Source organism: Streptomyces sp. NPDC006544 (genome assembly GCF_040611715.1).
GTDB lineage: Bacteria > Actinomycetota > Actinomycetes > Streptomycetales > Streptomycetaceae > Streptomyces.
This window is the reverse complement of the sequence record NZ_JBEXOV010000006.1, coordinates 1-57197: the sequence shown is the minus strand read 5'-3', so window position 1 is coordinate 57197 and position 57197 is coordinate 1. Positions and strand designations below refer to the sequence as shown.

General features: G+C 72.3%; 50 protein-coding genes, 2 tRNA genes and 2 pseudogenes (1 of these 54 running past the window's edge). 12 read left to right on the top strand and 42 right to left on the bottom strand.

The genetic code is table 11. The annotated features are described in order from the left end of the window. Positions 1-52 carry the start of a TerB family tellurite resistance protein gene (locus ABZY44_RS04675; RefSeq protein ID WP_356650123.1) on the bottom strand. Its footprint begins 596 nt before the window's first position, so only the first 52 of its 648 coding nucleotides appear in the window; it begins with the start codon at positions 50-52; the stop codon falls past the left edge of the window. 309 nt (positions 53-361) lie between these two features. Next, positions 362-2125, bottom strand: a complete 1764-nt coding sequence (leuA, locus tag ABZY44_RS04670) for a 2-isopropylmalate synthase (protein WP_356650122.1) — start codon at positions 2123-2125, stop codon at positions 362-364. Between the two features lie 345 nt (positions 2126-2470). On the opposite strand from leuA, the gene ABZY44_RS04665 reads away from it, so the two are divergent. From ABZY44_RS04665 to ABZY44_RS04650, 4 genes are all read left to right on the top strand, one after another. Next, positions 2471-3544, top strand: coding sequence for a M4 family metallopeptidase (locus ABZY44_RS04665; RefSeq protein WP_356650121.1), 1074 nt, complete (start codon positions 2471-2473; stop codon positions 3542-3544). Positions 3545-3553: 9 nt separating this feature from the next. Beyond that, positions 3554-3823 carry a protealysin inhibitor emfourin gene (locus tag ABZY44_RS04660; RefSeq protein ID WP_356650120.1) on the top strand — a complete coding sequence of 90 codons (270 nt, stop codon included), beginning with the start codon at positions 3554-3556 and terminating at the stop codon, positions 3821-3823. A gap of 76 nt (positions 3824-3899) precedes the next feature. Beyond that, positions 3900-4748 (top strand): GNAT family N-acetyltransferase, encoded by an 849-nt coding sequence (locus tag ABZY44_RS04655; RefSeq protein ID WP_356650119.1) that lies wholly within the window; start codon positions 3900-3902, stop codon positions 4746-4748. A gap of 146 nt (positions 4749-4894) precedes the next feature. Then, entirely contained in the window at positions 4895-5305 is a 411-nt protein-coding gene (locus ABZY44_RS04650; RefSeq protein ID WP_356650118.1) for a class I SAM-dependent methyltransferase, read from the top strand. A 77-nt stretch (positions 5306-5382) separates the two neighbouring features. Here the strand turns inward: ABZY44_RS04650 and era are convergent, their stop codons facing one another. From era to ABZY44_RS04635, 3 genes are all read right to left on the bottom strand, one after another. Beyond that, the gene (era, locus tag ABZY44_RS04645; protein WP_356650216.1) at positions 5383-6324 is read right to left on the bottom strand and encodes a GTPase Era; all 942 of its coding nucleotides are present in this window, start codon (positions 6322-6324) and stop codon (positions 5383-5385) included. Positions 6325-7364: 1040 nt separating this feature from the next. Further along, positions 7365-8774, bottom strand: a complete 1410-nt coding sequence (locus tag ABZY44_RS04640) for a beta-xylosidase (protein ID WP_356650117.1) — start codon at positions 8772-8774, stop codon at positions 7365-7367. A 108-nt stretch (positions 8775-8882) separates the two neighbouring features. Beyond that, positions 8883-9995: a helix-turn-helix domain-containing protein gene (locus tag ABZY44_RS04635; protein ID WP_356650116.1), complete on the bottom strand. Its 1113-nt coding sequence runs from the start codon at positions 9993-9995 to the stop codon at positions 8883-8885. A 71-nt stretch (positions 9996-10066) separates the two neighbouring features. Here ABZY44_RS04635 and ABZY44_RS04630 point away from each other — a divergent pair, with 71 nt between their 5' ends. Further along, positions 10067-11356 (top strand): MFS transporter, encoded by a 1290-nt coding sequence (locus ABZY44_RS04630; protein WP_356650115.1) that lies wholly within the window; start codon positions 10067-10069, stop codon positions 11354-11356. Positions 11357-11366: 10 nt separating this feature from the next. Here ABZY44_RS04630 and ABZY44_RS04625 read toward each other — a convergent pair whose 3' ends face one another. From ABZY44_RS04625 to hrcA, 12 genes are all read right to left on the bottom strand, one after another. Continuing rightward, a complete protein-coding gene (locus ABZY44_RS04625; protein WP_356650113.1) occupies positions 11367-11720 on the bottom strand; it encodes a cytidine deaminase in 354 nt (117 codons plus the stop codon). A 63-nt stretch (positions 11721-11783) separates the two neighbouring features. Next, entirely contained in the window at positions 11784-12146 is a 363-nt protein-coding gene (locus tag ABZY44_RS04620; protein ID WP_356650112.1) for an MmcQ/YjbR family DNA-binding protein, read from the bottom strand. Continuing rightward, a complete protein-coding gene (locus tag ABZY44_RS04615) occupies positions 12143-13450 on the bottom strand; it encodes a hemolysin family protein (protein WP_356650111.1) in 1308 nt (435 codons plus the stop codon). The genes ABZY44_RS04620 and ABZY44_RS04615 overlap by 4 nt, the downstream gene beginning before the upstream one ends. Continuing rightward, positions 13447-13944, bottom strand: coding sequence for an rRNA maturation RNase YbeY (gene ybeY / locus ABZY44_RS04610; RefSeq protein WP_356650110.1), 498 nt, complete (start codon positions 13942-13944; stop codon positions 13447-13449). The genes ABZY44_RS04615 and ybeY overlap by 4 nt, the downstream gene beginning before the upstream one ends. Before the next feature lie 13 nt (positions 13945-13957). Further along, positions 13958-15025, bottom strand: a complete 1068-nt coding sequence (locus ABZY44_RS04605) for a PhoH family protein (protein ID WP_356650109.1) — start codon at positions 15023-15025, stop codon at positions 13958-13960. Between the two features lie 118 nt (positions 15026-15143). Next, a complete protein-coding gene (locus ABZY44_RS04600; RefSeq protein WP_356650108.1) occupies positions 15144-16241 on the bottom strand; it encodes a PfkB family carbohydrate kinase in 1098 nt (365 codons plus the stop codon). Positions 16242-16561: 320 nt separating this feature from the next. Beyond that, the gene (locus tag ABZY44_RS04595) at positions 16562-17467 is read right to left on the bottom strand and encodes a ribonuclease Z (RefSeq protein ID WP_356650107.1); all 906 of its coding nucleotides are present in this window, start codon (positions 17465-17467) and stop codon (positions 16562-16564) included. 3 nt (positions 17468-17470) lie between these two features. Then, entirely contained in the window at positions 17471-17830 is a 360-nt protein-coding gene (locus ABZY44_RS04590) for a histidine triad nucleotide-binding protein (protein WP_356650106.1), read from the bottom strand. Positions 17831-18042: 212 nt separating this feature from the next. Continuing rightward, positions 18043-18786: a 16S rRNA (uracil(1498)-N(3))-methyltransferase gene (locus tag ABZY44_RS04585; protein WP_356650105.1), complete on the bottom strand. Its 744-nt coding sequence runs from the start codon at positions 18784-18786 to the stop codon at positions 18043-18045. Continuing rightward, complete coding sequence (locus tag ABZY44_RS04580; RefSeq protein ID WP_356650104.1) at positions 18783-19874, bottom strand: nitronate monooxygenase; 1092 nt, start codon at positions 19872-19874, stop codon at positions 18783-18785. Before ABZY44_RS04580 ends, ABZY44_RS04585 begins: the two co-directional genes overlap by 4 nt. Before the next feature lie 190 nt (positions 19875-20064). Continuing rightward, positions 20065-21204, bottom strand: a complete 1140-nt coding sequence (dnaJ, locus tag ABZY44_RS04575; RefSeq protein ID WP_356650103.1) for a molecular chaperone DnaJ — start codon at positions 21202-21204, stop codon at positions 20065-20067. Beyond that, the gene (hrcA, locus tag ABZY44_RS04570; RefSeq protein WP_356650102.1) at positions 21205-22221 is read right to left on the bottom strand and encodes a heat-inducible transcriptional repressor HrcA; all 1017 of its coding nucleotides are present in this window, start codon (positions 22219-22221) and stop codon (positions 21205-21207) included. It lies immediately after the preceding gene. A 145-nt stretch (positions 22222-22366) separates the two neighbouring features. Here hrcA and ABZY44_RS04565 point away from each other — a divergent pair, with 145 nt between their 5' ends. Then, positions 22367-23092: an MBL fold metallo-hydrolase gene (locus ABZY44_RS04565; protein ID WP_356650101.1), complete on the top strand. Its 726-nt coding sequence runs from the start codon at positions 22367-22369 to the stop codon at positions 23090-23092. 28 nt (positions 23093-23120) lie between these two features. Further along, entirely contained in the window at positions 23121-23921 is an 801-nt protein-coding gene (locus tag ABZY44_RS04560) for a DUF3097 domain-containing protein (RefSeq protein ID WP_356650100.1), read from the top strand. Between the two features lie 131 nt (positions 23922-24052). Here the strand turns inward: ABZY44_RS04560 and hemW are convergent, their stop codons facing one another. The 3 genes from hemW to lepA form a co-directional block, all read right to left on the bottom strand. After that, on the bottom strand, positions 24053-25285 hold the full coding sequence (gene hemW, locus ABZY44_RS04555; protein ID WP_356650099.1) for a radical SAM family heme chaperone HemW: 1233 nt from the start codon (positions 25283-25285) through the stop codon (positions 24053-24055). A gap of 344 nt (positions 25286-25629) precedes the next feature. Continuing rightward, positions 25630-27522 carry a long-chain fatty acid--CoA ligase gene (locus ABZY44_RS04550; protein ID WP_356650098.1) on the bottom strand — a complete coding sequence of 631 codons (1893 nt, stop codon included), beginning with the start codon at positions 27520-27522 and terminating at the stop codon, positions 25630-25632. Between the two features lie 422 nt (positions 27523-27944). Then, positions 27945-29810: a translation elongation factor 4 gene (gene lepA / locus ABZY44_RS04545; RefSeq protein ID WP_356650097.1), complete on the bottom strand. Its 1866-nt coding sequence runs from the start codon at positions 29808-29810 to the stop codon at positions 27945-27947. 223 nt (positions 29811-30033) lie between these two features. Between lepA and rpsT the strand changes: the two genes are divergently transcribed. Beyond that, positions 30034-30300: a 30S ribosomal protein S20 gene (gene rpsT / locus ABZY44_RS04540; RefSeq protein WP_356650096.1), complete on the top strand. Its 267-nt coding sequence runs from the start codon at positions 30034-30036 to the stop codon at positions 30298-30300. A 397-nt stretch (positions 30301-30697) separates the two neighbouring features. On the opposite strand, the gene holA is transcribed toward rpsT, so the two are convergent. Next, on the bottom strand, positions 30698-31690 hold the full coding sequence (gene holA, locus ABZY44_RS04535; RefSeq protein WP_356650095.1) for a DNA polymerase III subunit delta: 993 nt from the start codon (positions 31688-31690) through the stop codon (positions 30698-30700). Positions 31691-31763: 73 nt separating this feature from the next. Here holA and ABZY44_RS04530 point away from each other — a divergent pair, with 73 nt between their 5' ends. Continuing rightward, complete coding sequence (locus ABZY44_RS04530) at positions 31764-32006, top strand: hypothetical protein (protein WP_356650094.1); 243 nt, start codon at positions 31764-31766, stop codon at positions 32004-32006. Between the two features lie 45 nt (positions 32007-32051). Here ABZY44_RS04530 and ABZY44_RS04525 read toward each other — a convergent pair whose 3' ends face one another. From ABZY44_RS04525 to ABZY44_RS04460, 14 genes and pseudogenes are all read right to left on the bottom strand, one after another. Continuing rightward, the gene (locus ABZY44_RS04525; protein WP_356650215.1) at positions 32052-32912 is read right to left on the bottom strand and encodes a YceI family protein; all 861 of its coding nucleotides are present in this window, start codon (positions 32910-32912) and stop codon (positions 32052-32054) included. Positions 32913-33069: 157 nt separating this feature from the next. Next, positions 33070-35400 (bottom strand): annotated as a pseudogene (locus ABZY44_RS04520) (ComEC/Rec2 family competence protein); the annotation flags it as partial. A gap of 77 nt (positions 35401-35477) precedes the next feature. After that, a complete protein-coding gene (locus tag ABZY44_RS04515; protein ID WP_356650093.1) occupies positions 35478-36245 on the bottom strand; it encodes a ComEA family DNA-binding protein in 768 nt (255 codons plus the stop codon). A gap of 383 nt (positions 36246-36628) precedes the next feature. Next, complete coding sequence (locus tag ABZY44_RS04510; protein ID WP_356650092.1) at positions 36629-37474, bottom strand: DegV family protein; 846 nt, start codon at positions 37472-37474, stop codon at positions 36629-36631. 114 nt (positions 37475-37588) lie between these two features. Continuing rightward, positions 37589-38323 (bottom strand): hypothetical protein, encoded by a 735-nt coding sequence (locus tag ABZY44_RS04505; protein ID WP_356650091.1) that lies wholly within the window; start codon positions 38321-38323, stop codon positions 37589-37591. A 158-nt stretch (positions 38324-38481) separates the two neighbouring features. Beyond that, complete coding sequence (leuS, locus tag ABZY44_RS04500) at positions 38482-41355, bottom strand: leucine--tRNA ligase (protein ID WP_356650090.1); 2874 nt, start codon at positions 41353-41355, stop codon at positions 38482-38484. 262 nt (positions 41356-41617) lie between these two features. Then, a tRNA-Ala gene (locus ABZY44_RS04495) sits at positions 41618-41690 on the bottom strand. Between the two features lie 146 nt (positions 41691-41836). After that, positions 41837-42070 (bottom strand): hypothetical protein, encoded by a 234-nt coding sequence (locus ABZY44_RS04490; RefSeq protein ID WP_112446589.1) that lies wholly within the window; start codon positions 42068-42070, stop codon positions 41837-41839. Between the two features lie 136 nt (positions 42071-42206). Then, positions 42207-42279: transfer RNA gene (locus tag ABZY44_RS04485), tRNA-Ala, on the bottom strand. Between the two features lie 112 nt (positions 42280-42391). Further along, positions 42392-43063, bottom strand: coding sequence for a histidine phosphatase family protein (locus tag ABZY44_RS04480; protein WP_356650214.1), 672 nt, complete (start codon positions 43061-43063; stop codon positions 42392-42394). Further along, positions 43060-43506 (bottom strand): ribosome silencing factor, encoded by a 447-nt coding sequence (gene rsfS / locus ABZY44_RS04475; protein ID WP_351047012.1) that lies wholly within the window; start codon positions 43504-43506, stop codon positions 43060-43062. Before rsfS ends, ABZY44_RS04480 begins: the two co-directional genes overlap by 4 nt. 121 nt (positions 43507-43627) lie before the next feature. Then, positions 43628-45388, bottom strand: coding sequence for a LytR C-terminal domain-containing protein (locus tag ABZY44_RS04470; RefSeq protein ID WP_356650089.1), 1761 nt, complete (start codon positions 45386-45388; stop codon positions 43628-43630). 23 nt (positions 45389-45411) lie between these two features. Further along, a complete protein-coding gene (nadD, locus tag ABZY44_RS04465) occupies positions 45412-46029 on the bottom strand; it encodes a nicotinate-nucleotide adenylyltransferase (RefSeq protein WP_356650088.1) in 618 nt (205 codons plus the stop codon). Between the two features lie 70 nt (positions 46030-46099). Continuing rightward, positions 46100-46267, bottom strand: coding sequence for a hypothetical protein (locus tag ABZY44_RS04460; RefSeq protein WP_356650087.1), 168 nt, complete (start codon positions 46265-46267; stop codon positions 46100-46102). Positions 46268-46408: 141 nt separating this feature from the next. Here ABZY44_RS04460 and ABZY44_RS04455 point away from each other — a divergent pair, with 141 nt between their 5' ends. Further along, positions 46409-47509 carry a M48 family metallopeptidase gene (locus ABZY44_RS04455; protein ID WP_356650086.1) on the top strand — a complete coding sequence of 367 codons (1101 nt, stop codon included), beginning with the start codon at positions 46409-46411 and terminating at the stop codon, positions 47507-47509. A gap of 58 nt (positions 47510-47567) precedes the next feature. On the opposite strand, the gene ABZY44_RS04450 is transcribed toward ABZY44_RS04455, so the two are convergent. From ABZY44_RS04450 to ABZY44_RS04420, 7 genes are all read right to left on the bottom strand, one after another. After that, positions 47568-48725 carry a hypothetical protein gene (locus ABZY44_RS04450; RefSeq protein WP_356650085.1) on the bottom strand — a complete coding sequence of 386 codons (1158 nt, stop codon included), beginning with the start codon at positions 48723-48725 and terminating at the stop codon, positions 47568-47570. Positions 48726-48793: 68 nt separating this feature from the next. Further along, positions 48794-49348 carry a hypothetical protein gene (locus ABZY44_RS04445; RefSeq protein ID WP_356650084.1) on the bottom strand — a complete coding sequence of 185 codons (555 nt, stop codon included), beginning with the start codon at positions 49346-49348 and terminating at the stop codon, positions 48794-48796. A 77-nt stretch (positions 49349-49425) separates the two neighbouring features. Then, positions 49426-50703: a glutamate-5-semialdehyde dehydrogenase gene (locus ABZY44_RS04440; protein WP_356650083.1), complete on the bottom strand. Its 1278-nt coding sequence runs from the start codon at positions 50701-50703 to the stop codon at positions 49426-49428. Between the two features lie 102 nt (positions 50704-50805). Continuing rightward, positions 50806-51204: a hypothetical protein gene (locus ABZY44_RS04435; protein ID WP_356650213.1), complete on the bottom strand. Its 399-nt coding sequence runs from the start codon at positions 51202-51204 to the stop codon at positions 50806-50808. A 98-nt stretch (positions 51205-51302) separates the two neighbouring features. After that, the gene (proB, locus tag ABZY44_RS04430; RefSeq protein WP_356650082.1) at positions 51303-52430 is read right to left on the bottom strand and encodes a glutamate 5-kinase; all 1128 of its coding nucleotides are present in this window, start codon (positions 52428-52430) and stop codon (positions 51303-51305) included. Positions 52431-52508: 78 nt separating this feature from the next. Continuing rightward, on the bottom strand, positions 52509-52949 hold the full coding sequence (locus tag ABZY44_RS04425; RefSeq protein ID WP_356650081.1) for a GtrA family protein: 441 nt from the start codon (positions 52947-52949) through the stop codon (positions 52509-52511). After that, entirely contained in the window at positions 52949-53983 is a 1035-nt protein-coding gene (locus tag ABZY44_RS04420; protein WP_356650080.1) for a glycosyltransferase family 2 protein, read from the bottom strand. The genes ABZY44_RS04425 and ABZY44_RS04420 overlap by 1 nt, the downstream gene beginning before the upstream one ends. Before the next feature lie 157 nt (positions 53984-54140). On the opposite strand from ABZY44_RS04420, the gene ABZY44_RS04415 reads away from it, so the two are divergent. Next, entirely contained in the window at positions 54141-57020 is a 2880-nt protein-coding gene (locus ABZY44_RS04415; RefSeq protein ID WP_356650079.1) for a CDP-glycerol glycerophosphotransferase family protein, read from the top strand. Then, a pseudogene (locus tag ABZY44_RS04410) lies at positions 57017-57197 on the top strand (glycosyltransferase family 4 protein); the annotation flags it as partial. The gene ABZY44_RS04415 and the pseudogene ABZY44_RS04410, both read left to right, overlap by 4 nt.

Here is a 57197-nt window from a genome sequence, read left to right as displayed (position 1 = left end):
AGTCGGGGCAGAAGAACTCTCCGTCCCCCACGGTGCTCCAGGTGGTACGCATGCCCCAGACCGTCAGCTTCCGGCCTTCCCCACCCCGAACTGGCAGCACGTCGCACCTCCGTAACCTTCCGGCAACATCGCCGGGTTGGCGTGATGTTAGCCACATCAGTGAGGATGCGTCAGCAGTGTGACAGGACAACATCCTCCGCCGGCCCGTACTTGGCCGATCTGCGCCCCCCGCGCACGCCCCCTGCGAGGGCCTGCCGCGGCGCCCTTCCGGGCGCCCTCGCCTACGGCGCGACCCCGCCCCTCCGGAGGGAGGTACGGGGTCGCGCGGCGTGCGTGCGGACGTCGGTCAGCCGGACGGGGATCAGCGGCCCGCGCGGTTGACGGCGGAGATGACGGCCTTCAGGGAGGCGCGGGTGGTGTTGGAGTCGATGCCGATGCCCCACAGGACGCGGCCGTCGATCGCGCACTCGATGTACGAGGCGGCGACGGCGGAGGCGCCCTCGCTCATCGTGTGCTCGGTGTAGTCCAGCAGGCGGGCGTCGACGCCGATGCCGGCCAGTGCGTCGAAGAAGGCCGAGATCGGGCCGTTGCCGCTGCCGTCCAGCACGGTGTCCACGCCGTCCACGACCGCCTCGACGGTCAGCGTGTCGGTGCCGTCCTTGTCGGTGGTGGTCTGGCCGGAGCGCAGCTGGATGCGTCCCCACGGGTTCTCGGGATTGGGCAGGTACTCGTCCTGGAAGACGTCCCAGATGGCCTTCGGCGTGACCTCGCCGCCCTCGGAGTCGGTCTTGGCCTGGATGATCCGCGAGAACTCGATCTGCATGCGGCGCGGCAGGTCCAGCTTGTGGTCGTTCTTCAGGACGTACGCGATGCCGCCCTTGCCGGACTGCGAGTTGACCCGGATGACGGCCTCGTAGGAGCGGCCGACGTCCTTCGGGTCGATCGGCAGGTACGGGACGGCCCACTCGATGTCGTCGACGGTCTTGCCCTGGGCGGCCGCGTCGGCCTCCATGGCGTCGAAGCCCTTCTTGATGGCGTCCTGGTGGGAGCCGGAGAAGGCGGTGTAGACGAGGTCGCCCGCGTAGGGGTGGCGGGGGTGGACCTCCATCTGGTTGCAGTACTCGCTGGTGCGACGGATCTCGTCGATCTGCGAGAAGTCGATCTGCGGGTCGATGCCCTGCGAGAACAGGTTCATGCCCAGGGTGATCAGGTCCACGTTGCCGGTGCGCTCGCCCTGGCCGAACAGGCAGCCCTCGATGCGGTCGGCGCCGGCCATCAGGGCCAGTTCGGCGGCCGCCACGGCGGTGCCGCGGTCGTTGTGCGGGTGCACGGAGATGCAGATGTGCGCGCGGCGGGTCAGGTTGCGGGCCATCCACTCGAAGCGGTCCGCGTGGGTGGAGGGGGTCGAGCGCTCCACGGTGGCGGGCAGGTTCAGGATGATCTCGCGGCCCTCGCCGGGCTGCCAGACGTCACAGACGGCCTCGCAGACCTCGAGGGCGAAGTCCAGCTCGGTGTCCGTGAAGATCTCCGGGCTGTACTGGTAGCCGAAGGTGGTCTCCGGGCCCAGCAGCTTGTCGGCGTACTCCATGACCAGGCGGGTGCCGTCGACGGCGATCTGCTTGATCTGCTCCTTGGAGCCGCGGAAGACGACCCGGCGGAAGGTGGGCGCGGTGGCGTTGTACAGGTGGACGGTGGCGCGCCTGGCGCCGACCAGGGACTCCACGGTCCGCTCGATCAGGTCCTCGCGGGCCTGGGTCAGTACGGAGATCGTCACGTCGTCCGGGATCGCGCCCTCTTCGATGATGGAGCGCACGAAGTTGAAGTCGGTCTCGCCGGAGGAGGGGAAGCCGACCTCGATCTCCTTGTAGCCCATGCGCACCAGCAGGTCGAACATCTCGCGCTTGCGGGCGGGGGTCATCGGGTCGATCAGCGACTGGTTGCCGTCACGCAGGTCCGTGGAGAGCCAGCGGGGGGCCTTGGTGACGCGGGCCTCGGGCCAGGTGCGGTCCGGGATGGCCACCTGCTCGTACGAGCCGTACTTGTGGATCGGCATCCCGGAGGGCCGCTGGGTGTGGGTCGCGTTCGTGATGGGCGTGGGGCGACCGACAAAAGTGTGCTGACTCATGGCGTAGGGCTCCTCGCGTGTCCGCGTGTAGTTCGCTGGGACGGCCGACAACGGTCGCAAAACCGCAACACCAAACTCCGCGGGGAGGGGGTCGGCCTACGACTACAGACCCTCGCCGCGGCAGCTAAGGAGAAGCAGCCCGATACGCATGATGGGCCGAGCCTAACCGAGCCGCGTCTTACGCGGGGACCTGTTTCAGTATGCAAGACCCCGAGGTCCGTTTTGCACCTTTTATGAACTAAATCTCCTTCGTCCTACCCCAGCGGCGGCGACCGGTCCACACAACCGAATGAATCATGGTCGCTGCTAGTGACATCGGCATCACCGAGTGCCACATTGCCGGGCATGAATGCCTCCCGCTCCCCCCGTCATCCCGTCTTCTGCACCGTGGTGCCGCCGCACCTCCTGGACAAGATCGCCCGGTCCGACGACCCCGCCCGCGCGGCCGCCGCCCGGCGCACCCTCGAGCTCGACGCCTCGCACCGCGTCCGGCGCCAGCTGTCCGTCCTGCCGCCCGCGGCGGAAACGGTGTCCGAGACGGAAACGGTGTCCGAGACGCCCGAGCGCACCGTCTACGACGCGCAGCACCGCACGCGGCTGCCCGGCAAGAAGGTCCGCGGCGAAGGGGCCGAGGCCACCAAGGACGCCAGCGTCAACCGCGCCTACGCCGGGCTCGGAGCCACCTTCGACCTCTACCTGAAGGCCTTCGGGCGTCATTCCATCGACGACGCCGGCCTGCCGCTGAACGCCACCGTCCACTACGACCGGCTGTACAACAACGCCTTCTGGGACGGCAGCCAGATGGTCTTCGGAGACGGGGACGGGGACCTGTTCCTCGATTTCACCGTCTCCGTCGACGTCATCGGGCACGAGCTCACCCACGGGGTCACCCAGTACACGGCCAACCTCGCCTATCACGACCAGTCGGGCGCGCTGAACGAGTCCATGTCCGACGTCTTCGGCTCCCTCATCAAGCAGTACTCGCTGGACCAGACCGCCGAGGAGGCCGACTGGCTGATCGGCGCCGGTCTGCTCGGTCCGCACGTCGACAGCGGTATGGCCCTGCGGTCGATGAAGGCGCCCGGGACGGCGTACGAGGACGACGAGCTCGGCAAGGACCCGCAGCCGGCGACGATGGACGGCTACGTCCGCACCTCCCGGGACAACGGCGGCGTGCACATCAACTCCGGCATCCCCAACCACGCCTTCTACATCGTGGCGAGCGAGCTCGGCGGCAAGGCGTGGGAGCGCGCCGGACGGATCTGGTTCGACACCCTGACCGGCGGGGCCCTGGCCCCGAACGCCGGCTTCGCCGACTTCGCCGGCCTGACGGTGACCGCGGCCGTGGCCCGCTACGGGGAGGGCGGCCCGGAACACCAGGCGCTGCAGAAGGCTTGGTCGGCTGTCGGCCTGGGGTAGGAGGGCGGTATGCGGATACAGGTGGTGCGTACGGGCGGCTTCGCGGGCATCGAGCGGCGCGCCGAGGTGGACACCTCCGGCTTTCCCGACGCGGACGAGTGGCAGGCCCTCGCCCGGCTGGCCCTGCGGCCCGCTCCGGCGGGCGGTCCGGTGGACCGGATCCGGGACGGGTTCTCCTACCGGATCACGGTGGACGGGCGGACGGTCGCCTGTGCGGAGCCGAACCTGTCGCGGGCGCAGCGGGCGCTGATCTCCCGCGTCCTGAAGGAGGGCGCCTGAGCGGCTCCCGGACGGCGGTGTCCGCGCGCGCCCTTAACGGGGTGCCCGGACGCCGCCGCTTTGCTTTGATGACCGGATGACCACGACCTCCGCGTCCCCCGCCGACCTGCTGCCCGAGCTGGAGCGCTACTACGACACCGCCCCCCGCCGGGGCGGGGCGCGGGCCGAGGACTTCGGCCCGCTGACCCTGTTCGTCCAGGAGTCCGCGGGCTGGCCGTACTACGCGCGGCCCGCGCTCGCGGGCGAGGGCGACGGCCGCGGCGCCCCCGCCGGGCCCTCGGTGTCGGATGTGGAACGGGTGCTGGCCCGTCAGCGGGAGCTGAGGGTGCCGGAGTCCTTCGAGTGGGTGGCCGAGACCACCCCCTCCCTGCGGGCCGCGGCGGAGGCGGCCGGGCTGCAGGTGCACGAACACCCGCTGATGGTGCTGGACACCTCGGCAATGCGGACGCCCGCGCACCCGGAGGTACGCGTGCTCGACGCGGCCGACCCCCTGCTCCGGGCCGCCGTGACGGTGCCGATGCTGGCCTTCGCCGCACCGGGCACGGCGGTGGGAGGGGCGGGCCCGGCCGAGCTCGCGGTCGCGGAGCGGGACCCGGCCTCGGAAGGCCGCCGGGTCCGGGTGTCCGAGATGATCGCGTCGGGCCGCACCGCCCTGGCGGCCGCGGTCAGCGGGGGCGTGGTGCTGTGTTCCGGCCAGCACAACCCGGTCGGCGACGTCACCGAGATCGTCGGCGTCGGCACCCTTCCCTCCGCCCGCCGCCGGGGCCTGGGCCTCGCGGTGACGGCGGCCCTGGTCGCGGACGCGCTGGCCCACGGGGCCCGCACGGTCTTCCTCTCGGCCGGCGACGAGGACGTGGCCCGCATCTACGCCCGCCTCGGCTTCCGCCGGGCGGGCACGGCCCTGATCGCCGAGCGCCCGCTGTGATCCGCCGGCCGCGGCGGCGCCGGGTCCGGGGCCGGCCGGCCGTGTCCTGAGCCCGGTTTGCCGGAACGGCAAGGTTGCTTGGTGGGGGCGGGGTGGGGGGCGGAGCATCGGGGCGCAGGGGTCGCACCGAACGGAAAGAGGTCCCCATGGCGCACGACGAGCACCAGCACTCCCCCGAGGCCGCCGCCGAATGCGTGGGCGAGGAGTACTGGGACACCCGCTACCGCGAGAGCGAGAAGGTCTGGAGCGGCGAGGCCAACGCCGTGCTGGCCCGCGAGGCCGCGTCGCTCGCACCCGGGCGGGCCCTCGATCTCGGCTGCGGCGAGGGCGGCGACGCCGTGTGGCTCGCGCGGCAGGGCTGGCATGTCACCGGGACGGACATCTCCGGGGTCGCCCTGGAGCGGGCCGCGGACCGGGCCGTCGGGGCCGGGGTCGCGGACCGCACCGCGTGGGAGCGGCACGACCTCGCGGAGACCTTCCCCGCCGGGGAGTACGACCTGGTCTCGGCGTGCTTCCTGCACAGCTTCGGCGCGTTCCCGCGCGAGCGGATCCTGTGAAGGTGCGGCGGCTCCTCTGAGCCGGCCGCCACGAGCGGCCACCCGGGGCCGGCCCGCCATCGGCCCCGAACGCCCGCCTAGAAGCCGAGCTTGCGGAGCTGCTTGGGGTCGCGCTGCCAGTCCTTGGCGACCTTCACGTGCAGGTCGAGGAAGACCGGCGTGCCGAGCAGCGCCTCGATGTGCTTGCGCGACTTCATCCCGACCTCCTTCAGCCGGGCGCCCTTCGGGCCGATGATGATGCCCTTCTGGCTGGGCCGCTCGATGTAGAGGTTCGCGTGGATGTCCAGCAGCGGGCGGTCCGCCGGCCGGTTCTCCCGGGGGATCATCTCCTCCACGACGACCGCGATGGAGTGCGGGAGCTCGTCGCGTACGCCCTCCAGCGCCGCCTCGCGGATCAGCTCCGCGACCATCACCATCTCGGGCTCGTCGGTGAGGTCGCCCTCCGGGTACAGCGGCGGGCTCTTCGGCAGCATCGGCGCGATCAGGTCCGCCAGCAGCTGGACCTGGCTGTCGCCGACCGCCGAGACGGGGACGATCTCGGCCCACTCGAAGCCCAGCTCCTCGGCGAGCTGGTGAACGGCGAGGAGCTGCTCACCCACCACCTTGGACTCGACGAGGTCGGTCTTGGTGATGATCGCGATCTTGGGGGTCTTCTTGATCCCCGCGAGCTCCTTGACGATGAACTTGTCGCCGGGGCCGAGCTTCTGGTCGGCGGGCAGGCAGAAGCCGATGACGTCGACTTCGGACCAGGTCGCGCGCACGACGTCGTTGAGTCGCTCGCCGAGCAGCGTGCGCGGCTTGTGCAGGCCGGGCGTGTCGACGAGGACGAGCTGTGCGTCGGGGCGGTGCACGATGCCGCGGACCGTGTGGCGGGTGGTCTGCGGCCTGTTGGAGGTGATCGCGACCTTGGTACCCACGAGCGCGTTGGTCAGGGTCGACTTCCCCGCGTTGGGACGGCCGACGAAGCATGCGAAGCCCGCACGGTGCGGGCTGGTGGTCTCGGGGGAACGATCGCTCATACGGGCCATTCTCCCCGATGCGGCTCCCAGCGCCGACCAGGCTGCCGCCAGGAGCGCGAGGGCGGCCGCCAGGAGGCCGTTCAGAGCGGGGTGCGCGGCATGGCCGACGGTGGCCCGGGAGCTGGTTCCCCCGGCTCCCGCCTCGACCGTGACCTCGCTCCACTCCAGCTCCGGGGGGTTCTCCCAGCGGGCACCCAGCCGGACCGCCTGGCCCGGCAGCAGCTCGGCGGGCAGGCCCGGGAGGGTGCGTGCGTCCAGGACGCGGCCGAGGACTCCCGAGGCCGTGAGGGTGGCCCGGGGCCGGAGGGTGACGTTGCCGAGGTTGCGCAGCGTGTACGAGACCTCCGCGCCCGCGGTGCCCGCGGCGGCGACGCGGAGGTCCTCGACGGCGAGCGCGGGGGCGGTGGGGCCGGTGACCCGCAGGTAGACCCGGGCGGCGACCGCCTGCTGCACGCCGACCCCCTGCCCGGCCGTGGCGCCCGGCCGGTCCTCCAGGGCCACGATGGCTCCGGGGTGGTCCCCGGGCTCCGCCCGGTCGGGAACGGTGAGGGTGAAGCCCACGCCGAGGGCCCCGCCGGCGGGGACGGTGATCCGGTCCTGCGCGAGCTTCGCCCAGGCTCCGGTCGCCCTCCGCGGCTCGTCGGGGCCGCGGAGGGCGAAGCCGCCGTCGCGGGCGGTGTTGTAGGCGTCGGCGGCGTAGAGGCGGAAGGTACGGGGCCGGCCGGTCCGGTTGGTGACGGTGACGGAGTCGGCGACGGTCGCGCCGGGGGCCGCGGAGAGGTAGAAGTACGGCCGTTGCCCGATGGTGTTGGCGGCGGGCAGTACGGACCACTGGCCGTTGTCGGCGGCCGAGGCCGGCCCGGCAGCGCCCGCCAGCAGCGCCCCCGCCCCGGCCAGCACCAGCACGGCCAGCACGGCGCGCACGGCCAGCACGCCCCGCACGACCCGCACGGCCCGCACGCCCCGCACGACCCGCACGCCGGCGGCCTCCACCGCCGACGGCGCCGCGGCGGGCCGGGCCGCCTCGGGCTCCCCGGCTCTCATGACAGGGTCAGCGTCAGCACCGCGGTGTACGCGCCCGGCGGGGTGTACGGCGGGACCCGGAGGGTGAGCGCGGCGTCGAGGGTGAAGGTGCCCCCGACGAGCGCGGCGTCGGGCGTGGAGGCGAGGACCGCGCCGTCGGGGCCGACCGTGCCCGCGCTGCCCGGCGTGCACGCGCTCGGGCTCCCGGCGGCCGCCGCGCACACCGGGGTCCAGCTCAAGGAGGCGCCCGGGATGTGCACCGCGGTCCCGCCCGCGCCGGTGCCCGTGAAGTCGGTGACCTTTCCGATCAGGGACCAGCCCGCCGGTCCGCCCCGGGCGTCCTTGACGGTGACGGTGCCGATCCGGCCGGCCGCCGCGCCGCCGTCCCCGTACGGGACCGCGCCCAGGGTGACCGCCTCGCCCTCCTGGGTCATGCCCAGCGCGCCGGGCTCGACGACGGCCGTCACCTTCCGCGCGTCCGGGGGCACGGGAGTGACCTCGATCACCGTGTACGCCGCCGGGCCGGAGCCCCCTGTCGCCGACCACGCCCCGCCCTCGTACGCCACGACCGCGGTGGTGGCCCTGTCCGTGACCGGCAGCTCGGCGAGGACCACGCCCAGCTCGTCGGCCTGCGCCGTCACCCGGTCGGTGGTCTCGGCCGCGCCGGCGCGGCCGGCCACGGTGACGCTCGCGCCGGGGACGAAGCCGGCGCCGGTGACCTGGAGCGTGGCACCCGGCTTCCCGGAGGCTCCGCCGAGCCACACGGACCGCAGGTTGGCCGTCGGCAGCGGGCTCGCGGTGACCCGCTCGGAAACGGGGAGGGTGGCGGGGGCAGGCACGGGAGGGGTGGCGGGCGTCGGACCGGGGGTCCCCGCCGGGTCCGTGCCCGGCGCCGGATCCCGCGCCGGGCCCGGCTCCGCCGGCACGTCGGCCGCGCACGTCGTGTCGAGGTCCGACAAGTGGCTGGTGTGCAGCGTGTAGGCGCCCGGGGCGAGAGTGATCTCGCCGGGCGCGGTGACGGTGAAGGTGCCGGTCATGGTGACGGCCGGCAGCGTCCCGCCCGCCGTGACGGGGTCGTTGCGCCTGGCTCCGACGACCGTCACCTCGCCGCTCTGGGCTCCCCCGAGGACGACCCGCCCGGTCGGCGTGAGCACGTCGGCGGGCAGGTCGACGGGGAGCGGGTTCACGGCGGGCGTGCCGAGCACCTGGTAGGTCACGGTGACGGTGTCGCCGACGCCCGGCTCCGGGTCGTCCACGGTGATCCGCGCGGTGGTGGGCCCGTCGGCGGGTGGCAGCCCGGCCTCCTGGGGCGCCAGGCAGTGCGTCGGGAACTCCACCCGGCCGGGAGCCCGCCCCGGGGGCGTCTCCCCCTCGGCGGCGGCGGGCGGGCTCAGCGCGCCTCCGGCCGCGGCCGCCAGCACCGCCATGGCGACGGCCGCCGACCGCCCTCTGCTCCGCGCCGGTCTCCGCACTGCCCGCCCCCTGGGTTCCCGTACCCCGACAGGGGGTCATTCACGAGCGGGCGGCGGGAGAAGTCAATGCACGGACCCGGCAGCAACTGATGTCCCATCAGGAGATGGCGGAGTGTCACCGGAGCCGTCACCGGAGCCGTCACGGGAGCCGTCACGGCGGCCGGGCCGGCGGCGGTCGTCGCGGGCGTCCTCACGGGGGTCCCGCAGGGTGTCCCGGAACGTCCTGCGGTAGGCCGTCGGGCTGACGCCGAGCGCCGCCTGCACGTGCTTGCGCAGCGACTGCGCCGCGCCGAAGCCCGTCTCCCGCGCCACCTGTTCCATCGGCAGGTCGGTCTGCTCCAGCAGGGTGCGGGCCCGCTCCACCCGCTGCCCCACGATCCACTCGCCGGGGCTGACCCCCGACTCCTCGCGGAACCTGCGCGTGAAGGTCCGTACGGACACGGCCTCCTGCCGGGCCAGATCGGTCAGCCGCAGCGGCTCGTGCAGCCGGTCCATCACCCAGGCGCGGGCCGCGGCGGTGCTGGCCTGCTGCGGCTGCGGCACCGGGCGGGCGATGTACTGCGCCTGCCCGCCCTCGCGGTGCGGCGGTACGACGGTGAGCCTGGCCACCTGGTTGGCGACGGCCGCGCCGTGGTCCCGGCGCACGATGTGCAGGCACAGGTCGACGCCCGAGGCGACACCGGCCGAGGTCAGCACGTCCCCCTCGTCGGTGTACAGCACGTCCGCGTCGACCCGTACGGCCGGGAACAACTGCTGGAAGTGCTCGGCCGACGCCCAGTGGGTGGTGGCCCGGCGGCCGTCCAGGTACCCCGCGGCGGCCAGCACGTAACCACCCGTGCAGATGGAGACCAGCCGCGTGCCGGGCCTGATGTGCGCGAGCGCGGCGGCGAGTTCGGGGGTGAGCCGTCCCTCCGAGTGGACCGTGCCCAGCTCGTAGGAGGCGGGGACCACCACCGTGTCGGCCGTGGCCAGGAGCTCCGGCCCGTGCCCGACGTGGATCGCGAAGTCGGCGTCCGTGGGCACCGGGCCGGGGGCGAGCCCGCAGGTGAGGATCTCGTAGAGCGGCCGGCCGGCCGGATCCTTGGCCCGGCCGAAGATCCGGTGCGGGATCCCGAGCTCGAACGGCAGGAGGCCGGCGAGGGCGAGGACGACGACGCGGTGCGGCGGGGAGTCCATGGCCCGATCATACCGAAGGCTGTCGTTCAGGCCACTGTCGCGGAGGGCCGCCGCCCCCGGAAGCTGTCGTCGTGACGACGCAGACAGCACCCTCGCCGGCCCCCGAGGCCGCTCCTCCCCGAGTCCACCGCGCCTGGTCCGTCGCGGCCGTCGCCTTCGTGACGATCATCGGCGCCGCCGCCTTCGCCTCCCTCCCCGGGCTGCTCATCGAGCCGCTGCACGAGGAGTTCGACTGGTCGCACGGCACCATCGGCCTCGCCGTGTCCGTGAACCTCGCGCTGTACGGGCTCACCGCGCCGTTCGCCGCCGCGCTCATGGACCGCTTCGGCATCCGCAGGGTCGTCGCGATCGCGCTGACCGTCATTGCCGCCGGCTCGGTGGCCACGCTGTGGATGACCGCCTCGTGGCAGCTGATCATGTACTGGGGCGTCCTGGTCGGGCTGGGCAGCGGTTCGATGGCGCTGGCCTTCGCCGCGACGGTGACCAACCGCTGGTTCGTCGCCCGGCGCGGCCTGGTCACCGGCATCCTCACGGCCGCCGGGGCCTCCGGCCAGCTGATCTTCCTGCCGCTGCTGGCCTGGCTGGTGGAGCACCACGGCTGGCGTCCGGCGGCCGTCACCGTCTCGCTGGCGGCCCTGACCGTCGTGCCCTTCGTCTGGCTGCTCCTGCGCGACCACCCGGCGGACGTCGGACTCGCCCCCTACGGAGGCACCTACGCGGCCAGGCCCGCACCCGTCCGGGGCGCCGCCCGCCGCACGGTGGCCGTGCTCTTCCGGGCGGCCCGGACCGGGCCCTTCTGGCTGCTGGCGGGCACCTTCGCGATCTGCGGAGCCTCCACCAACGGACTGGTCAAGACCCACTTCGTGCCGTCGGCCCACGACCACGGCATGCCGGTGACGGCGGCGGCCGGCCTGCTGGCCGTGATCGGCCTGTTCGACGTGATCGGCACGGTGTTCTCCGGCTGGCTGACGGACCGCTTCGAGGCGCGTCGCCTGCTCGTCGTCTACTACGCCCTGCGCGGGATCTCGCTGCTCTTCCTGCCGATGCTGCTGGCCCCGGCCGTCGACGTGCCGATGGTGTTCTTCATCGTCTTCTACGGCCTGGACTGGGTCGCGACCGTCCCGCCGACGATCGCGCTGTGCCGCGAGCACTACGGCGAGGACAGCGCCATCGTCTTCGGCTGGGTCCTGGCTGCGCACCAGGTCGGCGCCGCGCTCGTGGCCTTCCTGGGCGGCCTGGCCCGCGACGCCTTCGGCTCGTACGACCTGGTCTGGTACGCCTCGGGCGCGCTGTGCGCGATGGCGGCGCTGATGGCGATGGTCATCCGCCGCCGTCCGGCCGCCGCCGCGCTGCCGGCGTGACGCCCGCGCTTCAGCCCGCGGGAGTGGTCGACTTGAGCGTGCCGTCCGGGCCCGCCAGGAGGACCGGGGTGTCCGGGCCGCCGAGGTCGCGGACCGCCGCACGGTCGGCGTCGGCGGGGGCGTCCGCCGCGCTGACGACCGCGGCGGCCTCCAGGGACCGCGCTCCGCTGGCCACCGCCATCGCGACGGCCGTCCGGAGCGCGCTGAGCTTGAGGGAGTCCAGCTCCACGGTCCCGGCGACGTACGTACGGCCGGTCTCGTCCCGGACCGCCGCCCCCTCGGCCACGCCGTTGCGGGCCCGGGCGCTGCGCGCCAACGTGATGATCTTGTTGTCTTCGGGGTCGATCCCGGTGCTGTCGGTCATGGTCCGAAGCATAGGGAGCGGGTCCGCGGGGCCGCACGACGGCCCCGCGGACACGCTCGCGCGCTACGGCCGGTCGAGCCGCAGCCGTTCGGCCTTCGGCAGACCGGCGACCACGAGGTCGTACGAGTCCTCGACGAGCTCCCGGGCCAGGGCGTCGGGCAGGGCCCCCGGCCCGCCCACCGTGACCGTGTTCCAGTGCCGCTTGTTCATGTGCCAGCCCGGCACGACCGCCTCGTGCTCCTCCCGCAGCCGCACCGCCTGCTCCGGTTCGCACTTGAGGTTGACCTTCAGCGGGTCGCCGTCCAGCGCCGACAGCGCGAACACCTTCCCCAGCACCTTGAACACCGAGGTCTCCGGGGTGAAGGGGAACTCCTCCACCGCCGCGTTGAAACCCAGGCAGAAGTCGCGCAGCTCGCTCGGTGTCATTCCGCCCCGTCCTCCACCGTCACCGCCGGAGCCAGCGGCTCCACCAGTACCGTCACGATCTTGTTGCGTCGTCCCGCCGGGGATTCGGCGGTCAGCCGCAGCGGCCGTCCGTCCGGCAGGTCCACCACCGCCGAGGCGCCGGCGATCGGCACCCGGCCCAGTGCCTTGGCAAGCAGCCCGCCGACGGTCTCGACGTCCTCGTCGTCGAAGGAGTCGACCTTGAACAGCTCCCCGAGGTCGGTGATGTCCAGCCGCGCGGTGACCCGGTAGCTGTCCCCGCCCAGCTCCTCCACCGGCGCGATCTCCCGGTCGTACTCGTCGGTGATCTCGCCGACGATCTCCTCCAGGATGTCCTCGATGGTGACGATGCCGGCGGTGCCGCCGTACTCGTCGATGACCACCGCCACGTGGTTGCGCACCGACTGCATCTCGCGCAGCAGGTCGCCCGCGTTCTTGGTGTCCGGAACGAAGACCGCCGGCCGCATCGCCGTCGAGACCAGATCGGTCTCCGACTCGCGGCTGATGTGGGTCTTGCGGACCAGGTCCTTCAGGTACACGACGCCCACGATGTCGTCCTCGTTCTCCCCGGTGACGGGGATGCGCGAGAAGCCGGAGCGCAGCGCGAGCGTGGTCGCCTGACGGATCGTCTTGTACCGCTCGATGCACACCAGGTCGGTACGGGGCACCATCACCTCGCGCACGAGCGTGTCGCCCAGCTCGAAGACCTGGTGCACCATCCGGCGCTCGTCGTCCTCGATGAGCGACTCCTTCTCCGCCAGGTCCACCATCGCGCGCAGCTCGGCCTCGGAGGCGAAGGGCCCCTTGCGGAAGCCCTTGCCGGGTGTGAGCGCGTTGCCGATGAGGATCAGCAGCTGCGGGACGGGCCCCATGACGCGGGCGAGCGGGACGAGGACGTAGGCGGCCGCCGTGGCGGTGTTCAGCGGATGCTGCCGGCCGATGGTGCGCGGAGACACCCCGACCGCCACGAACGAGACCAGCACCATCACGCCGATGGCCACGAAGAGCGCGGTCCAGTTCTCCCCGAACTCGTCGAGGCAGACGTAGGTGACGAGCACGCCCGCCGCCATCTCGCAGGTGACCCGGACCAGCAGGGCGACGTTGAGGTAGCGGGTGGGATCGGCGGCGACCTGCGCCAGCTTGGCGCTGCCGCGCCGGCCGTCCCGTACGGCCTGTTCGGCGCGGAAGGTGGAGATCCGGGCGATGCCGGACTCCGCGCACGCCGCGAACCAGGCCACCACGACCAGCAGGACGGCCCCGGTGATCAGCTGGGGATCGCCGGTCACGAGACGGTCGGGGCCGGGGACGGGCCGGTCACGCCGCGCTCGCCGCGCCAGCCGTCGACGATGGCCGCCTGGAGGCCGAACATCTCGGCCTTCTCGTCCGGCTCCTCGTGGTCGTAGCCGAGCAGGTGCAGCACCCCGTGGACGGTCAGGAGCTGGAGCTCCTCGTCCATGGAGTGCCGCGTCGGCGCGTCCTCGCCCTGCTTCTTGGCCACTTCGGGACAGAGCACGATGTCACCGAGGAGCCCCTGCGGGGGCTCCTCCTCGTCCTTGGACGGCGGACGCAGTTCGTCCATCGGGAAGGACATGACGTCGGTGGGTCCGGGTAGGTCCATCCACTGGATGTGGAGCTGCTCCATCGCCTCCTCGTCGACGACGATGACGGAGAGCTCCGAGAGCGGGTGGATCCGCATCCGGGTGAGCGCGTAGCGGGCGATGTCGAGGATCGCCTGCTCGTCGACCTCGGTTCCGGACTCGTTGTTGACGTCGATCGACATGGTGCGCTGGGTTCTACTTCCGCTGGTGGCCGTTCCGGGTGCGCTCGCCGCCGTCTGGGCCGGCCTGGCGCGCCTGGATGTCGTCGTACTTCTCGTACGCGTCGACGATACGGCCGACCAGCTTGTGCCGGACGACATCCTCGGACGTGAGCCGCGAGAAGTGGATGTCGGGCACCCCTTCCAGGATGTCCTGGACCTGGCGCAGACCGCTCTTGGCGCCGCCCGGCAGGTCGACCTGGGTGACGTCACCGGTGATGACGATCTTCGAGTCGAAGCCGAGGCGGGTCAGGAACATCTTCATCTGCTCGGTGGTGGTGTTCTGCGCCTCGTCGAGGACGACGAACGCCTCGTTGAGCGACCTTCCCCTCATGTAGGCGAGGGGCGCGACCTCGATGGTGCCCGCCGCCATCAGGCGCGGGATCGAGTCCGGGTCGATCATGTCGTGCAGGGCGTCGTAGAGGGGGCGCAGGTACGGGTCGATCTTGTCGAAGAGCGTGCCCGGCAGGAAGCCGAGCCGCTCGCCGGCCTCGACGGCGGGGCGGGTCAGGATGATCCGGCTGACCTGTTTGGACTGCAGGGCCTGGACCGCCTTGGCCATGGCGAGGTAGGTCTTGCCGGTACCGGCGGGGCCGATGCCGAAGACGATCGTGTTCTTGTCGATCGCGTCGACGTACCGCTTCTGGTTCAGGGTCTTGGGCCGGATCGTGCGTCCGCGGCTGGAGAGGATGTTCTGAGTGAGCACCTCGGCCGGGGTCTCGTCCGGCCCGTCGCCGTTGCGGCTCGACTTGAGCATGGCGATCGAGCGTTCCACTGCGTCCTCCGTCATCGGCTGCCCGGTGCGGAGCACCAGCATCATCTCGTCGAACAGGCGCTGGATCAGGGCGACTTCCGCCGCCGCGCCGATCGCGCTGACCTGATTGCCCCGAACATGGATGTCGGCCTTCGGGAAGGCCTTCTCGATCACGCGCAACAGCGCGTCTCCCGATCCGAGGACGGACACCATCGGATGGGTGGCCGGGACGCTGAAGTGGGCTCGCGCCTGTCCCGGTGCGGGGATCTGGGCTCTCGTTGTCTGAGTCATGGGCCGGCACTGTGGCCTGCGCATACCTCCCACTGAGGGGCCGCGCCGATCGACGACCTCCGGACCTCCAAGCCTACGTCGCCGCCGCCCCATCCCCGAGAGGTTTTCCGGCGCGCTCCTACGCGGGGTGCCGGAAGCCGATGGTCGGGACCGCCCGGCGCCGGCTGGCCGGGGCGGCGCCGGGCGGGACCAGGTCGTCCAGGAACCCGTACCGCCCGCGCACGTCCTGCGGCGCGGTGCGCCACCAGGCGGCCACTTCCGGCCATCCGGGGGCCGACAGCGAGCCCCCGAACTCCTGGACCGACAGGGCCGCCGTCAGGCCCGCGAAGGCCAGCCGGTCCGCCAGCGGCCAGCCGGCGAGGGTGCCGGTGAGGAAGCCCGCCACGTAGACGTCGCCCGCTCCGGTCGGGTCCAGCGCCTCGACCGCGATCGCCGGGACCTCGGCGCTCTCCCCGGTCCGCCCGTCCACCGCGTACGAGCCCTCGGACCCCATGGTCACCACCGCGATCGGGACCTTCTCGGCCAGCGTCCGCGCCGCCGCGCGCGGGCAGTCGGTGCGCGTGTAGGCCATCGCCTCGCCCGCATTGGGCAGGAACGCCTCGCAGTGCTCCAGGTCGGCCAGCGCCCCCAGGTCCCACCGCCCGCTCTCGTCCCATCCGACGTCGGCGAAGACCCGCGCCCCCCGCCGGGCCGCCTCGGCCACCCACGCCTCCCCGCCGCCCGTGCCGAGCGAGGCCACGGCCGCACGGGCGCGGGGCGGGCACTGCGGGAAGGGCCCGGGGCCCGCCGGGGGCGGAGCCTCGTGGCCGTGCGAGACCATCGTGCGTTCGCCCTCGTACGCCATGGAGACGGTGACGGGGCTGTGCCAGCCGGGCACGGTCCGTGACATCGACAAGTCGATTCCCTCGCCCTGCTCCAGCGCGTCCCAGCAGTACTCGCCGTAGTGGTCGTCCCCGAAGGCGGCGGCGAGCGAGGTGCGCAGGCCGAGCCGGGCGAGGGCCGTGGCCATGTTGGCGACGCCGCCGGGGCTGGAACCCATGCCGCGCGCCCAGGACTCCGTACCGCGCACGGGGGCCGAGTCGAGGCCGGTGAAGATGATGTCGAGGAACACGGCGCCGGTCAGGAAGACGTCGCAGCCCGGCTCCTGGGGATCGCGCAGCGGACCGAGCGGGTCCACGGCGGCGGTGCGGCTGTCCCGGCTGTCCCGACTGCTCACGAGGTGCTCTCCGTTCGGCGCGCGTTTCGCTGGAAGTGGTGCCTGATCCACATCTTGGCGGGTCGTCTCCGCAAGGGGGGCGACGTGCGACGGCCGCCCGGCTCCACCCTCCCGGAAGGACCAGGACAACAGTGTGGCGCAGATCACCGAGGGAGTGCCGTGGCTCTCCTGCTGCGGGGTGGCCGTACCGCCGCCGCACCGCACGTCGGGCGCGGTGCGGCCGGCGGGGGCACCCCCCGAGGGGCGACGTGCCGGGGGGAAGCGGCGGGCCGGGGGCGGCGTGCCGGGGGGAGCGGCGTGCCGGGGGCGGGCCGCCGTCCTCAGGTCCGCTTCGGCACGGGCACCCGTACGAGGTCGGCCGCGATCGTCAGCTCGCCCTCGAACCCGGCCGCGCGGGCCTGCCGTTCGAACTCCGCCGGGTCGGTGTAGCGCTGCGAGAAGTGCGTCAGCACGAGGTGCCGTACGCCCGCCTCCCGTGCCGCCCGGGCGGCCTGTCCGGCGGTGAGGTGGCCGTGGTCGGTGGCGAGTTGGACGTCCTCGTCGAGGAACGTCGACTCGATCACCAGCATGTCGCAGCCCTGGGCGAGCGCGTCGACGCCCTCGCAGAGCCGGGTGTCCATCACGAAGGCGAAGCGCTGCCCGGCGCGCGGCTCGCTGACCTCGTCCAGGGTGACCCCGCCGAGGCGGCCCTCGCGCTGGATCCGGCCCACGTCCGGGCCCTTGATCCCGTGGAGTGCGAGCAGTTCGGGCCGTATCCGGCGCCCGTCGGGCTCGGTGATCCGGTAGCCGAAGGACTCCACCGGGTGGGAGAGCCGTACCGCGTCCAGGGTGTAGGAGTCGGTGCGGGCCAGGAGGCCGTCCTCGGCGACCGGCTCCTCGGCCAGCCGTACCGTCTCGCGGTAGGCCGTGGCGTAGCGCAGCCGGTCGAAGAACTTCTGCCCGGAGGCCGGATAGTGCGCGGTGACGGGGTGCGGGACCCGGTCGAGGTTGATCCGCTGGATGACTCCGGCGAGGCCGAGGCTGTGGTCACCGTGGAAGTGGGTGACGCAGATCCGGTTGATGTCGTGCGCGGCGACCCCGGCGCGCAGCATCTGGCGCTGGGTGCCCTCGCCGGGATCGAAGAGGATGCCCTCGCCGTCCCAGCGCAGCAGGTAGCCGTTGTGGTTGCGGTGCCGGGTGGGCACCTGGCTGGCGGTGCCCAGCACGACGAATTCCCGTACGGACACGTCTTATCCGGGGGGCCACTGGAGCCCGCGCCCGCCGAGGACGTGCGCGTGGGCGTGGAAGACGGTCTGGCCGGCGCCGGCGCCGGTGTTGAAGACGACCCGGTAGCCGTGCTCGACGATCTTCTCGTCGGCGGCGACGTGGCCCGCCTCGCGCAGTACGTCGGCGGCGAGCTCGGGCGCGGCGGCGGCGAGGGACGCGGCGTCGGCGTAGTGCGCCTTCGGGATGACGAGGACGTGGCTGGGCGCCTGCGGGTTGATGTCCCGGAAGGCTACGGTCGTCTCGGTCTCCCGGACGATCGTCGCCGGGATGTTTCCCTCGACGATCTTGCAGAACAGGCAGTCGGCCTGCGGTTCACCGGCCATTTCGCTGGTCCCTCCGTGACGTTCGATCGGTTCCGGCATGGTATCCACCGCCGGGGACGGGCCGCCGCCGCGCCAGGACCGGCGGCTCGGGTTCCGCGCCTTCGGGGCGTCCCCCGGCGAGCCCCCGGGGAGCCCCCGGGCCGGTTTTCAGGGGCGGCCCGGGGCCGGCTCCGCGGGCCGGTTTCCGGCCGGTGCGGCGCGGGGACGGCCGCTCAGGACCAGCGGCCCGTCCTGGCCAGCAGGACCGCCGCCGCCGCCGTCCCGGCGGTGGAGGTGCGCAGCACCGAGGGGCCCAGCCGGTACGGGTGGGCGCCGGCCGCCGCGAAGGCGGCGAGCTCCTCCGGGGAGACCCCGCCCTCGGGTCCGACCACCAGGACGACGGAGCCCGCCGCGGGCAGTTCCGCCGTGGCCAGGGCGCCCGAGGGCGCGTCGCGGTCCTCGTGGAGGACCATCGCGAGGTCGGCCCCGGCGAGCAGTGCCGCGACCTGCTTGGTGGAGAGGGCTTCGGCGACCTCGGGGAAGCGGACCCGGCGCGACTGCTTGCCGGACTCGCGGGCGGTGGCCCGCCACTTCGCCAGGGACTTGGCGCCGCGGTCCCCGCGCCACTGGGTGATGCAGCGCGAGGCCTGCCAGGGCACGATCGCGTCGACGCCGGTCTCCGTCATGGTCTCGACGGCGACCTCGCCCCGGTCGCCCTTGGGCAGGGCCTGGACGACGGTGATCCGGACGGCCGGCTCCGCCTCCTCGAAGACCCCGCTCACGCGGACCACCAGGCGGTCCTTGCCCTCGGCCGCCGTCACGACGGCCTCGGCCCAGCCGCCCCGGCCGTCGGCCAGGACCAGGGCCTCGCCCGGGGTCAGCCGCTTCACGGACACCGCGTGCCGGCCCTCGGGGCCGTCCAGGACGAACTCCGGTCCCTCGGGGACCTTTTCGACCACGAACACGGGGGCGGTCATGACGCACTCCTCATTTGCCTTGTCTTCAACGCGTTCTGCGCCGCCGAGAGTTCCGCCGCGAGCACCTCGACGAGCTCGCCCGCGGGCATCGTCCGCGCCAGCCGGTGCCCCTGGCCCGCCCACAGGGCCATGCCCTGCGGGTCCCCGGCCGCCGCGGCCGCCTTGCGCAGCGGCGAGGTCAGGTGGTGCACCTGCGGGTAGGCCGCGGGGGCGTACGGGCCGTGCTCGCGCATGAACCGGTTGACCAGCCCCCGGGCCGGGCGCCCCGAGAAGGCCCGGGTCATCTCCGTACGGACGAACAGCGGGTCGGTCAGCGCCTTCTTGTGCAGCGGGTCCGCGCCGGACTCCGGACAGGCCAGGAACGCCGTGCCGAGCTGCGCCGCCTCCGCGCCCGCGGCCAGCAGCGCGGCGATCTGCGAGCCGCGCATCAGCCCGCCCGCCGCGATGATCGGCAGGGCCACGCTCTCCCGTACCTGCGCCACGAGCGCGAGCAGTCCCAGGCCCGCCGTGCCGTCGGCCTGGGGGTCGTCGCGGTGGGTGCCCTGGTGGCCGCCCGCCTCCATGCCCTGGACGCACACGGCGTCGGCGCCCGCCTCCTGCGCGGCGCGGGCCTCCTCCACGGAGGTGACCGTGGCGATCGTGTACGTACCGGCCTTGCGCAGGCAGGTGAGGGCCGCGGGCGAGGGCAGGCCGAAGGTGAACGAGACCACGGGGACCGGGTCCTCGATGAGAATGGCGAGTTTGGCGTCGTAGCCGTCGTCGCTGGTGCCGATGATGTCCTCTTCGGCGAGCGAGATCTCGTACCAGCTGGCCTCGCCGGCGAGCTGGCCGCGGTACGCCTCCACGGCGGCCGGGTCCACGTATCCGGTCTGCGGCATGAAGAGGTTGACGCCGAACGGGCGGCGGGTGAGCGCGCGCAGCCGCTTGATCTCCTGGTACATGCCGTCGGCGGTTTTGTACCCGCCGGCCAGGAAGCCCAGCCCGCCCGCCTCGCACACGGCGGCGGCGAGCGGCGGGCAGGACGCGCCGCCGGCCATGGGAGCCTGCACGATCGGATACGCGAAGAGACCGTTCGGTGCGGAGGACATGGTCTGCATCGTGCCATGTCCCGCTCACGGGGCCGAATCACGGCATTCGCCTGGCATAGTCCCCTTCACCGGGGTGCCCGAAACGCGCCGGCGCCATGCGGCGAGCCCGGTCCGGGGCATCCCCGGACCGGGCTCGCGGTCGTTCTCGTCCGTGCGCGCGCACGTGGTGCCGTACGCCGCCGCGCGCGGCTCAGCGCCCGTTGAAGGCGTCCTTCAGGCGGCTGAACAGCCCCTGCTGGCCCGGCGCGAACTGGCCCAGCGGCCGCTCCTCGCCGCGCAGCTTCGCCAGCTGGCGCAGCAGGTCCTCCTGCGCCGGGTCCAGCTTGCCGGGGGTGGTGACCTCGACGTGCACGATGAGGTCGCCGCGCCCGCCGCCGCGCAGGTGGGTGACGCCCCGACCGTGCAGCGGGATCGCCTGGCCGGACTGCGTGCCGGGCCGGATGTCGATCTCCTCCATCCCGTCCAGCGTCTCCAGCGGGCACTTGGTGCCCAGGGCCGCCGCGGTCATCGGGAGGGTGACCGTGCAGTGCAGGTCGTCCCCGCGCCGCTGGAAGGTCGGGTGCGGCAGCTCGTGGATCTCCACGTACAGGTCGCCGGCGGGGCCGCCGCCGGGGCCGACCTCGCCCTCGCCCGCGAGCTGGATCCGGGTGCCGTTCTCGACACCGGCGGGGATCTTGACCGTCAGGCTGCGGCGGGAGCGGATCCGCCCGTCGCCCGCACACTCGGGGCACGGGGTCGGGACCACGGTGCCGAAGCCCTGGCACTGCGGGCAGGGGCGCGAGGTCATGACCTGGCCCAGGAAGGACCGGGTGACCTGCGAGACCTCACCGCGGCCGCGGCACATGTCACACGTCTGCGCCGAAGTGCCGGGGGCGGCCCCTTCACCGGAGCAGGTGGTGCACACGACGGCCGTGTCGACCTGGATGTCCTTGGTGGTGCCGAAGGCGGCCTCGTCCAGTTCCAGGTCGAGGCGGATCATGGCGTCCTGGCCGCGGCGGGTCCGCGAACGCGGTCCGCGCTGCTGGGACTGGCCGAAGAAGGCGTCCATGATGTCGGAGAAGTTGCCGAAGCCACCCGCCCCGAAGCCGCCCGCTCCGCCACCGCCGCCCGAGGAGGACAGCGGGTCGCCGCCGAGGTCGAAGACCTGCTTCTTCTGCGGGTCCGAGAGCACCTCGTACGCGGCGTTGATCTCCTTGAAGCGCTCCTGCGTCTTCGGGTCCGGATTCACGTCCGGGTGGAGTTCACGCGCGAGGCGGCGGAAGGCCTTCTTGATCTCGTCCTGCGATGCGTCGCGGCGCACGCCGAGAACGGCGTAGTAGTCCGTGGCCACTTACGACTCCGCCAGGATCTGTCCGACGTAACGTGCCACTGCGCGTACCGCTCCCATCGTTCCGGGGTAGTCCATGCGGGTCGGTCCGACCACGCCGAGTTTGGCGACTGCTTCGCCGCCCGAACCGTAGCCGACCGAGACGACGGACGTGGAGTTCAGTCCCTCGTAGGCATTCTCATGCCCGATCTTTACGGCCATTCCCGACTCGTTGGCCTCGCCCAGCAGCTTGAGGAGCACGACCTGCTCCTCCAGCGCTTCGAGCACCGGCCTGATCGTCAGGGGAAAATCGTGTCCGAAACGGGTGAGGTTGGCGGTGCCGCCGATCATCAGCCGCTCCTCCGCCTCCTCCACCAGCGTTTCGAGAAGGGTGTCGAGGACAGCCTTCGCCGTCGCCCTGTCCTCGGCCTCGAAGGACTCCGGAAGGTCCTGCACCAGCGGCGGCACGTCGGTGAACCTGCGGCCGACGACCCGGCTGTTGAGGCGCGCCCGCAGATCGGCGAGCGACGCCTCCCCGAAGGGGGTCTGGCAGTCGACGAGCCGCTGCTCGACCCGGCCGGTGTCCGTGATGAGGACGAGCATCAGGCGGGCCGGGGCCAGCGAGAGCAGTTCCACGTGCCGGACGGTGGAGCGGGTCAGGCTCGGGTACTGGACGACCGCGACCTGCCGGGTCAGCTGCGCGAGCAGCCGTACGGTCCGGCCGACCACGTCGTCGAGGTCCACGGCGCCGTCGAGGAAGTTCTGGATGGCCCGGCGCTCGGGCGTGGACAGGGGCTTGACCCCCGCCAGCTTGTCGACGAAGAGGCGGTAGCCCTTGTCGGTGGGGATCCGGCCGGCGCTGGTGTGGGGCTGGGCGATGTAGCCCTCCTCCTCCAGCAGTGCCATGTCGTTGCGCACGGTGGCGGGCGACACGCCGAGCCGGTGCCGCTCGGTGAGCGCCTTGGAGCCCACCGGCTCCTCCGTCCCGACGTAGTCCTGGACGATGGCGCGCAGCACTTCGAGTCTGCGTTCGCTGAGCATCGCGCACACCTCCATCGTTTCGTCGTTCGCCGGCCGGCCGGGCCCATTGGCACTCTGCGCGTTCGAGTGCCAGACATACCCCGGTCAGTGTACGGCGGGGTGGTACACCGCTAGCAAGGGCGGGCGACCAAGGTAGCGTCGCGGTATGGACGTGCGTTGGGAAGAGGCGGGCTGGGAACGACTCACCGAACGGGTCGGCCGGCGGCGCCTGCCGGTCTGGGATTGCACCGTGGGACTGGTGGTGGGCGAGGATTCGGCCCTCCTGATCGACCCCGGTTCATCCGTACGGGAGGGCGCGCGGGTGCGGGCCGAGGCGGAGCGGCTGGCGGGCCGCCGCGTGACCCATATCGCATTCACACACGGACATTTCGACCACGTGCTGGGCGGGGCGGTGTTCGCCGGCGCGCAGGTCTACGGCCCGGTCGGGCTCGACAACCTGCTGTCCGTCAGCCACGACGACCTCCGGGCCGAGGCCGTCCGGCACGGCCTCGCGGAGGCCGAGGCCGCCGAGGCGGTGGAGCTCCTGGTGCTCCCCCGGCACCTGGTGTCGGGCGAGTGGACGCTCGATCTGGGCGGGGTGCAGGTGCTGCTGGCGAACGTCGGCCCCGGCCACACACGGCACGACCTGGCCGTCTTCGTCCCCGGAACCCGCGAGGTCGTCTTCTGCGGCGACCTGGTCGAGGAATCGGGCGAGCCCCAGGCCGGCCCGGACGCCGTGCCCCGCCAGTGGCCGGCGGCGCTCGACCGGCTCCTCGCCCTGGGCGGGGACGACGCTCTGTACGTGCCGGGTCACGGAGCGGTCGTCGACGCGGGGTTCGTCCGTGCGCAACGCGCCACACTCGCGGCCCGCTTCGGCGTGTCGGCGCTCTGAGGCCGCCCGCTCTCCTACCCTCGGCCGGATGCGTGACTACTCCCCCGACCTGACCCCCCAGTGGAAGCGCGCCAAGCCCGTCCCGGAGGTGCCGGCCGACCCGGACCTGGTGGTCGAGGTGGCGGGTACGGACTTCTGCGGCGCGGTGGTGGGCTGCGAGGCGGGCACCGTCACCCTGGAAGACCGTTTCGGCAAGCGCCGCGTCTTCCCGCTCGAACCCCGCGGGTTCCTCCTGGACGGCGCGGTGGTCACCCTGACCCGCCCCGCCCGCGGCCCCTCCGCCCCGTTGCGCACCGCGTCCGGGTCGCTGGCCGTCCCGGGCGCGCGGGCGCGGGTGGCGCGAGCGGGCCGGATCTACGTCGAGGGCCGCCACGACGCCGAACTCGTGGAGCGGGTCTGGGGCGACGACCTGCGGATCGAAGGCGTGGTGGTGGAGTACCTGGAAGGCATCGACGACCTCCCGGCCATCGTGGCGGACTTCGCCCCGGGCCCGGACGCCCGCCTGGGGATCCTCGTGGACCATCTGGTCCCGGGCACGAAGGAGTCCCGCATCGCCGCCTCGGTGACCTCCCCCGACGTCCTGATCGTGGGCCACCCGTACGTGGACGTCTGGCAGGCGGTGAAACCGTCCGCCCTCGGCATCCCGGCCTGGCCGGTGGTGCCCCGCGGCCAGGACTGGAAGACCGGCATCTGCCACGCCCTGGGCTGGCCCCCGAACACCGGCGCCGCCTGGCAGCACATCCTGTCGCGCGTGACCTCGTACAAGGACCTGGAACCGACCCTCCTGGGCGCGGTGGAACACCTCATCGACCACGTGACGGCGCCGTAGGCGCCTCGGGCGCCTCGGCCCGGCCGGGGAAGGCCCGCGGTCACGATCCCGGCGGAACCCCTCGGTCAACACCACCGTGGCGGCCTGCCCGCCTCGTGGGCGGCCTGCCCGGGCCGGCCCGCCGGGGCCGCCTAGTCGACCAGGTCGCGGACCACCGCGTCGGCCAGGAGGCGGCCGCGCAGCGTCAGGACGGCGCGCCCCGCCCCGTACGGGCCCGGCTCCAGGAGACCGTCGGCCAGTGCCCGCCCCGCGGCGGCGAGACCGGCGGGGGCGAGCAGGGACAGCGGGACGCCGTCCACGAGCCGGAGCTCCAGCAGGATGCGTTCGACCCGGCGGTCCTCCTGCGAGAGGAGCTCGCGCCCGGCGCCCGGGGACCGCCCCTGCGCCAGCGCGGCCGCGTACGCGCCGGGGTGCTTCACGTTCCACCACCGCACGCCGCCCACGTGCGAGTGCGCGCCCGGACCCGCGCCCCACCAGTCGGCCCCGCGCCAGTACAGCTCGTTGTGCAGGCAGCGCCCGGCGTCCGTCGTGGCCCAGTTCGAGACCTCGTACCAGGAGTAGCCCGCCGCGGCCATCACCGAGTCGAGGATCAGGTACCGGTCCGCGTGCACGTCGTCGTCGGTCATCGGGACCTCGCCGCGGCGGATCCGCCGCGCGAGCTGGGTGCCCTCCTCGACGATCAGCGCGTAGGCGCTGATGTGGTCCGGGCCGGCCCCCAGCGCCGCCTCCAGCGAGGCCCGCCAGTCGTCGTCCGACTCCCCCGGGGTCCCGTAGATCAGGTCCAGGTTCACGTGCTCGAAGCCGGCCGCCCGCGCCTCCGCGACGCACGCCTCCGGCCGCCCCGGGGTGTGCGTACGGTCGAGCACCTTCAGGACGTGCTGCCTGGCGCTCTGCATGCCGAAGGAGATCCGGTTGAACCCGCCCGCCCGCAGCTCCGCCAGGTACTGCGGGTCCACCGACTCCGGGTTGGCCTCGGTCGTGACCTCGGCGTCCTCGGCCAGCCCGAATTCCTCGCGGATCGCCGCGAGCATCCGTACGAGGTCGGCTGCGGGCAGCAGCGTCGGCGTGCCGCCACCGACGAACACCGTCCGTACCGCCCTCGGGTCGTCCCCGAGGACCTTCCGGGCGAGGCGGACCTCGTCGATCAGGGTGTCGGCGTAGTTCTCCCGGGAGGCGAGCACGCCACCGGTACCCCGCAGCTCGGTGGCCGTGTAGGTGTTGAAGTCGCAGTACCCGCAGCGCGTGGCGCAGTACGGGACGTGCAGGTAGAACCCGAGCGGCCGCTCCCCGGCGCCCGCCAGGGCATGCGACGGCAGCGAGCCGTCTTCGGGCATGGGGTCACCGTCGGGCAGTGCGGAAGGCATGCCCCCATTGTCCCGCACCCGCCGGGCCCGTCCGCCCGGCGCCGAACCCGCCCCGGGTGGCCCGGCCGCTCCCGACGGGGGCCACCCCCCTGCGGCGGCCGCAGAAGTCCGGAGCGGGAGCCCGGGGCGCGCCCTCGAGGACGGGGCCCCGCAGGCGGCCCACAGGGGCGCGCGCCAGGTCCCCACAGGGCCCCGGCGGATGCCCGGAAGCCGCCCGCGGGGGCGTACAGGCAGGCCCCGGATGCCGCCCGCGCGAGGGCATGCATCCGGGGCCTGCCCGGATCAGGGGGGCGGGGCCGTGCGGGGCGGTCCGCCGCCCCGCCCCGCACGGCTCGCCGCAGGCGCTACGCCTCGCGCGAGCCCTCGTACATCTCGTCGATCAGGTGCTTGAACTCACGCTCGACGACCGGCCGCTTCAGCTTCAGGCTGGGCGTGAGGTCCCCGTGCTCGACGTCGAGGTCGCGCGGCAGCAGGCGGAACTTCTTGACCGTCTGCCAGCGCTGGAGGCCCTCGTTGAGGGTCTGGACGTAGGTCTCGATGAGCCGGTTGGTCTCCGGCGCGGCCAGGACCTGCGCGTACGTCTTGCCCTCCAGCCCGTTCTCGGCGGCCCAGACGAGGAGGGACGGCTCGTCGAGGGCGATGAGCGCGGAGCAGAAGTTCCGGTCGGCGCCGTGGACGACGATGCTGGAGACGTAGGGGCAGATCGCCTTGAACTGGCCCTCGATCTCGGCCGGGGCGACGTACTTGCCGCCCGAGGTCTTGATCAGGTCCTTCTTCCGGTCGGTGATCCGCAGGTAGCCGTCCGGCGACAGCTCGCCGATGTCCCCGGTGTGCAGCCAGCCGTCGGCCTCCAGGACCTCGGCGGTCTTCTCCGGCTGCCGGTGGTAGCCCTGCATGATGCCCGGGCCGCGCAGGAGGACCTCGCCGTCGTCGGCGATGCGGACCTCGGTGCCGGGGAGCGGCTTGCCGACGGTGCCGGTGCGGTAGGCCTCACCGGGGTTGACGAAGGAGGCGGCGCTGGACTCGGTCAGTCCGTAGCCCTCCAGGATGTGGATGCCGGCGCCGGAGAAGAAGTACCCGATCTCGGGGGCCAGGGCGGAGGCGCCGGAGACGGCGGCGCGCAGGTTGCCGCCGAAGGCCTCGCGGAGCTTGGAGAAGACGAGCGTGTCGGCGATCTTGTGCTTGGTGGCGAGGCCGAAGGGGGCGCTCGCGTTGCCCGTGCGGCGGAAGTTGTCCTGGGTGACCTTGGCGTACTCGCGGGCAATGCCCACCGACCACTGGAAGATCTTGTACTTGGCACCGCCGCCGGCGCGGGCCTTGGCCGCGACCCCGTTGTAGACCTTCTCGAAGATGCGCGGCACGGCCGCCATGTAGGTCGGCTGGACGATCGGCAGGTTCTCGATGATCTTGTCGATACGGCCGTCGACGGCGGTGACGTGCCCGACCTCGATCTGGCCGGAGGTGAGCACCTTGCCGAAGACGTGCGCGAGCGGCAGCCAGAGGTACTGGACGTCGTCCTTGGTGATCAGGCCGGTGGCGACGGTGGCCTTGGCCATGTACGACCAGTTGTCGTGCGGCAGCCGCACGCCCTTGGGGCGGCCGGTGGTGCCGGAGGTGTAGATGAGGGTGGCGAGCTGGTCGGCGGTGATGGCCGCGATCCGCTCCTTGACCGCCTCGGGGTGCTTGGCCAGGTACTCGCGGCCGCGCGCCTCCAGGTCGGCGAGGGACAGCACCCAGCCCTCGGGGTCGCCCTCGGCGGCGACGGCGTCGGCCGTCTCCAGGACCACCACGTGGGCCAGCTCGGGCAGGTCGGCGCGGCGCGCACGGGCCTTGGCCAGCTGCCCGGCGTCCTCGGCGATCAGGACCCGGCTCTCGGAGTCGGAGAGGATGAACGCCGACTCCTCGGCGTTCGTGCTCGGATAGATGGTGGTGACGGCGCCGCCGGCGCACATCACGCCGAGGTCGGCGAGGATCCACTCGACCCGGGTGTTGGAGGACAGCGCGACGCGGTCCTCCGGCTGGATACCGAGGTCGAGGATGCCGGCCGCGATGGCGAAAACCCGCTCCGCGGCCTGCCCCCAGCTGAGCGACTTCCAGTCGTCCGGTCCACCCTGTCCGTCGGAGGCGGGGACCGGGTAGCGGTAGGCCTCGGCGTTCGGCGTGGCGGCGACACGCTCCAGGAAGAGGGTCGCCACGGTGGGCGGGCGGTTCTCGATCAAGGTCTGTGTGTCGCTCACGGACATCCTCCGGACCACGCGGCAGGGCCTGTTCATCACAGGGGCGGACTGACTGGGTGGTGGGTCAGGGTGGGTGGCTGAGTCAGGGCTTGGCGGCGCCCGGCCAAAAAAACTGGCGAGTAACCAACGAGCAGTGATCAGACTAGGGGCCCTCCGGCTGGCGCGTAAGAGGCCATGGGACGCCGATTCATAACGAAGCGTGTCCACGTTCCACGACGAACGCGCCCGCTTCCACAACGAACGCGCCCGCGGTTCCACGCCGAACCGTGCCCGCGTTCCGCGACGGGCCGCCGGGACGTTCCGCGACGGGTGGCCCTGCGTTCCACGACGGGCGGGCCTACGTTCCCCGACGGGCCCCGGCCGCGCCCGGCAACGCGGCAGGCCCCCGCGCCGGAGCACGGGGGCCTGCAGCGGGTCCAGGGCTACTTCTTCTTGCCGCCGGACTCGTCGCTGGAGAGGACGGCGATGAAGGCCTCCTGGGGGACCTCCACGGAGCCGACCATCTTCATGCGCTTCTTGCCTTCCTTCTGCTTCTCCAGCAGCTTCCGCTTACGGGAGATGTCGCCGCCGTAGCACTTGGCGAGCACGTCCTTGCGGATGGCGCGGATGGTCTCGCGGGCGATGACGCGCGAGCCGACGGCGGCCTGGATCGGGATCTCGAAGGCCTGCCGCGGGATGAGCTCGCGCAGCTTGGCGACGAGGCGCACACCGTAGGCGTAGGCCGCGTCCTTGTGGGTGACGGCGGAGAAGGCGTCGACCTTGTCGCCGTGCAGCAGGATGTCGACCTTGACCAGCCCGGAGGCCTGCTCGCCGGTGGGTTCGTAGTCGAGGGAGGCGTAACCGCGCGTCTTGGACTTCAGCTGGTCGAAGAAGTCGAAGACGATCTCGGCGAGCGGGAGGGTGTAGCGGATCTCGACCCGGTCCTCGGAGAGGTAGTCCATCCCGAGGAGGGTGCCGCGGCGCTGCTGGCAGAGCTCCATGATCGCGCCGATGAACTCGGAGGGCGCGAGCAGCGTGGCCCGGACGACCGGCTCGAACACGTCCCTGATCTTGCCCTCGGGGAACTCGCTCGGGTTGGTGACGGTGACCTCCTTGCCGTCCTCCAGGACGACGCGGTAGACCACGTTCGGCGCGGTGGCGATCAGGTCGAGACCGAACTCGCGCTCCAGGCGCTCGCGCACCACGTCCAGGTGGAGCAGGCCGAGGAAGCCGACGCGGAAGCCGAAGCCCAGCGCCGCCGAGGTCTCCGGCTCGTAGACCAGCGCGGCGTCGTTGAGCTGCAGCTTGTCCAGGGCCTCGCGCAGGTCCGGGTAGTCCGAGCCGTCGAGCGGGTACAGGCCGGAGAAGACCATCGGACGCGGGTCCTTGTAGCCGCCGAGGGCCTCGGTCGCGCCGTTGTTCAGGCTGGTGATGGTGTCACCGACCTTGGACTGACGGACGTCCTTCACGCCGGTGATGATGTAGCCCACCTCGCCGACGCCGATTCCGTCGGCCGGGGTCATCTCCGGGGAGGAGACACCGATCTCCAGCAGCTCGTGCGTGGCGCCGGTCGACATCATCCGGATGCGCTCGCGCTTGTTGAGCTGGCCGTCGACGACACGGACGTAGGTGACGACACCGCGGTACGAGTCGTAGACCGAGTCGAAGATCATCGCGCGGGCCGGGGCTCCCTTGGGGCCGACCGGGGCCGGGACCGTGGCGACGATCTTGTCGAGCAGCGCGTCCACACCGAGGCCGGTCTTCGCCGAGACGCGCAGGACGTCCTCGGGCTGGCAGCCGACCAGGTTCGCGAGCTCCTCGGCGAACTTCTCCGGCTGGGCGGCCGGCAGGTCGATCTTGTTCAGGACCGGGACGATCGCCAGGTCCTTCTCCATCGCCAGGTACAGGTTGGCGAGGGTCTGCGCCTCGATGCCCTGGGCGGCGTCCACCAGGAGCACCGTGCCCTCACAGGCGGCGAGGGAGCGCGAGACCTCGTACGTGAAGTCGACGTGCCCGGGGGTGTCGATCATGTTGAGGATGTGGGTCCTGCCCTCGTCCTCGCCCGTGTTCGGCGCCCACGGCAGCCGGACCGCCTGGGACTTGATCGTGATGCCGCGCTCACGCTCGATGTCCATGCGGTCGAGGTACTGGGCGCGCATCTGCCGCGAGTCCACCACGCCGGTGAGCTGGAGCATCCGGTCGGCGAGGGTCGACTTGCCGTGGTCGATGTGCGCGATGATGCAGAAGTTGCGGATCAGCGCCGGGTCGGTACGGCTCGGCTCGGGCACGTGGCTGGGGATCGCGGGCACGCAGTGTCCTGATTCTCGGGTCGCAGTCGGAACGAAGTGTGGGCGTCGGTCTGCGCGAAGTGGGTCTGTACGCAGGCTTCCATCGTCCCATGGACCGGGCCATGCGCTCGGTTTGGGCCGGTCGGAGCGCGCCTGGTAGCCTGAGCAGCTGTGTCTCGTATGCCCTCTAAGCTTCCGGGACGCAATCCGAAGATCAAATCTCTGAACCTGCAAAGGCTCTTTCGTGGCGAACATCAAGTCCCAGATCAAGCGGAACAAGACGAACGAGAAGGCGCGCCTGCGTAACAAGGCCGTCAAGTCCTCGCTCAAGACCGCGATCCGCAAGGCCCGCGAGGCCGTCGTCGCCGGTGACGTCGAGAAGGCCACCGTGGCTTCCCGCGCCGCTTCCCGTGCGCTCGACAAGGCCGTCTCGAAGGGTGTCATCCACAAGAACGCCGCCGCCAACAAGAAGTCGGCGCTGGCGATCAAGGTTGCCTCCCTTCAGGGCTGAGCTCTGATGTGATCGCCGGGCAGGGAACCAGCGGGCCCTCTCTCCCGCTCCCGACCGGCACTCCGCGCCGCACACGAAGCGTTCGCCACGCGGGTGCGGCGCAACCCCAGCAACAACCGAAGGCCCCGGCCGTCTCCCTTCCCCAGGGCGACGCCCGGGGCCTTCGCGCTGCGCGGGCCCGGCTGCGCGGGTCCGGCTGCGCGCGGCGGAGGTCACGGGGCCGGGGCCGGGACCGCGGGCGGATCGAGGTCGGCGGCGATCGTGGTACGCATCTCGGGCGGAACTCGGGACACCTCGGGCGGAGCCGGTCACACGGGCCGGGCAGCGCCCGAGGCGCCACCCCGCACCGCCGGCGCTCCCGTCCGCCGGCGCAGCAGTCGGCGATGCGGGCGGGCTGCTAGACCCGCTGGGGCCTGGCCGCTCGGGCCACCGCGACGACGGCCTTCTCCAGCGCGTACTCGGGGTCGTCGCCCCCGCCCTTCACTCCCGCGTCGGCATCGGCAACCGCGCGCAGGGCGTCCGCGACACCATTCGCCGACCACCCCCGCATCTGCTGCCGGACCCGGTCGATCTTCCACGGCGGCATGCCCAGGTCACGTGCGAGGTCCCCGGGCCGGGCTCCCCGCGGGGCGGAGGCCAGCTTGCCGATCGCCCGTACCGCCTGCGCCAGCGCGCTGGTGATCAGGACCGGGGCCACCCCCGTGGACAGGGACCAGCGCAGCGCTTCCAGAGCCTCCGCCGTCCGGCCCTCGACCGCCCGGTCGGCGACCGTGAAGCTGGAAGCCTCGGCCCGGCCGGTGTAGTAGCGGCCGACCACGGCCTCGTCGATCGTGCCCTCGACGTCCGCGCACAGCTGCGCCGCCGCGCTCGCCAGCTCCCGCAGGTCGCTGCCGATCGCGTCGACCAGTGTCTGGCAGGCTTCGGGCGTCGCGGAGCGCCCCAGCGTGCGGAACTCTCCCCGCACGAACGACAGCCGGTCCGCGGGCTTCGTCATCTTCGGGCAGGCCACTTCGCGGGCGCCCGCCTTGCGCGCCGCGTCCAGCAGCCCCTTGCCCTTGACCCCTCCGGCGTGCAGGAGGACGAGGCTGATCTCCTCGAACGGCGCGGCGAGGTACGCCTTGACCTCCTTGACCGTGTCCGCGGCCAGGTCCTGCGCGTTGCGCACGACCAGCACCTTGCGCTCCGAGAAGAGCGAGGGGCTGGTCAGCTCCGACAGCGTGCCGGGCTGGAGCTGCTCGGAGGAGAGATCGCGCACGTCCGTGTCGGCGTCGGCGGCACGGGCCGCGGTCACCACCTCCCGCACGGCGCGGTCGAGCAGCAGATCCTCCTGCCCCACCGCGAGGGTGAGCGGGGCGAGCAGGTCGTCGGTTGAATTCTTCCTGGTGGCCATCGGATCCAGCATCCCACGCCGCACTGACAGCCCCTCGCCCATCGGCTCCTTCCCCGTAGCCGAGAATGTTCGGGTGAACGTGCGACATGTACTCGTCCTGCCCGACCGCGACGCCGCCGAGGAGGTGACGCGGGAGGTCGTCGACCGCTTCGGACTCATGGAGGAACCCCAGCTGGTCCGCGAGGCCCTGGCGGGCGAGGACGATGCCGAGGACGCCCAGTGGCTGGTGGTGGTCGAGGACCCGCACGAGGCTCTCGACACCACCGCCCTGGACGACCTGGCCACCGAGTACGACGGCTGGCTCGAAGCCCCGTGAGCGGCCCCACGGCGCCGGCGGCTGGAGCCCTGGGACCGGCCCCGGTCAGGCCTTGTGCACGGCCTGGACGTCCAGCGCCACTTCCACGCCCGAACCGATCGCCGCGATCCCGTGCGCCAGCACGGACTGCCAGTTCAGCGTGAAGTCCTCGCGCTGCAGCTCCGCCGTCGCCCGGCAGGCTGCCCTGGCCTCCCCCTCCAGGCCCGTACCCAGGCCCAGGTACATGGTGTCCAGCGTGACCGACCGGCTGACCCCGTGGAGGGTCAGGGCGCCCGCCACCGACCACCGGCTGCCGCTGTGGTGGATGAACCGCTCGCTGTAGAACTCCACCGTCGGATGACGGGCCGCGTCCAGGAAGTCCGCGGAGCGCAGGTGGTCGTCCCGCAGCCGCATCCCGGTGTCCACGCTCGCCGCGTCGATGATCACGTGCATGGTGGAGTCCTCCATCCGGTCGGCTATCCGCACCGCGCCGGCGAAGGTGTTGAACCGGCCGTTGATCCGGGCGAAGCCGATGTGCCGGGCCGAGAACCCGATCGACGAATGCGCCGGGTCGAGCTCCCAGTGCCCCGGCTGCGGCAGCAGCGGCGGCTCCACGGCGTCGAGGACGATCTCGCCGGTTCCGGGCTGTACCGGATCTCCCACGAGCGTCGCGCCGTGGAACGGCGCATAGCCCTCGGCCGTCACCGACAGCCGGTACTCGCCCGCCGGCACCGCGGCCGTGATCCCGCCGTACGGGTCGGTCTCCCCGCTGACGATCCGTCGGCCGATCGGGTCGGTCACCTCGAACTTGGCCTGCCGGACCGGCTGGTGGTCCGTGTCGAGAACCCGGCAGCTGAGCAGCCGTGCGGTATGAGGAAGCGTCAGGGTCGCGGATGTATGGGGACTGGCGCTCTCCGCCGAATCCATCCCCCGTCTGCGACTGAACATGGTTGGTGCACCCCCGTGCTGTGTTGACTTGGACGGTTCTGGCGAAAACGCATTCGATCACGCTGTCGGGTCGTGGGCAAACAGAGCGGTCGCGCCCCGTATGGCCGAAGCGGCGACGGCGCCGGACGGCCGGGAACGCGCGCAGCCGCGAGCCGCTTCCCGTGACGGCCACCGAACCGTCCTCGTCCGTGCGCAACACCACCGCCCCCGAAGCCCGCAGCCGCGTGAGCGTGCGCGCGGCGGGGTGTCCGTACCGGTTCCCCGCGCCGACCGGGACGATCGCGAGGCGGGGCCGGATCCGGTCGTAGAGCCCGGGGTCCTGGTGGGCGCTGCCGTGGTGGGCGACCTTGAGGACGTCGACCGGCCCCAGCTCCGGGTGGTTGCGCAACAACGCTTCCTGAGAGGCCGGTTCGAGGTCACCCAGCAGGAGCAGGGTCACCCCGGCGGTACGCACCAGCAGGGCCACGCTCGCGTCGTTGGGTCCCTCGGGCGGCGGCCCCACGGCCGGCGGCCACACCACCTGCCACTCCAGCGGGCCGGCCCGGCGCCGCTCCCCGTCCCAGGCGCGGACGACACCGACACCGGCGGCAGCCGCCGTCCTGCGCACGAACTGCGCCTGACCCGCCGGTTCCTCCAACGCGGTGACCTGCACCACGCCCACCGACCGCCCCCTCAGCACCCCGGCCACCCCGCCCACGTGGTCCGCGTGGAAGTGCGTCAACAGGAGCAGCGGCACCTGCCGCACTCCCAACGCTCTCAGGCAGGCGTCCACCGGCCCCGGCTCGGGACCCGCGTCGACCACCACGGCCGTGCCGGGGGCGACGGCCAGGACGGCGGCGTCCCCTTGGCCGACCGCGCACTGCACATAGCTCCACCCGGGCGGCGGCCAGCCTTTGACCGTACGCGTCACCAGCGGCGGCCTCAGTACGGCGAGGAGCAGCGTCACGGCCAGGGCCGAGCAGAGCCATCGCTTGCGGCCGAACCGTCCCCCGAGCCCCACCACCGCCAAGGTGGCGGTGGCGAGCAGCAACCCTCCGGCCACCCCGCCGGGCCAGCCCAGCTCCGCCCCCGGCAGTCCCGCCCCGCCCCGGGCCACCGCGGCGATCCACCCGGCCGGTACCCCGGCGCACCAGGCCAGGACCTCTGCGGCCGGTCTGCACACCGGGGCCGCCGCCAGTGCGGCGAACCCCAGGACCGTAGCCGGGCCCGCGGCCAGTTCGGCCAGCAGATTGCACGGGACCGCCACCAGGCTCACCCGGGCCGACAGGACGGCGACGACAGGCGTGCACACCGCCTGCGCGGCCGCCGCGGCCCCCAGCGCCTCGGCCGGGCGGGGCCATACGCCACGGTCCCGCAGGGCCTCGCTCCACCGGGGTGCGAGGGTCAGCAGGGCCCCGGTGGCCAGGACCGACAGCAGGAATCCGTAGCTCCGGGCCAGCCACGGGTCGTAGAGCACCAGCAGGAGCACGGCGGCGGCGAGCGCCGGGAGCAGGGACCTGCGCCGTCCGGTGGCGATGGCCAGCAGGGTCACCGCTCCGCAGGCCGCCGCCCTCAGCACGCTGGGCTCCGGCCGGCACACCACCACGAAGGCCGCGGTCAGTGCGGCTCCGCACAGGGCCGTGGCCCGCAGCGAGAGCCCCAGGAGCGGAGCCAGGCCGCCCCGCTCGGACCGCTGCGCCCGGGCCGGCGGTCCGATGAGCAGGAAGAGCACCACGGTGAGGTTGGATCCGGAGACGGCCAGCAGGTGCAGCAGATCGGTGGCCCGGAACGCCTCGTGCAGATCGGGCTCCACCCGGGAGGTGTCCCCCACCACCAGCCCCGGCAGCAGGGCCCTGGCATCCGGCGCCAGCCCGTCGGTGACCTCGCGCAATCCGGCGCGCAGCCGCCCGGCGATCCGCTGCGCGGCATCAGGGCCGCCCGTCACCCGGGGCGGCGTGTCCCCGGCGGGGCGGAGCAGGGCGACGGCCCGCTCGCCACCGTGTGCCGGGGCCAGCCGGGCGACCACCTCGACGCGGGTCGAAGGCTGCAGCCGGGACCAGTCCGGATGCCCGGCCAGCACCCGCACCGGGGTCGCGACCCGGGTCGGCGCCCCGTCGGGCCCGGTCACCCGGGTCACCTCCGCGTCGAGCACCACCACGGGCGGTCCGCTCCCGATCCGGGCGGTCCGGGGATCGGAGCCGACGGTGAGCTCGGCCAGCACCCTGGCGTGCCGGCGGGCCAGCTCCGGGACCGGGCCGGCCCGTGCCTCGGACCGGTGGAGCCCGGCGACCCCGGCCCCGGCGGCCGCGCACAGGAGGACCACGGCCACGGCCGCTGCCGTCTGCCGGAAGCGCTCGGGACGCCGGAACCCGGCCAGGAGCAGCAGGCCCGCGCCGGCCACCGCCGTCCCCGCCGCCACGAGGCTCTGCCCGGCGGGTGCGCCGAGGGCGACGGCGGCCGCGGCCCAGGCGGCCAGGGCCGGCACCATCAGGCGCAGATCCAGGGGGCGCACCCGCTCCGGGTCCCCGGCGGGCCGCGGCTCCGCTCCCCCGGCGCCCGCCCCGCTCACGGCCGCACCAGCTTCCGCAGATCCGCGAACCGCCGCTCGCCGATCCCGTTGACCTGCCGGAGCTCCTCCACCGACCGGAAGCCCCCACGGGCCGTCCGGAAGTCCACGATGTGCTGAGCGAGGACGGGGCCGACCCCCGGCAGACCGTCCAACTGCTCGGCCGTGGCCGTGCCCAGACTCAGCGGACCGGGCACCGGCCCCGGCGCCGAGCCGCCCCCACCGCCAGCCGGCGGTGCCGGAGCCCCCACCAGCACCTGCTCGCCGTCCATCAGGACCCGGGCCCGGTTGAGCCCGGTGACGTCCGTCCCGGGCCGCACTCCCCCGGCGGCGGCCAGGGCGTCCTCCACCCGCGAGCCGGCGGGCAGCCGCCGTACCCCGGGGTCCCGGACCTTGCCGCTGACGTCGACCAGGATCCGCCCGACGGCTGCGCCCGCACCCGGGGCCGGGCCCGCGGCCGCGGCCGCCCGCGCGGGGACGGGTGCGGGCGCCACCAGGGCGGGCGCGGTCACCGGCTGCGGCCTGGCCGACCAGTACTGGTTCCCCGCGAAGCCGACCGCGGCGACCAGCACCACGGAGACGGCGGCCACCGTGCGCGGCTCCACCCCGCAGCGGGCCTGGAGCCACACGGGCAGCCGCTCCCGCACGGCGAGCCGCCGAGACCGCGCGTCGGGCAGCACGGCGGCGGGGCCGCCGTCCGGCGCCGACGCGTCCTGCGCCCCGGTCCCCGCGGAAGCCGGGTCCGCGGCCGGATGCGAGGTCGGCACCGGGACCGGTGTCCGGACCGGAGCCGGCGCCGGTCCTGACGCCCGCGCCGGGACCGGGGCCCGGGCCGGGAAACGGGCCGGGGCCGGGACAGGCGGAGGCGGAGGCTGAGCGCCCGGCGGGCGGGCGCCGAGCATCTCCTCGGCCCTGCGGCGCACCGCGGCGGCGTGCTCGAGATGGCGGGCACGGTGACCGCGCCGCCGGCGCGGACGGCTGTCGGAGAGGCGGGAACGGCCGGGGCCGCTGGTGGCGCCGGCGGGTGACGACGAACGCGTACGAAGAGTCATGGCACGACGGTAGGACCGAAGCCGGAACCCCGTTCGGAACCATCAATTCCGGTGGAGAACCGGCCCGTTGTGGATAACTCCGTCACCCGATCCGGTGATCAGCGGGGGGACACGACCGCCGCCAGCAGCCCCGGCCCGGTGTGCGCTCCGATCACCGCGCCGACCTCGCTGACGTGCAGCTCGACCAGCCCGGGAATGCGGTCGCGCAGGCGCTGCGCCAACTTGTCCGCGCGCTCCGGGGCCGCCAGGTGCTGCACGGCCACGTCGACGGCCGCCGTCCCCGCCCGCTCCACGGCCAGGTCCTCGAGGCGGGCGATGGCCTTGGAGGCCGTACGCACCTTCTCCAGCATCTCGATCCGCCCGCCGTCCAGGGTCAGCAGCGGCTTGACCGCGAGCGCCGAACCGAGCAGGGCCTGCGCCGCGCCGATGCGGCCGCCGCGACGGAGGTAGTCGAGGGTGTCCACGTAGAAGTACGCCGACATGTCCGCGGCCCGCTTCTCGGCGGCCGCGACGGCCTCGTCGACGGATCCCGCGGCCTCCGCCACCTCCGCGGCCGCCAGTGCGCAGAATCCCAGGGCCATCGCGACCATGCCGGTGTCGACGACGCGGACGGGCACCGGAGCGGTCTTCGCGGCCAGCACGGCGGCGTCGTAGGTGCCGGAGAACTCTGCGGACAGGTGCAGGCTGACGATGCCGGTCGCACCCGCGTCCGCGGCGGCCCGGTAGGCCCGCACGAAGTCCGCCGGGCTGGGTCGGGAGGTGGTGACCGAACGGCGCTTCTGCAGGGCGAGGGCGAGGCTGCGGGCCGAGATCTCGGTGCCCTCCTCGAGGGCCTCGTCACCGAGGACGACCGTCAGCGGAACGGCGGTGATGCCGTGCCGCGCCATGGCTGATCGGGGCAGGTAGGCCGTGGAATCGGTGACGATCGCGACATGGCGGGACATGAGGCGGAGGTTACCCGCAGTGGGGGTGTTCCGGCAGCCCGGCCCCGGCCGCCGCCCGCGCCGGAGTCGCCGGGCGGGGATGCACGGACGGGCCGGAACCGGTCCGCCCGCGGCTCAGGTCGTGGTCTCCGGCCGCGAAGACTTCTGCCACGGGTACGGGGAGGCCGGGGCCGGCTGGGAGAGCGCCGCCGGGGGCGCGTGGGGCGCTCGGGGCGCCGGGGAAGCTTGGGGGGCCTGGGACGCCTGGGGGGCCTGGGACGCAGGCCGAGGGGTCGTCAGCGGGGAGGCGAGGTCGTCGACGGAGGGGCGGGACCAGTCCCGCAGCGCGCCCGACTCGATGTCGATCTGGGCCGACAGCGTCGACAGGTCGTCGTCCGCGAAACGGCGGGCACGGTCGCGCGCCGCCCAGCGCAGCGAGTCCGCCGCCTGCGTGATCCTCGCCGTGCGCTCCCGCAGGTCCGGCAGGCTGTCCGCCGTCCGCTTGCGGTCCGGCTCCGCCTCCAGGCGCTTCAGCTCGTCGTCCAGCTCGTGCCCGTGCCCGCTCAGCCGCTCGAACAGCCCGATCGACTCCCGCAGCGAGGCATCCGTCTGGACCCCCTCGTACAACGCCTGCTGCGTCGCCCGCATCGAGCTCCGCAGGTCCAGCCGCAGCTGCGCCAGCGCGCCCGCGACGCCGACCTGGCCGAAGCTGCGCGCCCTCAGGGTCGTGTCCTCCACGGTGCGGCGGGCCTGCGTGATCGTCCGGTCCACTCCGCGCGCGGCGGCCTTGACCACCTTCGTCGTCAGATAGACACCGAGCCCCAGAAAGGCGAACAGCATCAGGGCCACGATGATCAAAGCCGCCTCCATGAGGGTCCCTTCCCCAGCCGAATTGCGTCCCTTCCACCGTAAACGCCACGGGCAGGCCGCGGGTTCCCATCGAACCCCCAACCTGCCCGTACGGGAATACCCCGACACAGCCCAGACAGACGTCTCAGACAACCGCCTCAGACCGCCTCGCCGACGCCTCAGACGACGATGTTCACCAGCTTCGGCGCGCGCACGATCACCTTGCGGATCTCGGCCCCGCCCAGCGCCGCCACGACCGCCTCGTCGCCCAGTGCCAGCTGCTCCAGGTCGGCGTCGGAGATCGTCGGCGACACCTCCAGGCGGGCCTTGACCTTGCCCTTGATCTGGACGACGCAGGTGACGCTCTCGTCCACCACGTACGCCGGGTCCGCGACCGGGAAGTCCTGGAAGACGACCGAGTCGGTGTGGCCCAGCCGCTGCCACAGCTCCTCCGCGACGTGCGGCGCCAGCGGGGCGACCAACAGCACCAGTCGCTCCGCGACCGAGCGCTCCAGCGGCCGGCCCGCCTTCGTCAGGGTGTTGTTCAGCTCGGTGATCTTCGCGATGGCGGTGTTGAAGCGCAGAGCGGCCATGTCGGCGCCGGCCCCGTCGATCGCTTTGTGCAGCGCGCGCAGGGTGTCCGTGCCCGGCTCGGAGTCGACCACCGTCACGGCGCCCGTCTCCTCGTCCACCACGTTGCGCCACAGGCGCTGGAGCAGCCGGTACTGGCCGACCACGGCACGGGTGTCCCACGGACGCGAGACGTCCAGCGGGCCCATCGCCATCTCGTACAGGCGCAGGGTGTCCGCGCCGTACTCCTCGCAGATCTCGTCCGGCGTGACCGCGTTCTTCAGGGACTTGCCCATCTTGCCCAGCTCGCGCTTGACCGGCTCGCCCTCGAAGAAGAACCTGCCGTCCCGCTCCTCGACCTCGGTCGCCGGGACGGGGAAGCCGCGCTCGTCACGGTAGACGTACGCCTGGATCATGCCCTGGTTGTACAGCTTGTGGTACGGCTCCACGGACGAGACGTGACCCAGGTCGAAGAGGACCTTCGTCCAGAAGCGGGCGTACAGCAGGTGCAGCACCGCGTGCTCGGCGCCGCCCACGTACAGGTCGACGCCGCCGTGCGGCTGGCTCTCGCTGGGGCCCATCCAGTACTGCTCGATCGCCGGGTCGACCAGCGCCGAGGAGTTGGTCGGGTCCAGGTAGCGCAGCTGGTACCAGCAGGAACCGGCCCAGTTCGGCATGGTGTTGGTCTCGCGCCGGTAGCGCTTGACGCCCTCGCCGTCGCCCAGGTCCAGTTCGACGTGGACCCAGTCCGCCTTGCGGGACAGCGGGGTCTCCGGCTGGGAGGTCGCGTCGTCCGGCTCGAAGGTGCGCGGCGAGTAGTCCTCGACCTCCGGCAGCTCCAGCGGCAGCATCGACTCGGGCAGCGCGTGCGCGACGCCGTCCTCGTCGTAGACGATCGGGAAGGGCTCGCCCCAGTAGCGCTGGCGGCTGAACAGCCAGTCGCGCAGACGGAAGTTGACGGTGCCCTCGCCGACGCCCCGCTCGGTCAGCCAGTCGGTGATCGCGGCCTTCGCCTCGACCACGCCCAGGCCGTCCAGTGAGATGCCCTCGCCGGTGGAGTTGACGATCGCGGCGTCGTACGAGGCGAACGCGTCGTCCCACTCGGCCGGGTCGGCGTCGCGGTCGTCCGAGGGCTGCACGACGCAGCGCATCGGCAGCTCGAAGGCGCGCGCGAACGCGAAGTCACGCGAGTCGTGCGCCGGGACGGCCATGATCGCGCCGGTGCCGTAGCCCATCAGCACGTAGTCCGCGATGAAGACCGGGACCCGCTCGCCGCTGACCGGGTTGGTGGCGAACGCGCCGGTGAAGACGCCGGTCTTGTCCTTGGCCTCGGCCTGCCGCTCGACGTCCGACTTCGACGCGGCCTGCTTGCGGTACGCGTCCACGGCGTCGGCGGGGGACGCGGCGCCGCCGGTCCACACCTGCCGGGTACCCTCGGGCCACTCGGCCGGGACGATCTTCCCGACCAGCTCGTGCTCGGGCGCCAGCACCATGTACGTGGCGCCGAACAGCGTGTCGGGGCGGGTCGTGAAGACGGTGACGGCGTCGCCGTCGCCGACCGGGAAGTCGACGCGCGCGCCCTCGCTGCGCCCGATCCAGTTGCGCTGCTGCAGCTTGATGGCCTCGGGCCAGTCCAGGGCGTCCAGGTCGTCCAGCAGGCGGTCGGCGTAGGCCGTGATCCGCATGTTCCACTGGCTCAGCTTGGACTTGAAGACGGGGAAGTTGCCGCGCTCGGAACGGCCGTCGGCGGTGACTTCCTCGTTGGCCAGTACGGTGCCCAGCCCGGGGCACCAGTTGACGGGCGCGTCGGAGGAGTACGCCAGCCGGTACTCGTTCAGCACGTCGGCCCGCTCGGCCGCGCTCAGCGCGGACCAGGAAGCGCCGCCGGGCAGTTCACGGGTGCCGTTCTCGAAGGCGGCGACCAGTTCGGCGATCGGGCGGGCCTTCTTCGCCTCGGCGTCGTACCAGGAGTTGTAGATCTGCAGGAAGATCCACTGGGTCCACTTGTAGTAGTCCGTGTCGATCGTCGCGACCGACCTGCGGTTGTCGTGACCCAGACCCAGTCGGCGCAGCTGGACCTTCATGTTGGCGATGTTCGCCTCGGTCGAGACGCGGGGGTGCATACCCGTCTGCACGGCGTACTGCTCGGCCGGCAGGCCGAAGGCGTCGAAGCCCAGGGTGTGCAGGACGTTGTGGCCGGTCATCCGCTGGTGGCGGGCGAAGACGTCGGTCGCGATGTACCCCAGCGGGTGGCCGACGTGCAGGCCGGCGCCCGAGGGGAACGGGAACATGTCCATGATGAACTTCTTGGGCCGCGCCACGACCGCCGGGTCCCCGGCCAGGTCGCCGGTCGGGTTCGGGGCCTCGTAGGTGCCCTGGGCGTCCCAGAAGTCCTGCCAGCGTGCCTCGATGTCGGCGGCCATGGCAGCCGTGTAGCGGTGCGCCTCGGCCGCCTCGGGGGCCGGGGTGTTCGTCTCGCTCATGATTTCTGAAGCTCCATCGATCGTCTCTGCCGTCTCTGCCTGCCCAAACGAAAAAACCCCTCGCACAGGAGGGGGCGCCGCGCCGAGGCCGACCGTCTCGTGGGGTCGGTGCTGTTCAGCGCGGCTCGGTAAGCAGGAGGCGTACGGCACGCATGGCGCCAGGGTACCGCAGCGGCCCCCAGGGGCGCTCGGCCCTTCCGGCCCTCGGACGACGCACAACGAGAAGCGGGCCACCCGATTCGGGTGCCCCGCTTCTTCACTGTGGAGCTATGGAGAATTGAACTCCAGACCTCCTGCATGCCATGCAGGCGCTCTACCAACTGAGCTATAGCCCCTTGCCTTGCCTGCCGCTTCGTTCCCCGTTTCCGGTTCCCCTTGGCGACGTCCCAAACATTACACGGTCATGGCCCTGGTCCAAAAATCGGTTTCCGCAGACCCCGAGCCATGTCCGTTATGGGGCAGTTCGCTACATGCCTCCGCGTCAGGCGCGAGCGAACTGGTAGAACCGCTTCAGCGTGCAGTGCTCATCGAGCAGCCGCCCGTAGATCGGCTCCCCCTCCAGCTCCCGGTACGTCTCGATCGGGTCGCCTTTTATGATCAGTGCCCGTGCGCACTCCTCGCACCAGTACTGGTAGTCGGGGTTGATCGGCTCCATGTCCCGCACGATCGGCGTGCCGTTATTGCACCAGTCGCACCGCCGCCGGTGTGCACCCATCCGTCAGCGACTCCCTCCCGCGTCGGGCCGTCGTCGTCCCCCTCCGGCCGTCCGATTCTGCCATGCCGGTGCGCGCCTGGTCAGCTGCGAACAAAAGCAAAGATCCCGCCCCCTGCTGGGGACGGGATCTTGATTGTGGAGCTATGGAGAATTGAACTCCAGACCTCCTGCATGCCATGCAGGCGCTCTACCAACTGAGCTATAGCCCCGCTCTCCGCGACGCGCCCTCCGTTTCCGGTGTTCCGCGCTGCGAACAAGAAGAACTCTAGCCTGTGACCAGCCGGAAAGTGAAATCCGGGTGGGAGCCGCCCTGAGGCCGACTCAGTCGTCGTCGCCGAGCACCGGTTCGGGCAGCGTGCCGGCGTTGTGCTCCATCAGCCGCCAGCCCCGCGCGCCCTCGCCGAGGACGGACCAGCAGCAGTTGGAGAGCCCGCCCAGGCCCTCCCAGTCGTACGAATCCAGGCCCAGCAGACGGCCGATCGTCGTACGGATGGTGCCGCCGTGGCTGACGACGACGAGCGTGCCGCCCGCGGGCAGCCGGTCGACGTGTCCCAGCACCACCGGCGCGGCCCGGTCGGCGACCTCGGTCTCCAGCTCACCGCCGCCTCGCCGGACCGCCTCGCCGCGCTTCCACGCCGCGTACTGGTCGCCGTACTTCTCGAGGATCTCGTCGTGCGTGAGGCCCTGCCACTCGCCGGCGAACGTCTCGCGCAGCGCCTCGTCGTGCGTCACGGTCAGGCTCGTGACGGCTGCCAGCTCCGCGGCCGTGGCGGAAGCCCGCCGCAGGTCCGAGGAGACGATGGCGTCGGGCCGCAGCGAGGCGAGCAGCCGGGCGGCGCGGCGCGCCTGCGCCACACCCTTCTCGGTCAGCTCGATGTCCGTGGAGCCCTGGAAGCGTCGTTCCAGGTTCCACGACGTCTGGCCGTGGCGCCAGAGGACGATCTTCCGGCCGGTCCTGCCCGTGCTGGTCGTGCTCTCGCTGGTCGTGCTCAGAACAAATCACCGTCCAGTTCGTCGTCGCTCTGCGTCGCGCGCAGGGCGGCGTGCTCCTCGGCCTTGCCCTTGGTGAGCTTGGCGTCCTCGGGGAGGTCGATCTCGGGGCAGTCCTTCCACAGGCGCTCCAGCGCGTAGAAGACCCGCTCCTCGCTGTGCTGCACGTGGACGACGATGTCGATGTAGTCGAGGAGGATCCAGCGGGCGTCGCGGTCGCCCTCGCGGCGCACAGGCTTGGCGCCGAGCTCCTTCTGGAGCTTCTCCTCGATCTCGTCCACGATCGACTTGACCTGACGGTCGTTGGGAGCCGAGGCGAGCAGGAAGGCGTCGGTGATCGACAGCACGTCGCTGACGTCGTACGCGATGATGTCGTGCGCGAGCCGGTCGGCCGCGGCCTGGGCGGCGGCGGTGATGAGCTCGATGGAGCGGTCCGTGGCGGTCACTGGCCATGCTTTCGGGTTGGCGGGCAGATCCTTACAAGGGTCTCATGTACCGCCGACACCGCCCGCGCGGAACCTCCCGCACGGGCGGTGCCGCACCTCCCGGGCGCGGCCGCAGTAGGCCTCAGGTCGATTTGTAATCCTTGCCCAGCGTCACCACGACGTCCGCGTTCAGCGTGTTCTCGGCCTTCTTCACGACGGTCTCGGGCAGCCCGAGGGTCTTGGCGATCTCGACGGCCTTGTCCCGCTGGGCGTCGTCCTGGTAGGTGATCTGCGACGTGGGCGCGGCCTTGTCGGCCTTGCCGCCGTCCACCAGGGTGTAGCCGCCGTTGACGAGGGCCGCCTTCGCCGCCGTCTGCGCCTTCTCGTCACCGGTGGCGTCCTTGACGCCCACCCGGGGGGCCGCCCCGGGCTGCCCGGCGTCGGCGGAGCCTCCGAGGACCTCCTTGACGATCTTCTTGTTGCTGTCGTCCGTGAGGCCGCCGTCGGGCTTCACCGCGAGCACGTCCGTGCGGTAGGCGCCCACCTTGGCGTGCTCGCCCAGCTTGGACAGCAGCGCGCCCAGCGCCTGCGCGTCCAGCGCCGGGTCGAGGATCTGGCCGGTGGTCTCGACGGTCTGCGCCGCCGTCTTCGGATCGCCGGGCACCTTGCGCAGCAGCGCCAGCAGGACCTTGCCGAGGCGGTCCAGCTGCTTGGCCTCCGGCTCGCCCTGGGCCCGGTACGTGGCGTACGCGACGGCCATCGAACCGCTGAGGCTCTGCTTCTGGCCCTGCGCCACGGCCGGGGACTTCGCCGCGTCGTCCGCCGGGACAGCCGCGTCGGTGTCGACCTCGATGCCGCCGACCAGCTCCACGAAGTTTTCCAGGAAGGGGGTGTCCAGGCGCCAGGTGCCGCCGATGCGGGTGCCGAGCACCGTGTCGAGGGATTCCCGTACGCCGAGGCCCCCGTCCTCCAGGGCCTTGCCCAGGGGCGCGGCCGTGCCGTCGTCCTTGATGATGCCGAGCGTGCCCGGCACCATGACGGTGGCGCCCTGTTCGGCCGTGACGTTGTCGACGAGCAGCGCCGTGGAGACGCCGCCCTTCTTGGTGTTGTGCAGGTGGACGACGATCATGTCGCGCTTCTGCGGACCGGCGGCGGACGCGCCGCTCGAGCCCGGTCCCGTTCCCTCCAGGAACGGCAGCTTGCCCGCGTACCAGAGGTAGCCGAGGCCGCCGACGACGAAGACGGCGAGGACCACGATCAGCGCCACCACGCGGTTGCGGCCGCGTCGGCGGGCCTCCTCGCGGCGCTCGGTCCGGCTCTCGGTGAAGGCGAGCCAGTCGATGACGTCCTCGGAGTCCTCGTCCGGCTGGTCGATGAAGTCGAACTGCTCGGTGCGGTACGAGGGCGCTTGCGCGTCCCCGGGCTCGGCCCGGCGGGGTTCCGGGACCTGCGCGGACGCGGGCCGCGCCGCCCGCCCGGCCGGCCGCTCGGGCTCGGGGGCGCGCACCGGCTCCGGCGCCGGGGCCTCCGGGGCGGCCTGCTGCGGGATCCACTGCTGGGTGGCCTGGGTGTCGTACCCGTAGGGCTGGGCGGCCTGGGGCTGGGCTGGGGCCCGGGGGTACTCCTGCTGCTGCGGGTGGTACTGCTGCTGGGGCTGCTGGCCGTAGCCCTGGTAGTCGTAGCCGTACTGCTGCTCGTACGACTGCTGCTCGTACGGCTGGCCGCCGTAGGACTGCTCGTACTGCTGCTGCCCGTACGGAGCGGACGGGGCCTGGGGGGCAGGGGCGGACGGGGCGGGCGCCTGGCCGTACACCGGCCGCCCGTACGCGTCGTAGCCGACGAGCTGCTGCTCCTGGGCTGGGTGCGGATCGTACCGGTCGTACGGATCCTGGCGGTCGTTCACCGCGGGCCCCTCTCTCCGGAAGCTCAGGCTCCCCGGTACAGCTCACGCTTGTCGATGTAGCGGACCACGCCGTCGGGCACCAAGTACCAGACAGGATCCCCCTCGGCGACGCGCGCGCGGCAGTCCGTGGACGAAATCGCCAGCGCGGGCACCTCGACGAGGGAGACGCCTCCCTTGGGGAGTCCGTCGTCGGTGAGGACGTGGCCCGGCCGGGTGACGCCGATGAAATGGGCGAGGGCGAAGAGCTCGTCCGCGTTTCGCCAGGTCAGGATCTGGGCGAGGGCGTCGGCGCCGGTGATGAAGAACAGGTCGGCGTCGTCGTTGAGGGCGCTCAGGTCCCGCAGGGTGTCGATCGTGTAGGTCGGCCCGCCGCGGTCGATGTCGATCCGGCTCACCGAGAACTGCGGATTCGAAGCGGTCGCGATGACCGTCATCAGGTACCGGTCCTCGGCCGCCGACACGGCCCGCTGCGACTTCTGCCACGGCTCGCCGGTCGGTACGAACATCACCTCGTCGAGGTGGAACAGCGCGGCCACCTCACTGGCGGCCACCAGGTGTCCGTGGTGGATCGGGTCGAACGTCCCGCCCATCACGCCGAGCCGGCGCTTGACCGGGCCCGTAGGCACTTCCTGCTCTCCCATGAGCGAAGAGCCTACTGGCCCGGTGGAGCGGCAGGGACCCGCCTTCGAGCATGTGCGCGACGTGCGGACTTCAGCGGTCGCGGTTCAGGCGCGTGGTGACCCACAGGAGCAGCAGCAGGATGCCGAAGGCCGCGCCGCCGGTCATGTACGGGTTGAGGCTGTCGTGGTTGCCGCCGTGCTGCTCGGCGCCCTCCGAGGCGAGGACGACCAGGGTGTGGGCGGTGGAGGCGAGGCTCATCAGGCAGCTACCTATCGAGTCGGGGAGCGGGCGGAGATTTCGCTCACATCGTATGCGGGGGCCCGGGGCACGCTCACGCCGACTCCGGCGTTGGAGAGGATAGACGGACGGCAAGACGGACGGATCTACGGGGAGGGCGCTATGACGGGGACGGGCTTCGAGAAGGCACCGGCACGGGACCGCAGGAGGTTCCCCGGTATTTCCTCGCGGGCGTACGAGCATCCGGCGGACCGCTCGGCGCTGGTGGCGCTGCGGAAGCTGTCCGGCTTCGACACGGTGTTCAAGGCGCTGAGCGGCCTGCTGCCGGAGCGCAGCCTGCGCCTGCTGTTCCTGTCGGACTCCGTCCGGGTGGGCGATACGCAGTTCCCGCACCTGCACGCGATGCTGCTCGACGCCTGCTACATCCTGGACCTGGAGAAGGTCCCGCAGATGTACGTGCAGCAGGACCCCCGGCCCAACGCCATGTGCATCGGGCTGGACGAGCCGATCATCGTGGTGACGACGGGCCTGGTCGAGCTGCTCGACGAGGAGGAGATGCGGGCGGTGGTGGGCCACGAGGTGGGCCACGCCCTGTCGGGGCACGCCGTGTACCGCACGATCCTGCTGTTCCTGACGACCCTGGCGCTCAAGATCGCGTGGATCCCCCTGGGCAATGTGGCGATCATGGGACTGGTGACGGCGCTGCGCGAATGGTTCCGCAAGTCTGAGCTGTCGGCGGACCGCGCGGGGCTGCTGGTGGGGCAGGACGTGCAGGCCTCGATGCGGGGGCTGATGAAGCTCGCGGGCGGCAACCACCTCCACGAGATGAACGTCGACGCGTTCCTCGCCCAGGCCGAGGAGTACGAGAAGGGCGGCGATCTGCGCGACTCCGTGCTGAAGATCCTCAACATGCTGCCGCGGACGCACCCCTTCACGACCGTGCGGGCGGCCGAGCTGAACAAGTGGTCGCAGAACCGGGACTACCAGCGGATCATGGACGGCCACTACCCGCGGCGCGACGAGGACAAGGACACCTCGGTGACCGACTCCCTCCGGCAGTCCGCGACGCACTACGCCGACTCTGTGCGGACCAGCAAGGACCCGCTGATGAAGCTGGTCGGCGACCTCGCCGGCGGCACGGCGGACCTGGGCGGCAAGCTCCGCGACCGGTTCACGGGCGGCGGTCCGGGCGCGTCCGCGGCCGGCGGCCCCGGGGGCAGGACCACGGACAAGGGCGCGGGCGGTTCCGCCGAGCAGGGCTGAGCCGGGGACGCCCCGGTGCGCGGACACGGGCGGCGGGTGGCGAGCGGCGGATGGCGGCCTACGGAGCCGGGCTGAGGTCCTGCTCCGGGGCGGCCGTCGAGGTGAGGACCCCGCAGAGCCCCGCCGTGCGCCGCGGATGGCCGCTGGCGTACGGGTCGCTCGCGGCCGGTCCGACCGTCGTCGGCCCGGCGCCGGCCAGGAGCGGGCGGAAGCCCTGCGCCGGGTCGGCGGAGCAGTCCTGCGGGCCCGCCATCACGTAGGCCGAGGCGAGCTCCGCCCGCCGGGCGGTGAGGTCGTCGCGGTCGAAGCGCAGCCGCAGCTCCCTGCGGACGGTGAAGAGGGAGGCCCCGTCCGCCCGGGCCGGCTGGCCGGTGGCCGGGCGCACGGCGTAGACGAAGGTGTGGTCGGTGATCACCTCGAGAACGTTCGGACTGGTCTCGGCGTAGGCGAGGGCTCCGCTCACCCGGACCCTCGTGTCGGCGATCACGGCGGTGGCGGGATCGAAGCGGACGAGCCAGCCGGTGACGGCGTGCCGCCCGTCGCCGGCGGGCGAGACCATGCTCTGGTCGAACTGCGTCAGCTGGTCGGGGTCGAGCAGGACCCGCACCGGCCGGGTGGCGGTGGCGGACAGGACGTCCGGGTCCAGCGAGGACTGCACGAGGTAGTCCTTGGCGATGCCCAGCGCCGCGAGGACCTGGTTGGCGGTGAAGTGCTGGGTGCGCCGCACCGCGGGCAGGGTGATCCCGGCCGCCCCGACGCGGTACTGCGCGGCGGGGCTGTTCGCGTACAGGCCGGCCGGGGTGCCGCCCGGGACCGGCTCGGAGGGCGCGAGCGGCACGACGGTGCTGCTGAGCGGCTCGGCCCGGCCCTCGGGGGGCACCACGTAGGGGTTGCGCAGCCCCATGTACACGGCGGCGGCGAGCGCCAGGGTGACGCACAGCACGATGAGCCGGCCCTGCCGGGCCGCCGCGGAAGCACCGCCCCGGGACCCGGGGTGGCCGCCGCCGGACCAGAAGGACCGGCTGCGTACGGCGCGGGCGTGCTCGCCCATGCGTTCCTGCGCGGAGAACTCCTGGAGCCGGGCAGCCCGCACGAAGTCCTCGTCGAACACCACCGACCGGTACTCGTCCGACCGGAACTCGTCCGACCGGAACTCTTCGTCGCCCCCTCCGGTGCCCTCGGGGGTGCCGTTGGGTGGATCTCCTGGCACGGCCATCGCTTCTCCCCGCTGTCCCCGCTTCAGAGAAGCCCCCGGCTCCGGCGAAAGGGAGCGGGGTCGTACCTTCAGGGTTGGCGGCCGACGCGGTCCATAAACTTGCCGGCGCCGGTGACTTCACCCATCGGGGTGCTCGCGGGCGCCGGATTCTGCTCCGCATCGCTGGCGGCGCTGCGGTACACGGCGCTGAAGGCCAGGGCGACCATGCCGAGGCCCATGACGAAGGCGAGGAACCAGGCGACCGGGCGCAGCCACGGCGAGCGGCCGCGGTAGGGGCGCAGACTTCCGCCGTAGACGCCGTAGGGTCCGTCCGCGTAGCCGTAGCCGTGTTCCCAGCCGGATTCGTCGGAGTGGTAGCCGTCGGGGTGGCCGTACCCGTATCCGTCGTAGTCGTCGTCGCCCGTCCAGCCGCCGGCGAAGGCGGCCCGGGCGGCTTCGGCCGCTTCGGCGCGCGCCCGATCGGCGGCCCGCTGGCGCTCGGCGGCGCTCGGTTCACGGATCTCGGCGTTCCGGACGAAGTCCTCGTCGAACACCACGGAGGCGAAATCCTTGTCCGCGCCTCCGCGGTCGTCGTCGGGCTCCCCGTCGTCCGGGAACGGATTGCCCCCCACGTCGTCCGGCACGCGACCAGCGTAGACCCGGGGGGCGGCTTTGGGCAGGGCATCCGGCGAATTCCGGCCACTCGGTGTGGGCGGAGCGACTACCTCACGTGACCGTCGCCGGTGACGATGTACTTCGTCGAGGTGAGCTCGGGAAGCCCCATGGGGCCCCGGGCGTGCAGTTTCTGCGTGGAGATGCCGATTTCCGCGCCGAAGCCGAACTGACCACCGTCCGTGAAGCGGGTGGAGGCGTTCACGGCAACCGTGGTCGAGTCGACCAGCTGGGTGAAGCGGCGCGCGGCGGCCTGGGAGGTGGTGACGATCGCCTCGGTGTGGCCGGAGGTCCAGCGCCGGATGTGCGCGACGGCGTCGTCGAGGGAGTCGACGACCCCGGCGGCGATGTCGTACGAGAGGTACTCGGCCGCCCAGTCCTCGTCGGTGGCGGGGAGGGCGGTGACCTTGGAGTCCTCCGCGTAGGCGAGCACCCGTGCGTCGCCGTGGACGGTCACGCCGGCGTCGGCGAGCGCTTCGAGGGCGAGGGGGACGAAGGCGTCGGCGATGTCGCGGTGGACCAGCAGGGTCTCCGCGGAGTTGCAGACGGAGGGCCGCTGGGCCTTGGAGTTGACGAGGATGTCCACGGCCATGGCGAGGTCGGCCCGGGCGTCGACGTAGACGTGGCAGTTGCCGGTGCCGGTCTCGATGACCGGGACGACGGACTCCTCCACGACGGTCTTGATGAGGGAGGCGCCGCCGCGCGGGATGAGCACGTCGACGAGGCCGCGGGCCCGCATCAGCTCGCGGACCGAGTCGCGGGACTCGCCGGGGACGAGCTGGATCGCGTCCGCGGGCAGGCCGGCCGACGCGACGGCGTCGCGCAGGACGGCGACGAGCGCGGTGTTGGAGGCGTAGGCGGAGGAGGAGCCGCGCAGGAGGACGGCGTTGCCGGACTTCAGGCAGAGGGCGGCGGCGTCGACGGTGACGTTGGGGCGGGCCTCGTAGATGATGCCGACGACGCCGAGCGGGACGCGGACCTGGCGGAGGTCGATGCCGTTGGGCAGGGTCGAGCCGCGGACGACCTCGCCGACGGGGTCGGGCAGGGCCGCGACGTCGCGGACGTCGGACGCGATGGCCGCGATGCGGTCGGGGGTGAGGGTGAGGCGGTCGATGACGGTCTCACTGGTGCCGGCCGCGGCCGCTTTCGCGGTGTCGACGGCGTTGGCCTCGACGATCTCGGCCGTACGGGCCTCCAGCGCGTCAGCGATGGCCAGCAGGGCCGCGTCCTTGGCGGACCGCGGGAGGGGCGCGATGGCCGCGGCGGCGGTGCGGGCGGCTTGCGCGGTGGCGATCACGGGTGAGGTGGTGGCATCGAGCGAGGTCATGCGGCCAGGGTAATCCCCGCTCCGGCCGGGCCGGACGGGGTTCCATCCCGCGAGACGGCCCGCCTCCGCGCGGCGCGCCGGCGGGGCTCCGGCAGGCCCGCGTCAGAACGGGTGCACGCCGACCGGGTGCGCCGGAGGCGGGCCGTAGCCCTCGGCCACGCGCTGGTGGTAGGTGGCGCGGTCGATGACCTCCAGCCCGACGATCTCCCACGGCGGGAGCTGCGCCGAGGAGCGGTGTTCGCCCCAGAGCCGCAGGGCGACGGCCGCGGCGTCGTGGAGGTCGCGGGCCTCCTCCCAGTAGCGGATCTCCGCGTGGTCGTCGGCGTAGCGGCTGGTCAGGAGGAAGGGGTGGTCGTGGGCGAGCTGCTCCAGCCCGCGGCGGACGTCGGACAGCGGCGCGGGCTTGCCCGAGACGCTCAGCGTGATGTGCCAGAGGCGTGAGGCGTCGTGTCCCTCCCCGCTTCCGCCGATGCCACCGTCCCCGGTGCCGACGCTGGTCAGCGCTCGTCTCACCAGCCGCCTCCTTGTCTGCGCCCTTGCCTGTCCGCCCCTCACAGTTGACCAGTCCCCGGCCCACCGTGCGGCGGTTTTACCGAACCTCAGCCCTGGAGCAGGACCAGATCGTCGCGGTGGACGACCTCCCGCTCGTACTCGGGTCCGAGCTCGCGCGCGAGCTCTCGCGTGGAGCGGCCGAGGAGCTGCGGAAGCTCCTTGGCGTCGAAGTTGACGAGGCCCCGGGCCACCGCGCGGCCGTCGGCCGAGCGCAGTTCCACGGGGTCCCCGGCGACGAAGTCGCCCTCGACCGCGGCGATGCCCGCGGGCAGCAGCGAGCCGCCGCGCTCGGTCACCGCGCGCACGGCCCCGTCGTCGAGGACGAGGTGCCCCTGCGGGGTCGACGCGTGCTGGAGCCAGAGCAGCCGGCCGGTGGAGCGGCGCCCGGTGGCGTGGAACAGCGTGCCCGTCGCCCGCCCGGCCAGCGCGTCCGCGGCCTGGCTGGACGAGGTCAGGACGACGGGGATGCCGGCCGCCGCGGCGATGCGCGCCGCCTCGACCTTGGTGGCCATGCCGCCGGTGCCGACGCCCGCCTTGCCGACGCTGCCGATGGTGACGTGCGCGATGTCCTCGGGGCCGTGGACCTCGTCGACGCGGCTCGTGCCGGGCAGCGCCGGGTCGCCGTCGTAGAGGCCGTCGACGTCCGAGAGCAGGACGAGGAGGTCGGCGCGGACCAGGTGGGCGACGAGGGCGGCGAGCCGGTCGTTGTCGCCGAAGCGGATCTCGTCGGTGGCGACGGTGTCGTTCTCGTTGACGACGGGGAGGGCGCCCATGGCCAGGAGCTGGTCCAGGGTCCGGTAGGCGTTGCGGTAGTGCGCGCGCCGGCTGGTGTCGTCGGTGGTGAGCAGCACCTGGCCGACGCGGACGCCGTAGCGCGCGAAGGAGGCGGTGTAGCGGGCGACGAGGAGGCCCTGTCCGACGCTGGCGGCGGCCTGCTGGCGGGCCAGGTCCGTGGGGCGGCGGCGCAGGCCGAGCGGGGAGAGGCCGGCGGCGATGGCTCCGCTGGAGACGAGGACGATCTCCTTGTCGCCGCCGCTGCGCGCCTTGGCCAGTACGTCGACCAGCGCGTCCACCCGGTCGGCGTCGAGACCTCCGGCCGCCGTGGTCAAGGAGGACGAGCCGACCTTGACCACGATCCTGCGCGCGTCGAGCACACCCTGCCTTGCCGCTGACACGTCTGTCCCCTTGCCCCTTGCCGTCATGACCCTGCCCGCCCAATCTACGGGGTGGCGGGCCGGGGCCGCCCGGGGGTTTCAGACCGTGGACGTGCTGCGGGTCCGGTCGGTCTCCCCGGCCGCGGCGCCCGTCCCCGGGATGAGGATCTTGCGGGAGAGGACGAAGGTGAAGGGGATGGCCACGACGGCCGCGACCAGCGGAGCGATCTTGGTGTTCATCCCCGCCCAGGTCACGAGGGCGTACAGGCCGGCGGACTGGATCACATAGTTCGTGATGTTGGTCAGTGGGAAGAGGAAGAACTTCTTCCACGTCGGCCGGGTCCGGTAGGTGAAGTAGGTGTTCATGAAGAACGAGCCGACCATCGCCAGCACGAAGGCGAGGGAGTAGGCGGCGAAGTACGGCATCCACGGGTGCAGCAGCAGGTAGAGGACGAAGAAGGTGCCGGTGTTGACGCCGCCCACCAGGCCGAACCGGACGAGCTGGCCCAGCTTGGCCCTTCTGTCGGAGGTGTGCGCCATCAGCTGCTGCGCTCCACGATCGCGTCCTCGGACGCCACGGCCGCCCCGGTGCCGGGGACGTCCCTGGAGTCCCTGACGTCCCGGGACCCCTGGATGTCGCGGGGCATGCGCTCGGCGCCGTGCGACTCCTTCACCAGGAAGTGCGGGCGGCGCTTGGTCTCGTAGTAGATGCGGCCGATGTACTCGCCGATCAGGCCCAGCATGATCATCTGCACCCCGCCCAGGCCGACGATGATCGCGACGAGGGTGACGTACCCCGGGGAGTCCACGCCGTGGGTCATCGCCGCGATGGCGATCCACAGGGCGTACAGGGCGGTCAGGGCCACCAGCGACACGCCCACCCAGATGCCGATGCGCAGCGGCCGGTTGTTGAAGGAGATCAGGCCGTCCATGCCGTAGTTCAGCAGGGACCCGAACTTCCACTTCGTCTCGCCGGCCTCGCGCTGCGCGTTGCGGTAGTCGAAGTGGACCGTGTCGAAGCCGATCCAGGAGAAGAGCCCCTTGGAGAAGCGGTTGTACTCGGGCAGGGCGAGCAGGGCGTCCACGGCCGGGCGGGACAGCATCCGGAAGTCGCCGACGCCGTCGGTGAGCTCCACGTCGACCCACCGGTTGATGCCCCGGTAGTAGAGGCGGCTGAGCGCCGTGCGGAGCTTCTTGTCGCCCTCGCGGGTGCGGCGGGCGATGATCTGGTCGTGTCCCAGCCGGTAGTAGTCGAGCATGGTGGCGATGAGCTCCGGCGGGTGCTGGAGGTCCGCGTCCATGATGACCACGGCGTCGCCGGTCGCCTCGCGCAGGCCGGCGAGCATGCCGGCCTCCTTGCCGAAGTTCCGGCTGAAGGAGACGTAGCGGGTCCGGTCCGCGTGTTCGGCGGCGATCTTGCGGAGCCTGCCGAGGGTGCCGTCGCGGCTGCCGTCGTCGACGTAGCAGACCTCGTAGTCGACGGGGAGGGCGTCCAGCACCTTGCGGATCTCCGTGTCGAAGCTGTCGATGACGGCTTCTTCGTTGTAGCAAGGGACTACTACGGACAGCTTCATGAACACATCCTGCGGGTCCGAACGAGTGATTGTCGGCGACCGGACCAGCCACTCACCTCTTCCTTAGAAGTATGCACGCCGGTGGTGGGCCTGCCGGGGGTGAGTGCGGCACACGGTAGCTTTGACGGGATAAACGGAATGAAACAAAGGGATCGAGGTGCACGTGCCTGACGTCTCCGTGGTCGTCATCGTCTACAACGACGCAGAGCGTCTGCCGACAGCCGTCCGGTCGGTTTTGGACCAGACTCTGCACGGGGTCGAAGTCGTGATCGTCGACGACTGCAGCAAGGACCGGTCCTACGCGGTCGCCCAGGAGCTCGAAGCCGCGCACCCTGACAGGGTCCGCGCCTTCCGGTTGCCGGAGAACAGCGGCGGCTGCGGCGCGCCGCGCAATCACGGGATCCAGCAGGCCACCGGTGCCTACGTCATGTTCCTGGACAGCGACGACGTGCTGGAGCGCAACGCCTGCCGCAACATGCTGGACGCCGCCGAGCGGACCGGCTCCGACCTGGTCTCGGGCATGTGCGTCCGCGTGCACCTCGACAACAGGTGGGGCAAGACCACCGAGTGGTACCCGTGGATCTACTCCGGGACCCGCACCCTGGAGTCGATCACCGAGTACCCGGACCTGCTGGTCTACGACACCCTCTCCACGAACAAGTGCTACCGGCGCGCGTTCCTGCTGGAGCAGGGCCTGGAGTTCCCGGTCGGCATCCACTACGAGGACCTGCTGTTCTCCGCGCAGGCCTACGTCGCCGCCCGCCGCATCACGCTCATCCCGAACCACGTCTACTTCTGGAACGTGATCGAGAACGCCGCGGCGAAGTCGATCAGCAACCGCCGCCACGAGATCGAGAACTTCGTCCACCGGATGAAGATCCACCGTCGCGTGGACGAGCTGCTGGCCGCCAAGGGGTACGCGGAGATCAAGTCCGCGAAGGACGCCAAGTTCCTCAAGCACGACCTGGTGCTGCACCTGCGGGACCTGCCGCTGCTCGGGGACGCCTACCGCCAGGACTTCGCCCGGCTCGCCAACGGCTATCTGGCCGGCATCGACCCGGCCGCGTACGACAACGTCACGAACCTCCAGGCCATCTGCGCCTACCTGCTCGGCAAGGAGGACTGGGACAACCTCCTGCGCGCCGCCGACGCCATGACCAACAAGGGCCGGCTCACCTCACCGCTCGCCGAGCGCGACGGCCGCGTCTACTGGTGCGCGCGGCACATCGACGACCCCGCCGACACCGAGGCCCGCCGGATACTGGACGTCACCGACCAGGGCTTCCAGACGGCGCCGCTCGGCTCCCTCGCCCTGGGCAACCGCCTCACCTCGTACGCGGACGACGGCCGGGGCACCGTCACCCTCGCCGGGTCGATCGTGAACCCGCTGGGCCGGATCCGGCCCGAAACGGAACTGAAGGCCACGCTCGAATTCCGGGCCCGCCGGCAGATCGGGGTGCGGTCCTTCAGCTTCCCGGTGGCAACCGTGCGCCACGCCGGTGACACGATCGAGTGGAACGCCACCGCCGACATCGGCAGTACCGTCCGCCCCCTCGGGATCATCGACGCGGTCTGGGACGTCACCCTGAAGTTGACGGCCGGCAGGGACCGCGTCACCACCCGCGTCTCGGTCGGCGGGGTCGATCTGGAGCAGGCCGCCCGGCTGCGCGTGCGCCCCCGGCTGACCCGGCTCGTCTCCGACCGGTTCGAGCCCGAGGTGACCAAGAAGGGGAACCTCTCCTACGTCCTGACCGCCGAGGGCGCCGCCGCCGTGCGCACCCGGACGCTGATCGACAGCGCGATGCACGGCAAGGCCGCCGGCCTGGTCAAGCGGGGTCTGCGCAAGGCCCTGCGGGCCCGCCGCAACATCGGCTCGGGCGAGCAGAAGGTGAAGGTCTACCACGAGGTCTTCTCGAAGCTGCCGATCAAGAAGGGCACGGTCGTCTTCGAGAGCCACATGGGCAAGCAGTACAGCGACAGCCCGAAGGCGATCTACGAGGAGCTCGTGCGCTCGGGCGTGCCGTTCGAGGCGATCTGGTCGTACGCGGGCGGCAAGCCCAGCGGCTTCCCCAAGGAGGCCACCCTGGTGCGGCGCTGGAGCTGGCCGTACCTGCGCGCGCTGGCCCAGGCCGAGTACTGGGTGGACAACCAGGGCTTCCCGCTGGCGCTGGCCAAGCGCCCGGGGACCACGTACATCCAGACCTGGCACGGTTCTGCGCTCAAGCGGATGGGCTTCCACGAGCCCCGCACCAAGGCCCAGGGCCGCGCCGGACAGGACCGCTTCCAGGCGGCCGTCGACCGCTTCGATCACTTCCTGATCCGCTCCGAGCACGACGCCCGGACCCTCGCCAAGGGCTTCCGGCTCCGCGACGAGGTGCTGCTGCGCACCGGCTACCCGCGCAACGACGCCCTGGTCGAGGCGCACCGCTGCGAGGCGGACAGCGGCGAGCGGGTCCGCGGACCCCTGGCCGGCGAGTTCGGGATCGACCCGGAGAAGAAGGTGCTGCTGTACGCGCCGACCTTCCGGGCGAACGCGGACGGCGCGGTGGAGGGCTTCGAGTTCCCCTTCGACGTGGAGGAGTTCGCCGACCGGCTCGGCGACCGCTTCACGCTGCTGGTGCGCACGCACTACCTCAACAGCGTCACGCTGCCGCCGTCGGTCGCGGGCCGGGTCATCGACGTGTCCAGGCACCACGACATCACCCCGCTGCTGGCGCTGGCCGACGGGCTGATCACGGACTACTCGTCCGTGATGTTCGACTACGCGGTCCTGGACCGGCCGATGCTGTTCTTCGCGTACGACTACGAGAAGTACGCGACCGACATCCGCGGCACGTACTTCGACCTGAAGGAGAAGGCCCCGGGCCCGGTGGTGGCCACGGCGGACGAGCTGCTCCAGGCCGTCGCCGCGTTCGACGAGGCCGACGCCAAGTACGCCGAGGCGCGCCAGCGTTTCCTCGCCGAGTTCGGCGAGTACGACCGCGGGGACGCGGCCCGCCAGATCGTCGAGAAGTTCTTCACCAGGAGCGGCAAGTGAGTGACCAGACCGCCTCCGGCGGCCGTGACATCTTCCTCGTCTCCAACAGCGTCGACGAGCTCGGCGGCGTGACGACCTGGTCGCACCAGATGGCCCGGCTGTTCGGCGACCGCGGGCACCGGGTGCACGTCATCGGCATCGCCCCCGTCGCCGAGGAGATCCGGCAGAAGCTGCCCG

Bases quoted from the DNA above. Each gene is read 5' to 3' on its own strand.
- leuA (WP_356650122.1), bottom strand. From the start codon at position 2,125: ATGAGTCAGCACACTTTTGTCGGTCGCCCCACGCCCATCACGAACGCG.
- ABZY44_RS04665 (WP_356650121.1), top strand. From the start codon at position 2,471: ATGAATGCCTCCCGCTCCCCCCGTCATCCCGTCTTCTGCACCGTGGTG.
- ABZY44_RS04660 (WP_356650120.1), top strand. From the start codon at position 3,554: ATGCGGATACAGGTGGTGCGTACGGGCGGCTTCGCGGGCATCGAGCGG.
- ABZY44_RS04655 (WP_356650119.1), top strand. From the start codon at position 3,900: ATGACCACGACCTCCGCGTCCCCCGCCGACCTGCTGCCCGAGCTGGAG.
- ABZY44_RS04650 (WP_356650118.1), top strand. From the start codon at position 4,895: ATGGCGCACGACGAGCACCAGCACTCCCCCGAGGCCGCCGCCGAATGC.
- era (WP_356650216.1), bottom strand. From the start codon at position 6,324: ATGAGCGATCGTTCCCCCGAGACCACCAGCCCGCACCGTGCGGGCTTC.
- ABZY44_RS04640 (WP_356650117.1), bottom strand. From the start codon at position 8,774: ATGGCGGTGCTGGCGGCCGCGGCCGGAGGCGCGCTGAGCCCGCCCGCC.
- ABZY44_RS04635 (WP_356650116.1), bottom strand. From the start codon at position 9,995: ATGGACTCCCCGCCGCACCGCGTCGTCGTCCTCGCCCTCGCCGGCCTC.
- ABZY44_RS04625 (WP_356650113.1), bottom strand. From the start codon at position 11,720: ATGACCGACAGCACCGGGATCGACCCCGAAGACAACAAGATCATCACG.
- ABZY44_RS04620 (WP_356650112.1), bottom strand. From the start codon at position 12,146: ATGACACCGAGCGAGCTGCGCGACTTCTGCCTGGGTTTCAACGCGGCG.
- ybeY (WP_356650110.1), bottom strand. From the start codon at position 13,944: ATGTCGATCGACGTCAACAACGAGTCCGGAACCGAGGTCGACGAGCAG.
- ABZY44_RS04605 (WP_356650109.1), bottom strand. From the start codon at position 15,025: ATGACTCAGACAACGAGAGCCCAGATCCCCGCACCGGGACAGGCGCGA.
- ABZY44_RS04590 (WP_356650106.1), bottom strand. From the start codon at position 17,830: ATGGCCGGTGAACCGCAGGCCGACTGCCTGTTCTGCAAGATCGTCGAG.
- ABZY44_RS04585 (WP_356650105.1), bottom strand. From the start codon at position 18,786: ATGACCGCCCCCGTGTTCGTGGTCGAAAAGGTCCCCGAGGGACCGGAG.
- ABZY44_RS04580 (WP_356650104.1), bottom strand. From the start codon at position 19,874: ATGTCCTCCGCACCGAACGGTCTCTTCGCGTATCCGATCGTGCAGGCT.
- hrcA (WP_356650102.1), bottom strand. From the start codon at position 22,221: ATGCTCAGCGAACGCAGACTCGAAGTGCTGCGCGCCATCGTCCAGGAC.
- ABZY44_RS04565 (WP_356650101.1), top strand. From the start codon at position 22,367: ATGGACGTGCGTTGGGAAGAGGCGGGCTGGGAACGACTCACCGAACGG.
- ABZY44_RS04560 (WP_356650100.1), top strand. From the start codon at position 23,121: ATGCGTGACTACTCCCCCGACCTGACCCCCCAGTGGAAGCGCGCCAAG.
- hemW (WP_356650099.1), bottom strand. From the start codon at position 25,285: ATGCCTTCCGCACTGCCCGACGGTGACCCCATGCCCGAAGACGGCTCG.
- holA (WP_356650095.1), bottom strand. From the start codon at position 31,690: ATGGCCACCAGGAAGAATTCAACCGACGACCTGCTCGCCCCGCTCACC.
- ABZY44_RS04525 (WP_356650215.1), bottom strand. From the start codon at position 32,912: ATGGATTCGGCGGAGAGCGCCAGTCCCCATACATCCGCGACCCTGACG.
- ABZY44_RS04510 (WP_356650092.1), bottom strand. From the start codon at position 37,474: ATGTCCCGCCATGTCGCGATCGTCACCGATTCCACGGCCTACCTGCCC.
- ABZY44_RS04505 (WP_356650091.1), bottom strand. From the start codon at position 38,323: ATGGAGGCGGCTTTGATCATCGTGGCCCTGATGCTGTTCGCCTTTCTG.
- leuS (WP_356650090.1), bottom strand. From the start codon at position 41,355: ATGAGCGAGACGAACACCCCGGCCCCCGAGGCGGCCGAGGCGCACCGC.
- ABZY44_RS04490 (WP_112446589.1), bottom strand. From the start codon at position 42,070: ATGGGTGCACACCGGCGGCGGTGCGACTGGTGCAATAACGGCACGCCG.
- nadD (WP_356650088.1), bottom strand. From the start codon at position 46,029: ATGGGAGAGCAGGAAGTGCCTACGGGCCCGGTCAAGCGCCGGCTCGGC.
- ABZY44_RS04460 (WP_356650087.1), bottom strand. From the start codon at position 46,267: ATGAGCCTCGCCTCCACCGCCCACACCCTGGTCGTCCTCGCCTCGGAG.
- ABZY44_RS04455 (WP_356650086.1), top strand. From the start codon at position 46,409: ATGACGGGGACGGGCTTCGAGAAGGCACCGGCACGGGACCGCAGGAGG.
- ABZY44_RS04450 (WP_356650085.1), bottom strand. From the start codon at position 48,725: ATGGCCGTGCCAGGAGATCCACCCAACGGCACCCCCGAGGGCACCGGA.
- ABZY44_RS04440 (WP_356650083.1), bottom strand. From the start codon at position 50,703: ATGACCTCGCTCGATGCCACCACCTCACCCGTGATCGCCACCGCGCAA.
- ABZY44_RS04425 (WP_356650081.1), bottom strand. From the start codon at position 52,949: ATGGCGCACACCTCCGACAGAAGGGCCAAGCTGGGCCAGCTCGTCCGG.
- ABZY44_RS04420 (WP_356650080.1), bottom strand. From the start codon at position 53,983: ATGAAGCTGTCCGTAGTAGTCCCTTGCTACAACGAAGAAGCCGTCATC.